Genomic DNA, 57,671 nt, shown 5'->3' on the forward strand with positions numbered 1-57,671 from the left:
CGGGAGAACATCCGCTCGACCCGGTGGCAGGTCGGTGCGGCCCGGCGGCAGCTCCGAGCGGGCCGGGGCAGGCGTGAGCGGGCGACTGGGTGAGCCGCTACGCCGCGCGACGGGCTGGCCGCCTGCGGTCTGCGGAACGGGTGGCAGCACGCGCAGCAGGTCATTGAATTGCCGGACGGTGCGCAGACCCTCGTCCCACTGGGCGCGGGTGCTGGTCACCGGCATCGACACCAGCGTCCAGTTCTGCTCGTTCCACATGATCTCGGCGCAGTCGGGCGCGGTGTGCGCGAACGTCACCATGCGCCGGTCACAGGCGCGCCTGGCGGCGTCGAGGTTGGTGGAGTACACCATCCGCGGGCCGATCGCGCCGAGCAACCAGATGTCGTTCTCGCGCGGTTCCTTGATGCCTTTGAGCCGCAGATCGACGACGACGTTGGTGCCGACCTTGCGGTGCAGCGCGATGACCGTCGCAACGTCTTCCAGATCGAAGATGAACACGGCCTCGCCGCGGATCTGGCCGAGCACCACGTTCTTGGCGGCGATGTCGCCGACGGTCGACATCACGCCGCGCTTCCAGCGCTTGATGATGTCCGCCGATTCGTGCTCGTAGTCGAAGCCGTGCGACTTCGCCCAGGACTTCCGGCGGCGGCCCAGGCCGCGTCGACGGTCGATGTCGACGTACAGCAGCACCGCCGCACCCACGAAACAGAGCGCGGACAGCGTGAACCAAAGCGGGACCATCGCCGCCTAGCCTACTTGCCGGGGCCGCCTAATCCCGAACTCAACGAGATCACAACCGTGCATCTAGCCGCAAAACGGTATTCCACCACGGAAAGTCCGACGAGTAGACGCGTGCTGGAATACCGTTTCGGCGGGAGGGTCAGCCCAAAACCAGCGACTCGCCGTCCGGGCTGACGTTGACCGGCACGACGTCGCCGTCGTGCACCTCACCTGCCAGCAGCATCTTGGCCAACTGGTCGCCAATGGCTTGCTGGATCAGCCTGCGCAGCGGCCGGGCACCGTACATCGGGTCGAATCCGCGCTGGGCCAGCCACTGCTTGGCGGGCAGCGACACCTCGAGGGTGAGCCTGCGCTGCGCCAACCGCTTCTGCAGCTGGGCCAGCTGGATGTCGACGATGGCGACCAGCTCACCGGGTTCGAGACCGTCGAAGATGATCACGTCGTCGAGTCGGTTGATGAACTCGGGCTTGAATGCCGAGCGCACCGCGGCCATCACCTGCTCCTCCGTCCCGCCCGCGCCCAGGTTGGACGTCAGGATCAGGATGGTGTTGCGGAAGTCGACCGTGCGGCCCTGACCGTCGGTCAACCGACCCTCGTCGAGCACAGCCAGCAGCACGTCGAACACGTCGGGATGGGCCTTTTCGATCTCGTCGAACAGGATCACCGTGTACGGCCGCCGCCGCACCGCCTCGGTCAGCTGCCCGCCCTGGTCGTAGCCGATGTAGCCGGGAGGCGCACCGACCAGACGCGCGACGGAGTGCTTCTCGCCGTACTCGCTCATGTCGATGCGAACCATGGCGCGTTCGTCGTCAAATAGGAACTCCGCCAACGCTTTTGCGAGCTCGGTCTTACCGACACCGGTCGGGCCGAGGAACATGAACGAGCCGGTCGGCCGGTTCGGGTCCGCGACACCGGCACGGGACCGGCGCACCGCGTCGGAGACTGCCCGCACGGCCTTGCTCTGCCCGACGACGCGCTTGCCGAGCTCCTCTTCCATCCGCAGCAGCTTGGCGGTCTCGCCTTCGAGCATGCGGCCAGCCGGGATGCCGGTCCACGCCGACACCACGTCGGCGATGTCGTCGGGCCCGACCTCCTCCTTGAGCATCACGTTCTCGCGAGCCTCGGCCTGCGGAATGGCGGCGTCCAACTTCTTCTCCACCTCGGGGATGCGCCCGTAGCGCAACTCCGAAGCCTTGGCCAGATCACCGTCGCGCTCGGCCCGGTCGGCCTCGCCACGCAGCGTCTCCAACTGCTCTTTCAGCTCGCGGACGACGTCGATAACGTTCTTCTCGTTCTGCCAGCGGGTGGTCAGCTCGGCCAACTTCTCCTTCTGATCGGCCAGTTCGGCGCGCAGCTTCTCCAGCCGTTCCTTGGAGGCCTCGTCTTCTTCTTTGGCCAGCGCCATCTCCTCGATCTCGAGTCGACGCACCAACCGCTCGACCTCGTCGATCTCGACGGGCCGTGAGTCGATCTCCATGCGCAGCCGCGACGCGGCCTCGTCGACCAGGTCGATGGCCTTGTCCGGCAGGAACCGGGCGGTGATGTAACGGTCGGACAGCGTGGCCGCCGCGACCAGTGCCGAGTCGGTGATGCGCACGCCGTGGTGCACCTCGTAGCGGTCCTTGAGGCCACGCAGGATGCCGACGGTGTCCTCCACCGACGGCTCGCCCACGAACACCTGCTGGAAGCGGCGTTCCAGCGCGGCGTCCTTCTCGATGTACTTGCGGTACTCGTCGAGCGTCGTCGCGCCGACCAGGCGCAATTCACCACGAGCCAGCATCGGTTTGATCATGTTGCCCGCGTCCATCGAGCCCTCGCCGGTCGCGCCCGCACCCACGATGGTGTGCAACTCGTCGATGAACGTGATGATCTGACCGGCCGAGTTCTTGATGTCGTCGAGCACGGCCTTGAGTCGTTCCTCGAACTCGCCGCGGTACTTCGACCCCGCGACCATCGAGCCGAGGTCCAAGGAGATGACGGTCTTGTCGCGCAGGCTCTCCGGCACGTCGCCTGCCACGATGCGCTGGGCTAAACCCTCGACGATCGCGGTCTTGCCGACACCGGGCTCACCGATGAGCACCGGGTTGTTCTTGGTGCGACGGCTCAGCACCTGCACGACACGACGAATCTCGTTGTCGCGCCCGATGACCGGGTCCAACTTGCCCTCGCGGGCACGCGCGGTCAGGTCGGTTGAGTACTTCTCCAGCGCCTGATAGCTGCCCTCGGGGTCGGGGCTGGTGACGCGGGCACTGCCGCGCACCTTGACGAACGCCTCGCGCAGCGCCTGCGGTGAGGCGCCGTGGTTGGTGAGCAGCTTGGCGACGTCGGAGTCGCCGGTGGCGAGCCCGACCATCAGGTGCTCGGTCGAGACGTACTCGTCGTCCATCTCGGTGGCGAGGTTCTGCGCGGTCGTGATCGCGGCCAGCGACTGCGGGCTCAGCTGCGGCTGCGATGCGGCGCCGCTGGCGCTGGGCAGCCGGTCGAGGAGCCGTTGCGTCTCGGCGCGGATGGTCGCCGGTTCGACGCCGACGGCCTCCAACAGCGGCGCGGCGATGCCATCGTTCTGGGTGAGCAGCGCCATCAACAGGTGGGCGGGCGTGATCTGCGGATTGCCTGCGGCCGTGGCGGCCTGCAGGGACGCGGTCAACGCAGCCTGGGTCTTGGTCGTCGGATTGAACGAATCCACGACGGTCCTCCGATCGTTCGAAAAGGGCCTGATAAATGCTTGTCCGCTTGTTCAACGTCGTCAAGGTTGAGTCTGTTCCGCTCAAGTCTAGCTTTTTTCCGCTCGGCGGGTCGCGCAGGGGTTCGCAAGGCCCGTCGGCCCCGCTTGACGCATGCGCGCACTGCTCGCCGGCCTGACGATCGTGGCGGTGGTGGGCGTGTCGACCGCAGGTCCGGTCGCGGCGGCCACCGACGAGGCGGACTTCCAAACAGGTTGGTACGCAAGCAGGAAATCCGACGGGCCCTCGCCAACGTCCAATTCCGGGCCGCCAACCAGCCGCACACCAAGACGTTGGACGTCGAGTTCCTCCGCGACGGCTCAGACTGGAAAGCCTGCCGCTACGACGCCGGTCGATCCCTATAGTTCGACGAGTGCTGACCGAACTCATCCCGCTGGCTTTGGTCATCGCGCTGTCGCCGCTGTCCATCATCCCGGCGGTGCTGGTGTTGCACACGTCGCAGCCCCGACCGACCGGCGTGGCGTTTCTGGCCGGTTGGCTGATCGGCCTTACGGCGCTGACGATCGTCTTCCTCGAACTGTCGAACCTCGTCGTCGACCTCAGCAAGCCGCCGACATGGGCATCCTGGGTCCGCATCGTCGTCGGCGCGGCGCTGATCGTGTTCGGCATCTACCGCTGGCTCACCCGCAAGCGGGCAGCGCACACCCCGGCCTGGATGCAGAAGCTGGGCACGCTCTCGCCCGCACGCGCCGGCCTGGCCGCCATGGCACTGGCCGTGGTGAACCCCAAGGTGCTGTTCATGTGTGTCGCAGCGGGTTTGGCGATCGGCACCGGCGGCCTCGGCAGCGCCCACGCGTGGGTCGCCGTAATGTGGTTCGTCGCGGTCGCGGGTTCGACGGTGGCGCTGCCGATCCTCGCCTACGCCGTGTCGGGCGATCGCCTCGACGAACCCCTACAGCGGCTCAAGGACTGGATGGAGCAGCAGCACGCGACGCTGGTCGCCGCGATTCTGGTGGTGGTTGGTGTTCTGGTGCTGTACAAGGGGATTCACGGTTTACAGCTCGGGCAGGCGTAGCTCCGCCGGGTCAGCCGTCAGGTATCTGGTCACGGTCGGCGCGATCAACACAACCACGTCGTCGGCGGGCAACGTCGCCAGCGGCGGCACCTCCATGACATAGCGCAGCAGCGCCGTTCCCACCAGTTGGCTCGCGGCCAGCATCGCCCGCAACCGCGCCTGCTCGCCGCCTCCGAGCACCTCCGAGACCGCTGTCAGCACGTAGTTCTGCATGAAACCGCGGAACGCGTCATGCGCGTCGGTGTTCGACGTGGCCGATTGCAGCATCGCCCGCATGCTGTCGGCGGTCTCGGGCGACTCCCAGATCCGCAGATACGTGCGCACCATCCTGGTGCCGATGTCCAAATCGTCGTCGGGCCCGCCGGTGAGCGCGGCCACCAAGACGTCCGGGTCGATGATCAAACGCAGGGATTGACGGAACAACTCCTCTTTCGACCCGAACAGATAAAGCACCATCGACGGGTCGACATGCGCGTCCTTGGCGATCGCGCGCAGCGTCGTCTTCTCGTATCCCTCCGCCGCGAACCGCTGTTTGGCCGCCGCCAGCACCGCGTCGCGGGACACCGGTTCGCCTTGGCGACGGCCACGACGCTTCGGCGTCTTGGCAGGTGGCGGCACATCTCGACACTAGCATTTCAATGACTGTTGAAATCTGGGTCGCCCGGCGCTACGCTCGCACACAGCAATTAATTCAACAATGGATGAAAAGGACTGAGCGATGACAGAGACTTCGCTGGGCACGCCGGTACGGCACGCCCAACACGCGTCACCCGTCCATGAACCGCCCGCGACGATCCGCGCCACCGGCGTCGTCGTCGTACTCGCCGTCGTGATCGCGATCCTCGCGATCGCGTTCGCGCTGCCTGCTGTGCGGTCCAAGCCGAACCACATCCCTATCGGCGCGGCCGGGCCGACGGCGGCAAGCGGACAGATCGCCGACATGCTCGAGCAGCACACGCCCGGCGCGTTCGCCGTCACCTACTACCCCGGCGAGGACGCGTTGCGCGACGCGATCCGCAACCGAGATATCTACGGCGGCATCGCATTCGGGCCTGATAAGCCGTCCCTGCTGATCGCGACGGGCGGTAGCCCGATGGTCGCGCAGATGCTGACCCAGATCGGCGCAGGTATCGCGCAGCAGTCGGGCATGCCGTTGCACACTGAGGACCTCGCGCCGCCGACCACGTCGGACCCCCGTGGAGCGGGCCTGGCCGCCTCGGCGCTGCCGATCACGTTGGCGGGGCTGCTGCCCGCCATCGCCCTGGTGCTGGTTCTGCGGCGCGAGATCTGGTCCCGCTTCGTCGCCGCGGTCGCGTTCGCCGGCGTTGCAGGCGTCGGCATCGCCGCCCTGCTGCGCTACGTGTTCGGGTCCATCGAGGACAACATGTGGCTGGTGGCGGCCGGGTTGACGCTGGGCCTGCTGGCCGCGGGCCTGGCGATGCTGGGGCTGGGGTCGCTGTTCGGCCGGGTGGGATTGGCGATCGGCGCGCTGCTGGGGATGCTGCTGGGCAATCCGCTGTCAGGGCTGGCCAGCGCGCCCGAGATGCTGCCTGCCGGCTGGGGCGCCCTTGGCCAGTGGCTGCCGCAGGGGGCGACGGCGACGTTGCTGCGGTCGACCGCCTTCTTCGACGGTGCAGGCGCGGCGACCGCGATCGCGGTGTTGACCGGCTGGGCCGTTGCCGGTACCGCGCTGATCGCGCTCGCCGCCGTTCGCCAGCGCAGGGCAGTCCCCGCCTAAACTCGGGCGGCGTGGGACTGGACGACCGCGGTGCACTGCGCACACTGCGCGACGCGGTCGACCCCACGTTGGGGTCCGACGGGCTGATCCGCCGGTTCTACACCCGTTGGTTCGCCATCGACACTTCGGCACGGGATCTGTTCCCGCCGGACATGGCGGCGCAGCGCAACGCATTCGCCCAGGCGGTCACGTGGTTGTTCTCCGAGATGATCGCCCAGCGCGCCGAGGAACCGATCGCGTTCCTCGCGCAGCTGGGCCGCGATCACCGCAAATACGGTGTGCTGCAACGGCATTACGACAGCATGCAGGATGCGCTGCTGACCACGCTGCGCAGTCACCTGATCGAGAGTTGGGACGACCGGCTGGCCGCGGCCACTCATGACGCCGTCGCGTTGATCATCGGGGTGATGCGCGGGGCCGCCGACGCCGAGAAGGGTCCCCCATTCCGCGACGGCACGGTGATCGAGCACCTGCGGCTCACCCGCGACGTCTCGGTGATCCGGTTGCAACTCGATCAGCCGCTGTACTACCACCCGGGCCAGTACGTGACGGTGCAGGTGCCGCAATGGCCGCATCGGTGGCGGTTCCTGAGCCCCGCGATCCCCGCCGACCGCGGCGGGGCCATCGAGTTCCACGTCCGCTCGGTGACCGGCGGCATGGTCAGCCCCGCGATCATCGGCGAGACGAAACCCGGTGACAGGTGGCGGCTGTCGAATCCGCACGGCGGCATGCACGTCGACCGGACCGCAGGCGACGTGCTGATGGTCGCGGGCAGCACGGGTCTCGCGCCGCTGCGCACCCTGATCATGGACCTCACCCGGTACGGCGAAAACCCGCGCGTGCATTTGTTCTTCGGCGCCCGCTACCCCAGTGAGCTCTATGACCTTCGCACGCTGTGGCAGATCGCGTCGACCAACCCGTGGTTGTCGGTGACGCCGGTGTCGGAGTTCAACACCGATCCGCCGTGGGCCGCTGACTACCCCGACGTGCAACCGCCGCGCGGGTTGCATGTCCGGCAGACGGGCCTGCTCCCCGACGTGGTGACGCGCTACGGCGGGTGGGGTGATCGGCAGATCCTGATCTGCGGCGGCCCGCAGATGGTGGAGGCCACCAAGGCAGCGCTGATCGCCAAGGGCGCACCGGCAGAGCGGATCCAACACGATCCGCTTGCCAGCTGAGCGTGGCAGGATCGTTCACCATGGCCGAGTTCGAAAGCGTCGTGCTGAAGGACCCCTCATCGTCGGTGACCGCCACCTTCGTCCCGGTCGCGGGCATGGTGGGCACCTCGCTCGCCGACGGCGGCGACGAGTTCCTCGGTCAGCGCCGCGGGCTCGACGCCTATGTGAACGCGGGCAAGACCATGGGCATCCCGATCCTGTACCCGTGGGCAAACCGGTTGAGCGCCAGCAAGTATGGGATCAACGGCGCCGTTGTCACGCTGACGCCGGGGACCGGCGGGGTACGCACCGACGAACACGGTGTGCCGATCCACGGTGTGCTCGCCGCCTACCCCGGGTGGCTGGTCACCGCGCGCACGGAGAACACGCTGACGGCAGTCCTCGACTTCGGCGGCAAGCCACGGCTGCTGGCGTCGTTCCCCTTCCCCCACCTGCTCACCCAGCACGTGACACTGCAGGATCGCACGCTGGCCATCGAGACGACGGTGATGCCGACGACGTCGGCATCGGTGCCGTTGTGCTTCGGCTATCACCCGTATTTCACGATTCCGGGTGTGCCGCGCGAAGAGTGGCGGCTGACCACGCCGTCGATGCGCCGTCTGCCGGTGGACAACTGGGGCATCCCCACCGGTGAGCACGAGGACTGGAACGGCGCCACCGAGCCGCTGAAGACCGTCACCTACGACGACGGCTTCGACAACGTTCCGGAAGGGGCGGTGTTCGCACTGTCCGGCGGCGACCGCCGCGTCGAGGTCAAGTTCGACAAGGGCTATCCGGCGGCTCAGCTGTTCGCGCCCAAGACCGACGACATCGTCGCGATCGAACCGATGGCGGCGCCAACGGATTCACTGCGCCGCGGCACGTACCGCTATGCGGTGCCCGGTAAGCCGGAAACCGCCCGATTCTCGATCACCGTCACCTAGCGTTTCGCGCGCGGCTGCCACACCACGACCGCTGTGCTCTTGGGTACGACGGCAACCTCGCGGCGTTGGCGAGCGCGCAATTCCTCTAGCTCCTGGGCCATTTCACGGACCCGGGCCTGCAGGGCTTCCACCTGATTGGTCAGCTCGATGATGCGCTTGATCCCTGCCAGGTTGACGCCCTCATCCTGGGACAGCCGCTGCACCTCGCGCAGCAGGTCGACGTCATGCTGCGAGTAGCGGCGGCCGCCCCCCGAGCTGCGCTGCGGGCTGACCAGGCCGAGCCGGTCATACGTGCGCAGTGTCTGCGCATGCATGCCTGCCAGCTCGGCGGCCACTGAAATCAGGAAGGTGCGTGCCTCATCGTTGCGCTTCGCTGACATCACGCACCCGCCCATCCCGCTCGCGGATCGAACCCGCTGGCCCGCTCCGCCTTCGCGTAGGTCTCGAGCGCTTCAGCCGCTTCGCCCTCCAGGTTCGGCGGCACCGCGACTTTGACCGTCACCAGCAGATCGCCGTGACCGCCAGAGCGTTTCGGGACACCGCGGCCGCGCACCCGCAGGATGCGGCCGTCCGATGTGCCCTTGGGCACCCGCACCCCGACCTTGCCTTCCAGGGTGGGTACGGAAAGCGTTGTCCCCAGAGCCAACTCGTGGAACGCGACAGGTACGGTGACGGTGAGGTCGTCGCCGTCACGGCCGAACACCTTGTCGGGCTTGACATGTACGGTCACGTACAGGTCACCTGACGGCGCCCCACGCAGGCCCGCTTCGCCCTGCCCGGCCAGCCGGATCCGCTGGCCGTCCTCGACGCCCGGTGGGATCCGCACGTTGATGGTCCGGGTCCTGGTGGTGACGCCGGTGCCCTTACATTCGTCGCAGGGGTGCTCGATGATCGATCCGCTGCCGCGGCATTCGGTGCAGGGTTCAGAGAACCCGAACGCACCCTGGTTGCGGCTGACCACCCCTGAGCCGTTGCAGTTCGGGCACACCTTCGGGCTGGTACCCGGACGTGCCCCGCTGCCATGGCAATTCGTGCACGGCGCCGGGCTGGTCAGCCGAAGCGGCATCGCCACACCCTTGGTGGCTTCCATGAACGACAGCTCGGTCTCGGTCTCCAGGTCGTTGCCCCGGCGCGGCCTGCTCGGCCGTGGTTGCGCGCCACGGCCGAACAGTCCACCGAACAGATCGCCGATGTTCGCGCCGCCGGTCTGCCCGGCGGCGTCGAACAAGTCGTTCAGGTTGAACTCGACCCCGTCGCCGCCGAACCCGCCGAAGTTGCCGCCTCCACTGAAGCGGCCCCGGCCGAATCCGCCGCCTGCGAACAGCCGTCGGGTTTCGTCGTATTCCTTGCGCTTAGCCGGATCCGACAGCACGCTGTGCGCCTCGGACACCGCCTTGAATCTCTCGGCGGCGCTGGGGTCGGAGTTGGTGTCGGGATGGAGATCGCGGGCCAACTTCCGGTAGGCCCGCTTGATCTCGTCGGCGTTGGCGTCAGAGGAGACGCCGAGCTCCTTGTAGAAGTCCTTCTCGACCCATTCGCGTTGGGCCATGCCGCGTCACCTCCTTACCTGTACTAGTCGTTCTCTGATTGTGGGGTCTCGGCAGCCGGCTCGCCGCCCGTATCGGGCGTGTCCGCTGCCTCTTCGGCCTCCGGCACGGTGTCGACCACGCCGACGAGGGCATGGCGCACCACCTGTTCACCGACCTTGTAGCCGCGTCGCATCACGGTTCCGACGATGGGATGCGTCCCCTCGCCCTCGTGCTGCACGGCTTCGTGCAACGCAGGGTCGAACGGGTCGCCTTCGTCGCCGAAGCCCGTAAGGCCAAGCCCCTCAAGTGCGGTCGCCAGCTTGTCGGCGACCGACTTCAGCGGTCCGGACTCCAGGTCACCGTGGCTGCGGGCGCGGTCGAGGTCGTCGAGCACCGGAAGCAGTTGGGTGACAACGGCGGCCTTGGTCCGCTCGGCAGCCATCTGCTGGTCGCGCAGCGCGCGCTTGCGGTAGTTGTCGTACTCCGCCTTGACACGCTGCAGGGTGGACTTCAGTTCGGTGACTTCCTCGGACGTCGATCCCGTTGATTCGGCTTCCGAAGCCGGCCCACCGGGGGCCGGCCCGGTCGCGGGTTCACGGAGTTCGCCAGTCTCGGGATCGATACGCCGTTTGTCGGTGACAGTCACCGGCTCGTACGAATCGTGTTGGCTCACTTGTTCTCCCGGTCATCGTCGACAACCTCGGCGTCCACGACATCGTCCTGCGACGGTCCGGCCGCGCCTGCGTCGGATCCACCGCCGGCCGCCTGCTCGGCCTGGGTGGCCTCGTAGATGGCCTGACCCAGCGCCTGGCTCTCGACGCCCAGCTTCTCCATCGCGGACTTGATGGCGCCGATGTCGGTGCCTTCCAGAGCCGTCTTCGCTTCTGCGATGGCCGCGTCGACCTTGCTCAAGGTGTCCTCGGGGACCTTGGAACCGCCCTCAGCTTCGCGCTGGTCCTTGACGAACTTCTCCGTCTGGTACACCAGCGATTCGGCCTGGTTGCGGACGTCGGCCTCCTCGCGACGCTTGCGGTCCTCCTCGGCGTGCGCCTCGGCATCCTTGATCATCCGGTCGATCTCCTCCTTGGACAGGCCGGAGCCCTCCTGGATGCGGATCGTGTTCTCCTTGCCGGTGCCCTTGTCCTTGGCGGTGACGTGCACGATGCCGTTGGCGTCGATGTCGAAGGTGACCTCGATCTGCGGCACGCCGCGCGGGGCCGGCGGGATACCGGTCAGCTCGAAGCTGCCGAGCAGCTTGTTGTGCGCCGCGATCTCGCGCTCACCCTGATAGACCTGGATCTGCACAGACGGCTGATTGTCGTCGGCCGTGGTGAAGGTCTCCGATCGCTTGGTCGGGATCGTGGTGTTGCGCTCGATCAGCTTGGTCATCACGCCACCCTTGGTCTCGATGCCCAGGGACAGCGGCGTGACGTCAAGCAGTAGAACGTCTTTCACCTCACCCTTGAGCACGCCAGCCTGCAACGCGGCGCCCACTGCGACAACCTCGTCGGGGTTGACGCCCTTGTTGGGCTCCTTGCCGCCGGTGAGCTCCTTGACCAGGTCGGTCACCGCGGGCATCCGGGTGGAACCGCCGACCAGCACGACGTGGTCGATGTCGGACACCGAGATGCCGGTGTCGGCGATCACCGACTGGAACGGCTTGCGGGTGCGGTCCAGCAGATCCTGTGTGATGCGCTGGAATTCGGCGCGAGTCAGCTGCTCGTCGAGGAACAGCGGGTTCTTGTCCGCATCGACGGTGATGTAGGGCAGGTTGATCGAGGTGCTCTGCGAGCTCGACAGCTCGATCTTGGCCTTCTCCGCGGCCTCACGCAGCCGCTGCATGGCCATCTTGTCCTTGGTCAGGTCGATGCCGCTGGTGCCCTTGAACTTGTCGACGAGCCAGTCGACGATGCGCTGGTCCCAGTCGTCACCACCGAGGTGGTTGTCACCGGAGGTGGCGCGGACCTCGACGACACCCTCGCCGATCTCGAGCAGCGAGACGTCGAACGTGCCGCCACCGAGGTCGAAGACCAGGATGGTCTGTTCCTTCTCGCCCTTGTCGAGCCCGTAGGCCAGCGCGGCCGCGGTCGGCTCGTTGACGATGCGCAGCACGTTGAGTCCGGCGATCTGGCCGGCTTCCTTGGTGGCCTGACGCTGGGCGTCGTTGAAGTAGGCGGGCACCGTGATCACGGCGTCGGTGATGTCCTCACCCAGGTAGCTCTCGGCGTCGCGCTTGAGCTTCATCAAGACGCGCGCGCTGATCTCCTGCGCGGTGTACTTCTTGCCGTCGATCTCGATGGACCAATCGCTGCCCATCTCACGCTTGACCGAACGAATGGTGCGGTCGACGTTGGTCACCGCCTGGTTCTTGGCAGGCTGTCCCACCAGCACCTCGCCGTTGCGCGCGAACGCGACAACCGACGGTGTGGTGCGGGAGCCCTCTGAGTTTGCGATCACCACCGGGTCGCCACCTTCGAGCACGGCGACGACGGAGTTGGTGGTCCCGAGGTCGATTCCGACCGCACGAGCCATGGTTTTGCCTCCTGAATAGTCCTGCTAGTGGTCACGGGTGCGTGGCACCCATTCAGTTTGAGTGCGTGGCACCCATTCAGTTTGAGTGCGTGGCACCCATTCAGTCTGAGTGCACCGCACTCAAGCCTTCACCGGCCGACCCTATCGTGTCAAGCCAGACTTGAGTCTAAGCGACTCAACTGTCGAAGTGGTCAACGGGAGGCCGCCCCGATTTGTTCCCGGGGGGTTTAAGGCGCCCCTCAGCGGACCGCCGAGTTCCGGCCGAGTGGATTAATTGCGACGGCGTCGTCGCTTTATCGGAAAACCGAGAAATGAAGGGGAACAGTGAAAATCACAGCGATCGTAGCGACAGCGGCGGCAACCGTGGCGATGGGAATGGCCGGTGCGGCCACCGCGCCGACCGTGTCGGCGGCTGCCTATCCGATCACCGGCAAGCTGGGCAGTGAGTTGACGATGACCGACACCGTCGGGCAGGTCGAGCTCAGCTGGAAGGTCAGCGACCTCAAACCCAGCTCCGACGTGATGCCGGGCTACCCCGTCGCCGGCAAGCTCTGGGAAGCCACGGCCACCGTTAGGGCCATCCGGGGCAGCGTCACACCCGCCATTTCGCAGTTCAACGCCGTTGCCCCCAACCAGGACGCCTATCGGGTGTTGTGGCAGGTCGCCAGCCCGGTCAACATCAGCGGAGCCACCATCCCCGAGGGCGCCGAAGCGACGGGCAAGATTCATTTCGACGTCACGGGAGCACCTCCCACCACTGTCACGATGAACAACGGCATGGAAGACCTGATGATCTGGGGGCCATAGGTCTGCCAGACCCTGATTGCGACCGGATCCCACCAGTGCGAAGGCTGGTGGGATCTGCTCGTTGAGCTGCCGGATGATGATCGCCACGACAGGTGATCACGGTTCCCAGTCATGACGCAGCTGTCAATATCGTCACATCGCCCAAGTGCGCGCGGGAAAGTCATACGCTTCGCTAATCGTGCAGTCAGCGGGGACCGCGAAAGCGAAGACGGCCGTGATGCCGGCAGGCAACGTTTGCCGGTCGTGCGGAGTCGTGCCGCACGAGGGCGCGCGATTCTGCGAGGCGTGTGGGTCCCCGCTCGCGCCGTCGACCGATGCGGCCGAGTACAAGCAGGTGACGGTGCTGTTCGCCGACGTGGTGCGCTCGATGGACATCGCGGCTGCCCTTGATATCGAGCGGTTGCGCGAGATCATGAGTGAATTGGTGACTCGCAGCGCCGCCGTAGTGCAGCGGTATGGCGGCACTGTCGACAAGTTCACCGGCGACGGGATCATGGCCTTGTTCGGCGCGCCAATAGCGCTGGAGGATCACGCCGCGCGAGCGTGTCTCGCGGCCTTGGAAGTCCAGCACGAAGCCGCTCGCCTGGCCACCGACGTCGAGCGCCGCGACGGCATGACATTACGGGTGCGGGTCGGGTTGAATTCCGGTCGGGTCATCGCAGGTGAGATCGGTTCGGGCGCACTGGGTTACACCGCGGTCGGTGAGCAAGTCGGGCTGGCACAACGGATGGAATCAGTCGCAGCGCCTGGTGGCGTGATGCTCAGCGAGTCCACTTTTCGGCTGGTTGAACATGTCGCTGTCGTGGCTGAACCGGAACTGGTGCGTATCAAAGGTGCTGACGCGCCCGTCCCCGCGCATCGGCTGGTGGCGATCGGCCACCGGGACGGCCTGCTCGGGCGCGCCGAGGCCGGCCTGGTGGGTCGACGCTCGGAGATGGCAACCATCGATGCCCTCGTCGACGGCGCGATTGATGGCCACGGTGCTGTCGTGAATGTGGTGGGACCGCCGGGCATTGGTAAGAGCCGTATCGCGAGGGAGGCTGCGGCGCTGGCCGCCGCTCGCGGGGTCGAAGTGGTGTGGACCTTCTGCGAGTCCCACGCTCGTGACGTCTCGTTCCACGCGGTGAGGCGACTCCTGCGCGCACACACCGGTGTTGCTGACCTCGACCACGAAGCCGCCCGCTCCCGGGTCCGCGCACAAGTCCCCGACGCCGATCCGGAGGATCTGCTGCTGCTGGATGACTTGCTCGGGATCGCTGACCCCGAGGTGCCGCTGCCGCAGATCGACCGGGATGCCCGGCGGCGCCGATTGACCGCGCTGCTCAACACCGCGACACTCGCGCGCACCGAACCACGGCTTTACATCATCGAGGATGCGCACTGGATTGACGCGGTCAGCGAGTCGATGCTGGGTGATTTCCTCACCGTTATCCCGCAAACCAAACTCATGGTGCTGATCACCTCCCGCTCCGAATACCAGGGAACCCTGACCACCAGGGCGCACGATCCACACACGATAATGCTTGCACCGTTGGATGATTCGGAGACCACAGCGCTTCTGAATGACTTACTCGGTTCGGATCCCTCGGTCGGTGGGCTGGTGGCGAGGATCAGCGATAGGGCCGCGGGGAATCCGTTCTTCGCCGAGGAGATGGTGCGCGAGTTGGTTCAGCGCGGGGTGCTGGCAGGCGGGCACGGTGAGTATGTTTGCCGCGCGGATGTCGCCGATTTGAGCGTGCCGCCCACTGTTCAGGCGGCCATCGAGGCACGCATCGACCGGCTGACCACCGCAGCCAAGCGAACTGTGAACGCAGCGTCGGTGATCGGAGCCCGCTTCGATACGGGGCTGCTTGCGGCGCTGGGCATCGATGCGGTGTTCGACGAGCTGCTCCGCGCGGAGCTGATCGATCAGGTTCGGTTCACCCCGAGCCCCGAGTACGCCTTCCGCCACCCGCTCATCCGGGCGGTGGCCTACGAATCGCAGCTGAAATCCGATCGCGCCCAATGGCACCGGCGCCTGGCCACCGCGATTCAGGTGCGTGCCCCGGGCTCGGTGGACCATAACGCGACGCTGATCGCCGAACACCTCGAAGCGGCGGGCGAGCTGCGCACCGCGTATGAGTGGCATATGCGCGCCGGCGCGTGGTTGATCGACCGCGATTTCGCGGCTGCGCGGGTCAGTTGGGAGCGGGGCCGCCGCATCGCCGACTCACTGCCTCCCGATGACTCCGACCAGCTGTCGATGCGTATTGCCCCCCGCTCAATGCTGTGTGCCACCGGCGGATTGACCCGCGCAGTCCAAGAGAGCCAGCGCCGCTTCGCGGAGCTGCGAGAGCTATGCAACGCGGCAGGGGACAAGCTCTCATTGGCGATCGGAATGACCGGGCCGGAAGCCGAGCTCCTCTACGCGGGGTGTTCGCGTGAGGGTTCGCGGCTGGCATCTGAACAGATGGCGCTGCTCGAGTCAATCGGTGACCCCGCCCCGACGGTGGGATTGTCGTTCGGACCGTTCTGCGTGTGGTTCGACGCCGGTCAATTCGGCGAGATCTCACGGTGGTCACAGACCGTGATCGACCTGGCGGCGGGCGATCCCGTCATGGGCGCCGGGTTCGGGGTGGGATCACCGTTGGCGGTCGCGTTGGTCTATCGCGGCGTGGCTCGGTGGTGGTTCGGGTATTCGGGTTGGCGACAGGACCTGGATGACGCCGTCGCGATGGCCCGACGCAGCACCCAGGCAACCTTCGCCGGTGTCGTCACCTGGGCCTACGCCGACGCGATTCACTATGGGGTGCTTCGGGCCGATGACTCCGCAGTGCGCGCGAGCGAGGAGGCGGTGCAGGCCGCCGAGGAATCCGGCAACGATGTCTCACTGAGCTTGGCTTACTACGCACTGGGTGTCACACTGCTGAGCCGGGACGCCACGGCCGACCGTGTCCGCGGACTGGCGGTTATGGCGCGGGCCCGCGACACGTTTCTGCGCATACATGGCCTCTTCTTTCTCCCGATTCTCGATTTGTTTATTGCCCGGGAGCGGGCCAGGCGCGGCGATACCGATGCCGCCATACCGGTGATGCGCAAAGCCGTCGACGACCTGCACGGAAAAGGACGGCTCGGGTACGGGGCTTGGGGCGCCGGCGTTCTTGTGGAGACGCTGTTGGAGCGGTGCACTGAGGAGGACTTGGCCGAAGCCGAAGACGCGATCGACCGGTTGGCCAACCTGTGGTCCGATGATTCGGCGGTTCGTGAGATCACGCTGTTACGGCTGCGCACGCTGCTAGCTGGGGCCCGCGGTGACGGCGTTGCCTACCGGGATTTGCTGAATCGCTACGGAGCGATGGCGGAATCGCTTGACTACGAAGGCCACATCGCAATGGCCCAGGCTATGAAGTGAGGAATCTACGCTTCGGCGGTTGGCTTTTGAAAACTGGCCAAGCGGCACGGGTTCAGATCTCCGTGCGAACCACTCACGCAGCTATGCCTAGCTGCTGATAGATGTCCGGGAGAACGGCAATCGTCTCGGGCAAAATCACGTTGACCGCCCAGATGTGTAGTTCACCGTTGCGCAGGATGAAGGTGAAGTTTGCACCCGGCGTCGCCAAGGCAATGTCTTGGAGGACAAGGCCATCAGGCGCAAGGACTTCCCGGCTACCGAAGTAGAGTGCGGTCGGAGGAAGCCCAGCCAATGACCCGAAAAGGGGACTGACCAGCGGATCGGTGAGATCGAGGTCCCCGGCCCAAAGTTGCGCGTTCGCGCGCACATTCGAGAAGAAGAGACCGGAAAACACTGGGTCGTCGACAAACTGAATCGCCGGGTTATTGAATGTGAGATCGAGCGCCGGTGATATCAACACCATGTGCGACGGCACTGAGTCACCGCGACGCACCAACTCCTGCACCGCGGCAAGCCCTATGGTGCCGCCGAGAGAGTCGCCGTACACACTGACGTTCTCGGCCCCGCGTTGATCTATCTGCGACGAGATCAGGTCCGCCATGGCAGGCACCACCGTGGCGGCGGTGCCGCCCTGTGGCACCACGGGGTAGATCGGCACGATCACAGTGGCGCCGGTGTTGCGCGCCATGGCCGCGTAGTTGAACCAATGAAAGACCGTCGGCGGCCAAACGAACGCGCTCCCGGGAATGGCCACGACAACCTTTTCCGACGTTGACCAGGGCGACTGCAACGTCCACACCGGTATGCCGTCGAACTCGCTACGCTGCACGTTCAGCCCCAGCGTGGTAAACCACAGCGGCCTGTCACTCGATAACAGATGTCCTAATGGGGTCGTGAGATCCACACCCAAGAAATCCCCGACCGCACCCACGGCCCGATAAAACGCGGTGAAGACCTGAGACACAAATGATGGTTCACCGGTGAATGTGGCAGGCGCTGCGGTGGCGTTGAGGTGCGTGAATAAGGTCAGGTCCGACACGCCCGCAAGTGGGGCAGTTTTGTCAACGATTGCCGGATTTGCCGACTGGTCATCGAGCGCCGTGGTGCCGGTGACGAGCCCATTGGTGATTTGACCGGCCAGCGGGTTGACGGTCGGCGATTCGCTGGAGACGGTGCCCTCGAACTCGCGGCGCACAAACGCGAGCAGTGTCAACATCATTGGCGGCTCGACGGGCACGACGGGAGCGCCGGCGGCGATCGGGTTCAAGACCGCGTTGACCAAACTCGCCACCGTGCTCGAGGCAACACCGGCCGGCCGCACAGCCGCGGTCGGCATGGCAGCCACCGCGCTGTGTTCGGCATCCGTCCAGGATTGTGCTGCGGCGTATGTGCTTAGCGCCCCGTGCGCTTCTGAAACCGGCTTGGCGCTGAGCTGCGAGCCGGTGCGACTGGCGACCTTCGTGGCGTCAATCTTGCTGGGGCGTACCGCCTGTGGGGCGAACGCCGCCATCGGGGCCGCCGGGCGGATGTCAAGCCCGGATGCCTTGTCCGACATGGCCGACCAAAAGTGGGGCTGCCGTGAGGTGACATCTGTCCCGCCGGCTTTCGTGCTGTTGACAGGTTGGTTCACGGCGGGTCCGTCGGCCGTGGACGTATCGAGTGCGGCAGGGGTGCTTGCCGTCGGTGTGGCCGCCTCGGAAGAAGAGGGCGATTCGCGGTTGTCGGATCTCGCGGTTTCGGCATGCTCGGATGCCACCTTCACACCTGGGACGGCCGAACGCGTCGCACCGCGAGACGACGATGTTGACGCCGCTGGGCTGATTGCGTTTCCTGCAGGCGCCTCGGTCGATCCCGACGCCATCGACGGCGCGGAAGCCGACGGGCCCGACACCGCCTTGGTCCCTGCGGTCGCGGCGCCGCGCGACGTCGAGCCGGAGTCCTCCGACGAACTCGAAGACAATGACGAACGGGATGAAGAACTCGCGCCGGAATCCGTCGGTTTGGCCAACGCCACTGCGGGAGTGCTGACGACCGCGACCCCTATTCCCAGCGCAACCGCCAAACCACCGACGCGACCGATGTGCTTTGCGGTACCCATCGTCGTTGCTCCACCTATGTCTGGCGGAACGATGGTCACCCGTCGGACGTCGTGTGTTCCGCGAGGAAGATCTTGCTCGCGCGCGGTGCGACGGAGCTCAGTAGTGCACCACTGCAGCTCCCGCCGATCTCCGTGCTGGATTACTGAGTCCCCGGTCTGGGTCTTCTGTAGTGCCACATGCCCTGCGGCACGGTCTAGCGTCCCCTGCGGAGCAGACGATCAGCAGCGCCCGACCCGTCACTCAAACGTGGGTGCCCTCAGCCGCATCGATGGCCCGAATACCAGCTGCCCTGAACTGCTAATGCTGCAATGGCATAGAACGCGGCAACCACAACGTCTCGGAAAAGACCACTTACGAGAGTCTCAAGACTTCGTCTCGGAGATGGCAGCGATATGACGGACATCACCGACCAGCGGTGAAACGATACTGTCGTGGGCGGCACGGGGGACGGTAGCGGGGCCGACAGCGACATGGTGGAAGCCGACGACGCCATCGAGCGGTTAGCCGCCTCGCCCGCCGACGAGCGCTTGACGCTGCTCGACATCTGGGTGTTGCGTGGGCGCGCACTGCTGGCGAGGGCACGTGGTGACGAGGCCGGTTATCTCGACTATCACGATCGCTACTGCGCCATGGCCGAGGCGATGCCATGACGGCGGCTGCTCCCTCGGGGGTTGTGACGTTTCTGTTCACCGATATTGAGGGTTCGACCCGTCGGTGGGAAGCGGACGCGGATGCGATGCGGGCGGCCCTTATCGCGCATGACGAGGTGCTGCGCAGCGCGATTGAGGCACACGAAGGCTTCTTGTTCAGCCACACCGGCGACGGTGTGGCTGCCGCGTTCGCCTCACCGAGATCTGCTGTCGAAGCAGCCATCGCTGCCCAGCGGGCACTGGAGTTGCCGGTGCGGATGGGGTTGGCGACCGGCGAGGCAGAGCTGCGCGGCGGGGACTACTTCGGCACGGTGCTCAACCGGGCGGCGCGGGTGATGGCCGCTGGGCACGGCGGTCAGATTCTCGTGGCTGACTCGACGGCGGGTCTGCTCGGCGGCGTGGATCTCGTGGACCTCGGGCCACGGCGCCTGCGCGATGTATCGGTCCCGATCACGGTGTTTCAGCTGCAAGCACCCGGTTTGCCTACCGACTTTCCGCCGTTGCGCGGAGTCGATTCGAATCCGGGAAACTTGCGGCCGCAGACTACGAGCTTCATCGGGCGTGAGTCGGAGGTCGCCGAGCTGCAAGCGGCGGTGAAGGCTCATCGGTTGGTGACGTTGACCGGGGTGGGTGGGGTTGGTAAGACCCGCCTGGCTTTGGAGGTCGCGGCGCGGCTTGTCGATGAATTCCCCGATGGTGGTTGGTTTTTGGAATTGGCGGCGGTGACCGATCCGGCGGCAGTACCCGACGCGGTGGCGGCGGTGCTGGGCATTACTCAACAACCGGGCAAGAGCGTAAGTGAGTCGGTGGCCGCCGCGCTGGAGGGCAGGGTCCGGCTGTTGGTGTTCGACAACTGCGAGCATGTTCTCGACGCCGCCGCCGAGCTGATCGAGGCCATCCTGGCACACTCGGCGACGGTGACGGTTTTGGCCACCAGCCGCGAAGGACTAAGTGTCGCCGACGAGCAACTGTGGCCGGTGCCCTCGCTGGATGTCGAGGCAGGCGTCGACTCGGCAGCGGTGAATCTGTTCGCCGAACGGGCCGGGAGTGTTGTGCCGCGCTTCTCGATGAGCCAGCCCGACGAGGCGGAAGCGGTGATCGAGATCTGCCGCCGCCTCGACGGGATCCCATTAGCCATCGAGTTGGCGGCCTCGCGGATGGCGTCGATGACCGCCAGCGAGGTGCGTGATCGTCTGGATCAGCGGTTGCGGCTGCTGGTCGGCTCCCGGCGCGGCCTGGCACGCCACCAAACACTGCGCCACGCAGTGGCGTGGTCCTACCACCTTCTCGACGACGCGGAAAAGGCGCTGCTGGAGCGGTGTTCGGTGTTCGCCGGGGGATTCGACCTGCACAGCGCCTGCGCCCTAGCGCGGTTCCCAGACGCCCCAGACGACTTCGCCACCCTGGATCTGCTCGATGCGCTGGTGCGAAAGTCGCTGCTGGTCGCGGACACATCTTCGCGGCGGACCCGGTTTGGGATGCTGGAGACGATCCGCCAGTTCGCCGAGGAACAACTCGTCGCCCGCGGCGAAGCATCCGAGATTCGGGCCGCGCACTCCAGGTACTTCGCCGGTCGCGAAGCCGACGTCCTGGCCCTGTGGGACAGCCCCCGCCAGCGGGAGGCCTATGACTGGTTCACCGTCGAGCTGCCCAATCTGCGCGCGGCGTTTCGGTGGGCTGCCGACCATGGAGATCTAGATGTGGCCGTCGCCATCGCCACCTGTGCGGGGTGGCTAGGCGTCGGGGTCCAAACCTATGAGCCGATAGCTTGGGCTGAAGAGCTGATCGGGCCCGCACGCGCGGTCGACCACCCGCGGCTGGCGTTCCTGTACGCGATTGCGTCGCTGTGCTACGCGACCGGACGGATCGAGGCGGCTGTCGGCTATTGCGACGCCGGTCAGATCGTTGTCAGCAGGAGCCGCGAGGCGCTGCCGCACGGCATCGAAAGCTGGCTTGGAGTTGCATACCTAGTCATCGGGCAGCCCGAGCGGTTGGCCGAGTGGTGCCGCGCCCAGCTCGCACGCCGCCGCGACACCCCCGTCCTCATCCGGTCATGGATGATTGCCGCTCTTTCATTGGCCGGTTGCGGTGGGGAGGCGATGGATTCCGCGGATGGCCTCATCGAGGCTGCGGAGGCAACAGGCAACCCGTCCTTGCTCTCGTTCGCGCTCGTTGCCTACGGTGCAGCCTTCCGTGACGCTGATCCCGTCGCGGCGCTTAACGCCCACCGTCGGGGTCTGGCGATCGCTCAAGACTGCGGCAACCGCGCCGACGCCTCAATCCTGGCGGCCGCTGTGTCCCGCCTCGAGGCCGAATACGGCGACACACTGTCCGCGCTCGATCACCTCACTCTGGCGATCCGCAACTACCACAACGCGGGCGACGCCACCGTGATCCGCGGCCCGCTGGCCGTCCTCGCCGTTCTTTTGGACCGGCTCGGACGCTACGAACCGGCGGCCACCGTCGCCGGGTTCGCGCTCAGTCCACTCACCGCGGCGACGGTCCCCGAGATCACCACCGCCAGCGCCCACCTGCGCGATGTTCTGGGCGACCAGACCTACGAATCGCTCGCCCGCACGGGTGAGACGATGACCACCGCCGTCATGGTTACGTACGCCTACGACCAAATCGACCAGGCGCAAACAGAACTGAAGGCTGTCTCGAAATAGACCACATTCGAGACAACTCGCCCGTAGGTAGCTCGGCCGAGTTTTCTCCACATTCCAAAAGTCGGTCTCGGACCAGACTCGGCGTCGGCGTCCGCACGCAGAATCAGACGCTCGCAATTGGCACTCGTCTGCAACGAACAATCTGACAGCGTAATGAGAATCACCGACCGACACGTTATTGAGAACGCCAGCGTCGCAGCGATCATCTCTCGATCGCGACCGTGCTCCATCCCCGTTCGAGGGTCACATCGACGGCGTCCACGTGGCGTACACCCAGTGATTGGGGTACCGCACCGCGGGCATCCCAACGGTTTCAACGGCGGACTGTTCATCGGCAACGGCGGTGACGGCGGGACCTTCGGCGGCGCAGGCGGTGTGGGCGGAGAAGGCGGCGACGCAGTCACCTACGGCGCCACCGCGACCGCGGGTGCGCCGGCAACGGCGGCGGCAGCGTCAACAAGGACGGGGGCGAGGGCGGCTACGCCTACACGGGTTCGATTGTCACCACCGACCTCACCAGTCTGAAGAGCGTCCAGGTGGGCTCCGCCATCGGTGGGGCAGGCGGCCACGGCGGCGTCGCGGGACCGACATTTCCGAGCGACAGCACCGGCGACGGTCGCGACGGCGGCGACGGCCGTGATGCGCAGGTACACAACACTTCTGACTTCCCGAGCACGGTCACCGGTAGCGCCAAGGACGGCAGCCGCGGTAAGGGCGGTTTCCAGGGCGCAAACGGCACCGGCGGCACCGGTGGCACCGCGAGCGGCGGCGTCTCCAACACCCCGGCAGCGACGGCGCCGACGGCTAGGTGGCCGCCGGAATCATTTGTCCTTATCGTCCTTGTCGGGCGGCAGCGGGCGGTTCGCGACGACCGGGAACTGCCCGGTGAACCCTTCGCGTTCCCGCGCGATCTCCAACACCCGGCCGCGGACCATGAACCAACCGGCGATGAGCGCCGGAATGATGATCACCAGTGTGGCGACGGTCCACGTGCCGATCGGCGGGTCGAGAGCCATCAGCACGACGACGCCGAACAGGAACGCCAACGTGAGATAGCCGGTATACGGCGAGCCCCACAACCGGAACGACGGTCGCTCCAGAATGCCGCGTTTCGACCAACGGAAGAGCTGAATCTGGCAGATCACGATGGTGGCCCACGACGCGATGATGCCCAGCGCGGCGATGTTCAGCACGATCTCGAACGCCTCACCGGGCACGAGAAGGTTGAGGATGACGCCGAACAGCCCGACGACTGCTGTCAGGAAGATGCCGCCGTACGGCACGCCGCGGCTGGACATCCGCGCGGTGAACTTCGGTGCGCTGCCGTTCATCGCCATCGAGCGCAGGATCCGGCCGGTCGAATACAGCCCGGCGTTGAGGCTGGAGAACGCTGCCGTCAGCACCACCACGTTCATCACCGTGCCAGCGCCATCCACTCCGATCTTGGAGAAGAACGTAACGAACGGGCTCTCGTCGGCCTTGTACGTGGTGTACGGAAGAAGCAGCGCCAGCAGGAACAGCGAGCCGACGTAGAACACCGCGATGCGCGCGATCACCGAGTTGATCGCCCGCGGCATGATCTTGTGCGGATGAGCCGTCTCACCGGCCGCGGTTCCGACGAGTTCGACTGCGGCGTAGGCGAACACAACGCCGGACATGACGATCACCAGCGGGAACAGGCCGGTCGGGAACAGTCCGCCGTTGTCGGCGATCACACTGAAACCGGTTGCCTGTCCCTGAATGTGATAGCGACCCGCAAGGAAGATCGTGCCGGCAACCAGGAATGTCAGCAGCGCAAGGACTTTGATGGCCGCCGCCCAGAACTCGAGCTCGCCGAACAGCGTCACCGAGATCAGGTTCAGGCTCACCACGGCCGCCAACGCGATCAGCGCGATCAGCCACTGCGGCACAGCTTCCATCGCCTTCCAGTAGTGCACATAGGTGGCGATGGCCGTCGAGTCCACGATGGAGGTGAACGCCCAGTTCAACCAGTACATCCAGCCTGCGACGAAAGCTGCCTTCTCGCCGAGGAATTCGCGCGCATACGAGACGAAGGATCCCGACGACGGTCGGTGCAGCACGAGTTCACCGAGAGCGCGCAGGATCAGGAACACGAAGACGCCACAGAACGCATAGCTCAGGAACAAACCGGGCCCCGCGTTGTGCAGGCGTCCGCCCGCGCCGAGGAACAGCCCGGTCCCGATGGCGCCGCCGATTGCGATCATCTGGAGCTGCCGGGGTTTGAGTCCCTTGTGGTAGCCCTGGTCCTCCGCCGTCAGCGCGGAGTTGTCGTACACCGACTGCTTGGGTGCGGTGGTCATCAGATCCCTTTCGCTCTCGTCAGTTACCGCGCGATGCGGGATCGATGGGATGTCCCCGGGCGTCCCACTGTTCCGGCGGCCCCGGCGTATCGCTGACGTCGCGGAAGGTCATCACGAAGCCGCACACGGCGACGACGGCCGCGATCGCGTAGCCGATGATCGAGTACCAACCGGCGTGCAGATAGGCAGTGACCGCGACGATGAACATCGCGAGGAACACCAGGGACATCCCGATCAATGGAATCTTTGCAAACAAATCAATGCGTGCCATGAGACCCACCTCGATAGACCGAATGACGGTCATCACAGTGAACACCTTCTCGGGCTTCTGCGCTTGCCGAATGGAAACTCCGTGTCGCGCGAGCATCTGCTCATCGGCCATACGACCGCAGGCGTCGTCGTGCGGAGTGATGATCGAGCCATGGAGACCACCGTCGCCGAGATCGCACCCGACATCTACCGGCTGTCCACCTGGATTCCCGACATCGGCGAGCACGGGTTCACGATGAATCAGTTCCTGCTCACCGGTGACGAACCGTTCCTATTCCATTGCGGACAGCGGCAACTCTTCGGCCTGGTGTCGCAGGCCATCAACCGCGTGATCAATGTCGAGAAGTTGCGCTGGATTTCCTTCGGCCACCTCGAGGCCGACGAATGCGGCGCGATGAACATGTTGCTCGCGGCCGCACCCAACCCCGAAGTCACCCACGGCGCTCTCGCATGCATGCTGTCGTTGATCGACATGTGCGAGAGGCCGCCCGTACAGGCCTCCGACGGGCTACTGGACATAGGCGGCCATCGGTTGCGTTTCATCCCGACCCCCCACGTGCCGCACAACTGGGAGGCTGGGCTGTGGTTCGACGAAACCACGTCGACGTTGCTCGCCGGGGACCTGATGACGCAGGTGGGCAACCCCGTACCGGTGACTGAATCCGACTGCGTGGCACCCGCAATAGCGGCCGAGAACATCTTCCACGCGACCGGGTTGACGACGAACCTGCAACCCACGCTGCATCAACTCGCCGACCTGCATCCGACTACCCTGGCGATCATGCACGGCTCGTCCTACACCGGCGACGGCGCCGCGGCGTTGCGGTCGCTCGCCGACGGCTACGCCGCGATGGGGGGCACTGGATGAGAGCGACCCTGGCCGTCGTTGTCGCGCTCAGCGCAGTGCTGACCGGCTGCCAGACCATCACGCCGGGAACCGCTGTCATCAATCCGAACGAGCCGACCGAGCCCAGCTTTTCGACCAGCAGGCCGCCGAGGCCGACGGCCGCGCCGCCGAGCACGCTCACGCCCACGAGCACCGCTGAGCCACCGGGTGCACAGGTGCTGACACCCGAGAACGGCTACGTGTTCATCGAGACGAAGTCGGGCAGGACACGGTGCCAGCTCAACGAGGACGAGGTCGACTGCGAGGCCCAGTTCACCAATCCGCCGGTGGTCGGCGGAATCCCCGCCACCGGTGTCCGGGTCACCACCGACGGCCAAATCAATTGGGTCGTCGGCAATTTGGGCGATATTCCAGTAGTCACGCTCGACTACAAGACGTATTCGGCTGTCGGTTGGACCGTTGACGCCCGTGAAGACGGCACCCGGTTCACCAACGACCGGACCGGCCATGGGATGAATGTGGCCATCGACGGCGTGCAGGCGTTCTAAGGTCGAGCAATGACCGCAGCCCAGCGCGAACGCGCCGCACTCGTCGAAACCATGCGCGCCGTCGGTCCCGACGCGCCCACCCTTTGCGGCGACTGGACCACCCGCGACCTCGCGGCCCACCTCGTGGTGCGCGAACGCAGACTGGACGCTACCGCCGGGGTGGCCGTACCGTTTCTCGCCGGCTACACCGCCAACGTGCAACGTCAGGTCACCGAGGCCAACGGGTGGGATGGCCTGCTGAAGAAGGTCGCATCGGGCCCACCGCTGTATTCGCCGTTCAAGCTTCTCGATCCGGTCGCCAACCTCGGTGAGATGTTCATCCATCACGAGGACGTTCGGCGCGCCCAAACAGGATGGGAGCCAAGGCGACTCGAGGATACGCTGGCCAAAGCGCTGAGCCGGGGGCTCCCGCTGATGGCCCGGCTGAGCCTTGGCAAAGCCCCCGCCCGCGTCGCGCTGAAGACCCCGGACGGTAAGACCGTCGCCGCCGTCGGACACGGCCAGGACCTGATCGTCACCGGCGAGGTGCCGGAGCTCTTGCTGTTCCTGTCCGGCCGCGACGAGGTGCGGCTGACATTCTCCGACGCGCAGGCCGCCCAGGCGGTGCGCGCCGCGCGCCGCAGCTTGTGAGCTAAACGGTCTGGTGCTTCGACGCCAGGCCCGCCGGGGCCGAGGCGATCGCCCGGTGTATCGCCTCGGCGAGGGCGAGCGCCGATTCCTCTGTCAGCTCGAGCGCCACTCGCGCCGACGGCCCCAACGCCGGGTTGAGCAGGTCGATGTTGACGGTGTGGCCGTAGGAGGCGTGCACCGGATGGTCGACGTAGACGGTGGCCTGGCTGGCGCCGAACCAGCCCGTCGCACCCTTACCGCTGCCGTCGACCTCGATCTTCTCGGTGAGATACGTGCACATCTACCTCAGCCCTTCAGCTGCTTGGCGAAGAAGTCCTCGATCCGGCGCCAGCCGTCCAGCGCGGCTTCCACCCGGTACGCCGGGCGATCCACCGAGAAGAACGAGTGGCCTGCCCCGTCGTAGGAGTGGAACTCGTGCTCCTTGCCCAACCGGGTCAATTCGGCGTCCAGCGTGGCCACCGCGTCGGGCGCTGGGTAGCGGTCGTCGTTGCCGAACAGCCCGAGCAGCGGACAGCTCAGGTTGGGAGCCAGGCCGAGAATCGGTTTCATGTTCGCGGGCATGCCTTCCGGCGGATCTTCGACGACGAACGCGCCGTAGCAGTCCACCGCGCCGTCCAACGGCAGCGAGCAGGCCGCCAGGAACGCGTGCCTGCCGCCTGAGCAGTGGCCGATCACGCCGATCTTGCCGTTGGCGCCGTCCAGGCCCCGCAGATACTCCGCGGCGCCCGCCACATCGCCGACCAGTCGGTCGTCCGGTACCCCGCCCGCCGCACGAACGGTGGCCGCGGCGTCGTCGGGATCTGCTCCCGGCGCCTCCCGCGAGTACAGGTTCGGGCACACCGCGTGATATCCGGCCACCGCCAACCGGCGAACGAACTCCTTGGTCTCCCGGTCGTAGCCGGGCATGTGGTGAATCCACACCACACCGCCGCGCGAGCCCGCCGCGAGCGGCACTGCGCTGTAGGCCTCGATCTCGTCACCGCCGTGTCCGGTGATGGTGACGGTCTCGGCGCGAATTGCGTCCGTGGCCAACGGATCAGACCGAACTGCCGAGTGCCGACCATCCCTCGTCGTAGCTCGGTTCAGTGCCGATCTCGGGCACCAGTTCGGTGTAAGCGACTTTGCCGTCCGCGTCGATGACGACGACCGCGCGGGCGAGCAGGCCTGCCATCGGACCGTCCGCGAGCGCGATCCCGTAGTCCTGGCCGAAGTTGTCACGGAACGCCGACGCCGTCATGACATTCTCGATGCCCTCTGCGCCGCAGAACCGCTTCTGCGCGAAGGGCAGATCGTTTGACACACATAGCACGTTCAGCCCGCTGGCCTGCGCGCGCTCGTTGAATTTGCGAACGCTCATGGCGCACACGGGAGTGTCGACCGATGGAAAGATGTTGAGCAACAACGGCTTACCGCGGAACTGCGCGCTGGTCACCTCGCCGAGATCGGTACCGATGAGCGTGAACTCGGGGGCGGGAGATCCGACGGCGGGCAGCTCGCCGACAGTGTTGATCGGGTTTCCACGAAGCGTTATCTGAGCCATTCGTACAGTGTGCCAGCGCCAACCTGTGCGGGTCATGTCAGGGGTCTTCGGTCGACGGCGGCCCAGCGCGCCTCTACGCTTGCGGTCGTGGATTTCCGCGTCTTCGTCGAACCCCAGCAGGGTGCCACCTACACCGATCAGCTTGCGGTTGCCAGAACTGCCGAGGAGCTGGGCTATTCGGCGTTCTTCCGGTCCGACCACTACGTCGCGATGAGCGGCGACGGGCTGCCAGGCCCGACCGATTCGTGGGTGACGCTGGCGGGCATCGCCAGGGAGACGTCGACGATCCGGCTCGGCACCATGGTCACCTCCGCCACGTTCCGGTTCCCAGGACCGCTGGCGATCTCCGTCGCGCAGGTCGACGAAATGAGCGGTGGCCGCGTGGAATTGGGTCTCGGTGCCGGCTGGTTCGAAGCCGAGCATCAGGCCTACGCGATCCCGTTCCCGTCGCTGGGTGAGCGCTTCGACCGACTGGAAGAGCAACTCGACATCATCACCGGCCTGTGGGCAACGCCCGTCGGCGAGAAGTTCGACTACACCGGAGCGCATTACACGGTGGTGGAGTCCCCGGCGCTGCCCAAGCCCGTGCAGTCGCCGCCACCGATCGTGATCGGCGGCGGTGGACCCAAACGCACACCCGCGCTTGCCGCGAAGTTCGCCACCGAGTTCAACATTCCGTTCGCACCGCTGGACGCGACGAAGGCCCAGTTCGAACGGGTCGCCGCCGCGGTGGCCGATGCGGGCCGACCCGAGGACGCGTTGACGTATTCGGCAGCGTTCGTCGTGTGCGCCGGCCGCGACGAGGCCGAGATCGCGCGGCGCGCCGAGGCCATCGGCCGTGAGGTCGACGAACTCCGCAGCAACTCCCCGCTGGTGGGCACACCCGGCGAGATCGCCGACCAGCTGGGGGCGTTCATCGAGGCCGGCGTGCAGCGGACCTATCTGCAGCTTCTCGACATGTCCGACCTCGACCACCTGGAGTTCTTCGCCAGCCAGGTCGTCACCCAGTTCGGCTGACCCGGCTAACTGCCGCAAGCCAGGGCTACTATCACTGGCCATGGCAGGCGAGGAGCCCGACGACTACGACCAGTCGTCGGAGACGCCCTGGTACAACCGCACGCCCAACGTCATCGGGGCGAGCGTGGCCGGCCTGGCTCTGATCGGCATCCTCATCGCGGCGGTGACCTTCGTGGCGCGCCAGGCCAACGAGCCGGAACAGGCCCCGCTGAACTACGTCGAGCCCACCTTCTCGGCGACCGCGAGCCAGTCGGCGACCCCGACCACCACCGAGACGATCACCAGCACCAGCCCGCCAGTGACCACCGACATCAACGGGCCGTCGTCGACCACCCCGTCGTCGTCGGACACCTCGAGCACCGAATCGCCGACTACCACCCGCACCGCGTGGACCCAGCCGTACACCCCTCCGCCAGGCGAGGATTCCGAACCGTCGACGACGCGGCGCGGCCCACGCACCAATGTGACGCGCACGCTCTATCCGCAACCCTGACCGCCTACTATCAGCCCGTGGCGCGCTACGGATCTCCCGACGACCCGAACAACCCCGACAACCAGCCGACCGCCTACATCAACTACGGCGACTACGGCCCGCCGACCGCCGAACCGGTGCCCTGGTACCGCAAACCCGCTGCGCTGGTCTCCTTCGGCGCCATCGGCGCGGTGCTGATCGCGCTGATCATCTTCGGCCTCGTCAAACTCCTCACCGGCGGCGACGCACCTGAGCCCGCGACCACGCTCACCCCGATCACCCGCACCACCACATCGGTGACCGCACCTACGACCACCACGGCCGCCACCACGACCACAGAGCCGACCACCACCGACGAGCCCGCGACGACCACCACCACCGAGCCCACGACGACGACCACCACAACAACCACGACAACCACGACGACGACCGAACCCAGCGTCAGCACGAGCATCAGCACCAGCACGGTCACTCAGACCGTCACGGTTTCGCCGTCGCCCTAGCGGCCCCTCGCCGCGTATTCGGCGACCAATGCCTCGGCGCTGCGCACCGCCGCGCGGCAGGCCCGTGTGGTGAACGGATCGTTGAGCGGATGGTCGGCGCGGCGGCGCCAGCGCTGGGCGGCCGCGAACGCCGCCCGCGGCCCGTCGTAGGGCGCGTCGGGTTGCAGCCCCAGCCTGCTGGCCGCGTCGGTGCCGGAACCACCGATGATGCGCCGCAGCGACGCCATCTCGTCCTCATTCAAAGTCGTTGGGCGCGAACGCAATGCGCTCAACAGCCGAAGCTCCTCGAACGCATGGGTGTCGGCAAGCAGCGGGTCGATGTCGGCGAGAATGTAGCGCGTCGCGTAGATCGGGTTGGCCTGCACGAACTGTCGCAGCGACAGCAGCGCGGTGTGCGCCTTCAGCAGATCCGAGCGCTGCGCGAACTGCTGGTCGATCACATCGCGAAGCGCGACCAGACCGCTGCGCTCCAACAGTTCGTCGGCGAGCGCCACCGAATCGCTGACGCCGGCGCGCAACACCGCGATGGAGATCCTGATGCCGAACATGCCGAACCGGTCCAGGAGCGCGGCCCTGGTGGCGGCATCAACAGGCAACGAACTGTCCTCCCGCACGAAGCGGTCGACTGAAAGCATCGCCTTGGTGAGTTCGGCGGCATCCACTCCCGCCAACTTCTCCAGCGCGACGAACTCGCTCTGCCGCAGCGTGCGGGCGGTCAACGCCAACAGACCGGACACCGGCACGACGGCCTGGCAGATGCCGGTCTTGTCCATCTCGGCGGTGAACCGCTTGGCCACGTCCTTGGCCGACAGCATCGCGTCGATGCGACCCGCGCCGATCTCGTCGGCGCGTGACGCCACCCCGACCACCCCGAGTGCGCCTGTCGACCCGCCGACCAACTCGCCGATCTGCTTGAGCAGCGCGATATCCGCCGCGTTCAGCGTGCGCAACAGGAACACCACCGCGTCGACGCGCGGAACGCCGTCATCGGGCACCAGCAACCGCAGTGTGCGTTCGGAGACGTCGCGGCTCAGCGAGGACGTGCCCGGGGTGTCGATGATCGTCGCATCGATCAATTCGGCTGCGGGCCATTCGACGTCGAGATCGACGACGTCCTCCGGGTCGAGGCTGGCGAAGTCGAATGTCAGGCCGCCAGCGCGGGCGATCGGCACGTTCGACCGCCTGCCGCCACGATGGTTGGCCGTCACCTTCGGGATCGGGCCGTGCCGGAACCAGGTGACGATGCGGGTGGCCTCGGTGGCGTCGGTAGGCGCGATGTCCTCGCCCACAAGGGCATTCACAAGAGTGGACTTGCCTGCCTTCAGCGTGCCGGCGAGCGCGATGCGGATCGGCTGATTGAGCCGGTAGCCGATGCGTTCCAACTCGTTGTGCACATCAGGCCGATTCCGGTACGCCGGATCGTTGCGGTACGCCTGGATCGTGCCGCCCAGGATCGCCCGCACCTGATCGCTCGTGCTCATCTGGCGCCGTCTCCACTCGGTAATGACCGGAGATCCAGCTTAGAGCGTTACGTGGTCCCCACGGGCTCTCGGGCTGCCTGCCCGGCACCCGGCGCCAGCTTGACGGCATGTTCGGTCACCTGTTTGAGGATGTTGAGCTGGCGTTCCAGTTCGCGGATTCGGCTGTTGCGCTCGTTTTCCTCCAACGCCGCCGACGCGATGGTGGCCTGCAGCGACTCGTTGAGCGAGCGGGTGGTCTGGTTGGCGATGCCGCGGTAGTGGTCGCGTAGTTGGCGCTGGATTCCCTTGAGCCGGTCGCGGGACTCCTTCGTCACGACGAACGACACGTCGTCGACGAACCGCCGCACGTTCAGCTTGGCCTCGTTGCGGGCGCGCAGCATCCGGTTCTCCATGTCTTCGCGATAGGCCTTGCGCCCCAACAGAAGACCAGCGCCCAACGACAGCGGGTTGAACATGCCGAGTCCGGCGAACGACGTGAGCATGCCGAACATCAGCACACCGCCGTACGAGCCGCGCATCCCGGTGACCACCTTGTGCCCGGCCTTGATCGGCTTGGCCTCCAACCTGGCCAGCGACTTCAATTCGCCAAAGCTCGCGCCCATTTCGCTGGCGTCGAGTTGCGGCATCTTGATCGCCTCGAGACCGGCCTCGACGAATGTCCGCGCCACCTCCTGGGCGAGTGCCTCGGCCCGCTGATAAGCCCACACGAAATTGTCGCCGACGGCCGTCGCGATCGCATTCTCCAGTTCAGCGCCGATCTCCGCCCAGTGGTGGGTCGGATCGGTGCTGTCGATGACGTGCTCGGTGTGCTGGCTGATGGCACGGAACCGGGCACGCAGATCGTGGTCGACATCGGCTGTCAGATCGGCGATTCCGTCGTTGAGCACCTGCTGCCACAGCGCGGTCTGCTGCAGGGCGTCCTGCGCCTCCTGTTTGCGCTGCTCCAGATCGGCCTTCAGCCGGTCGCGGGCCTCGGGGTCGTTGAGCGCAGACAGTTCGGAGTCGGCTGCCAGCGTCAAATGCTCAGCGGCGGAACGGATCTCGGCGAGCACCTGGTCGCGTACCCGGTCGTTCTCCCGCGACAGCACCTTCTCGCTGAGGAACTTGACGATGGCCGGGAAATTGGACTCCTCGTTGAGTTCCTTGTCGTTCAGTTGGATCGCGTGACTGCGCAGCAGCGACGACGCCGGAATGATCGGTATCGACAGGCCGGCCCGCTGCAGGTGGGCCTTGTTGGTCTCGACGATCTGGCGCCAGTGTGGGTAGAGATCCGTCTTAGTGGCGACAATCGTTGCGACGGGGCAGATTTCGAAGGCCTGCCGGATGAACGTCATCTCGGGTTCGGTGAATTCCTGGCTGGTGTCGCTGACCATCAGCATCGCGTCGGCGTCGGGCAGCAGCCCCAGCGTGGCCGACAGGTGCGGCTGGCCGAGGCCGCCGACGCCGGGGGTGTCGACGAACACCAGACCGCCCTTGAGCAGCGGGCTGTTCGCGGTCACCGCGACACGCAGCACCTGTCTGCTGCCCGCCGCGGGGTGGCGACGCAGATCCTGTTTGATGTCGGCGATCGGGATCTCGATCTCTTCGGGCTCGCCGTCCTCCTGGCCCGCGACGATCAACTTCGCGGTGGCCTGCTCGGCGAACGACACCATGGTCGCCAACACCGTCGTCTCGTCGTCGCCGACCCGCGACACCGGCACGTTCAGCAGCGAGTTGAGCAGTTGACTCTTGCCCTGCTTGAGCTGCCCGGCGATCACCACCCGGATCTGGGGGTCGCTGATCCGCTCCTTGGCCCGTGCCATCCGCTCGACAAGATCACCGCGTCCCTGGGCCTCGGCGATCTTGCTCGTGTGGTCGATCAGTTCAACGATGACCTTGACCTTGCGGGGGTCATTCGGCTGCGTCATGGGTTCCCTTCCGTACCTACGACGGTAGGCGTGCCAACTGGCGGGGACCTATGGGTGGGTCCCCGCCAGTTGCGCTATTCGGTTGTCGCCTGGTCAGAACAGGTCGACGTCGACGCCCTGGTGGATGTCGGTGGAGTTGTCGACCGTGGTGGTGTCGTGACTGTCGTGCGTCGAGTTGTCGGTGTTGTGGCTGTTCGACGAGTTGTCGTCGTGGCTGGCGTCCACACCGCCGGAGATGTCGCCACCGCCGGTGTCGACGTTGGTGACGTCGCCGCCCCCGGTGTTGGTGGACTGGTCGGTCGGGACGTTGATGACGACCGGGCCACCGGCACCGCCGGTCGCATTGCCGCCGTCGCCGCCACCGCCGGTCAGGATTCCGCCGCCGTGGCCGCCGTCGCCGCCGACCGCACCGCCACCGCTGGTGTCGATGTCGCCGGTCTTGACGACCGGACCGTCGTTGCCCGAGATGACGTCGCCATCACCGCTGTTGTGGATGCTGCCGGAGCTGTCGCTGGTGTTGCCGACGCCGCCAGCCTGGACGGTCGAGCCCTCACCGGCGAGGATGTCGCCGGTGTTGGCGCCGACGTTGCCGTCGCCGACCACATTGCCGTCGCCCTCGACGTTGGTGTTGTCGATGTCACCGGCGGTGCCGGTGTTGATGACGCTGCCGTGGTCGGCGGTGTTCGTCGTCTTGTCACCGAAGGTGATGTCGCCGAAGTCGAGGTCGACGTTGCCGACGCCCTGCTGCTGGTCCTCACCGGCGTGGTTGACCACGTTGGTCTCGGGGCTCAGAAGTCGGGTGTCGTTGTGGCTCAGTGTGTCGTTGTTGCTCAGCGTCTCCGGAGCGAACGTGGGCTCGTAAGCGAAGCCGTGGGTCTCGGCCACCGCCTGCCGCAAGCCATGCACCGGATCGCCGCCGCCGTGCAGCACCGCGGCGGGCGCCACGGTGGCGGCCACCGCGTTCACCTGAGCGGCCGTCACACCCTGCACGCCGGCGTTGGCCATCGCGCGGTCGGGGTCGTTGACGAAGGCCTGGGCCTGAACCGGGTCGCGGAAGAGGTCGAGAATCCAATCGATCACGTTGGTCATTTCTGTGGTCCTTTTCTTGTGTGTTTCGGGGGTCCTGGTCACCGGGCGCTCCGGCGAACTGCTGACAACGTTATGGAGCCGACGACATCTCAGAAACGGGGCCGAATCCCCTCCCCACCGGCATCCCTCCCGGGATGCCGACTTGGGGATCGTTAGGGGATTAGGGGGCCATTAGGGGTCCTAATATTCCTGCACGTCAACGCACAAATGCGCGGTCCGAGCGGACCGCGCATTTCGAGGTGCTGTCGATGGTCAGGAATCGCCTACGAGTCGAAGATGTCGAAACCGGAACCGTCGGCGTCGAGGTGGTGATCGTCGGGGGCCGGGTGGCTCCAGGTGTCCTCGGTCGGCGCGTCAACGGCCGGCGCATCCTCGATGACCGGGCCGTCGAACTGCAGCGACGTGTCGTCGAGGCCTGCCACGTCCGGCACACCGGCATCACCGAGCATGTCGACCCCGGCCTGCACCGCGGCCCCGGGATCGTCGACGACATTGGCGGCCACCGCGTGCACGTCGTCGACGGCCACCGTCGGCACGTGGTCGTCAAAGGCATCGAACGCGGCGGTCGCGGCCCCGCTTGTCCACACATTGCTGGCATGGTCGTCGACCAGCGCATCAGCCCCCGTCGACGGCACCGCCATCGACAGCGACTCGGACACGACGGGAATCAGATTGTTGACGTCCACGCTGGTCACATCGGTCAAATTAGCGCCGGCGATGGCCTGCGCCGGGTCAGCGGCGTAGGCTGCGGCGGCGTCGGGGTCACGCACCAGCGACATCACGAAGTCGAGTAGCGAGTTTGCCATGGAACACCCTCCTTTCCATTGCAGAGATAGCAGGCGGCAGCACAAAGGCCATGACCCGATGCTATCGGCGCGGCAGCCGCCGCAGATCGGTGCGAAGCCCAGCTCTGCCGCGGGGGCATTAGGGGACGCGGCGTTAGGGGTTTACCGCCCATTAGGGGAATCAGCGGCTATGGTTTTGAACGGCCGAACACGAGGAGACCATGAACGACTCACTTGGGTTGTCCATCGGGATGACCAACTTGGTGGCCGCCAGGATCGGCCGCTCGCCGGTCATGCGCCGTTCGGTGCTCACGTTGTTCAACGACCGGGCACCTGAAGTCGGTGTGCCGAGTGAGAACCCGAACCTGAATCAGCCGGGTCTGGTGCTGACCGGGTTCGTCGAGCGAGTCGGTGACCCGGTTCCGCTGGTCGCCGCCGACGGCTCCCCGCACCGCGGGGAACGGGTGTTGGTGGAGGCGCTCGATACGATGGCGCAGACCGTCGGTGGCGGCTCGCCCGTTGCGATCGCGGTACCCGCGCACTGGGGTCCCGGCACCATCGGTGCGCTGCGGGGTGCACTGCGCGCGAAGCCGAGCCTCGCTCCCAACGGGGTGCCGGCCGCGCTCATTCCGGATTCCGTTGCCGCCCTTGCCGCTTTGCAGGCCGCACCGGGTTTGCCGTCGACGGGCGTGGTCGCGCTGGTGGACCTCGGCGGCAGCGGCACCAGCGTCACACTGGCCGACGCGGCCGCGAACTTCGCCCCCATCGGTGAGACCGTCCGCTATCCCGACTTCTCCGGCGACCAGATCGACCAGGCGTTGCTCAACCACGTGCTGGCAGGTATCGCCGACGCAGGCAACGCCGATCCGACCGGCACGCTGGGCCTGGGCTCGCTGGCCCGGTTGCGCGAGGACGCCAGGTTGGCCAAGGAGCGACTGTCCGCCGAGACCGCGACCGTGGTGCCGGTCGAACTGCCCGGGTTCAACTCCGACGTCAGGGTGACCAGGAACGAACTCGAAGGCATCATCGCCGAGCCCCTCGCCGGTCTGCTCAACACCATCGAAGAAACGTTGCAGCGCAACAACATTGCGGTGGCGAACGTATCGGCGGTGGCGACCGTGGGCGGCGGGGCCAACATTCCGCGGGTCACCCAGCAGCTCTCGGAGCGGTTACGTGCTCCCGTCGTCACCACACCACAGTCCGCGGTCAACATCGCGACCGGCGCGGCGCTGGCCGCCGAACGCGGACTGGAAGCCGACGCCCCGACCGGCATGGCGCCCACCGGATTGGCGCCCGCCGCCGATGCGCCGACGGGGATGGCCGCAGCGGGGTGGGCGGCAGGCGCGGCGGGCGTGGCGGCGGCTGACGACGCCGGATCGTCCACGTTCCGCGCGTTGGCGTGGTCGCAGGACGATGCGCCCGCCGGCGAACCGGTGCCCTACTCCGGTGACGACTACACGTTCGACCAGGGCGTCACCGGTGCGCGCCCGCAGATGGAGTTCGCGCACGACGAGGAGGGCTACGGGCCCGAGACCGCCCCGCTGCCTTGGTACAAACGTCCGCCCGTGTTGTTCGGCGCGGCGGCCGCGGCGGTGCTGCTGGCGATCGGCGGGCTGGCGATCACGCTGACCAGCGGCAGCGGCAGCTCCAACCCGGTGACCGAGACGGCGACGCAGGTCGAAACCGGGCCCAAGCCCACCGAACCGGTCACCGAGGGCGCACCCGTGACCGTCACCGTCACCGGCCCCAACGGCGAGCCGAGCACGACGGTCGTGCCGTCGCCGACTCCGACGAGCGAAACCACCAGCCCGCCGACCACCACCACGACGACCACCACGACAACGACGACCACCACAACGACCACGACGACCACCACCCAGCCGACCACCACCACGACCAAGCCTCCGACCACGACCACCCAGCCGCCGACGACCACACAACAGCAGGAGACCACCACCACGGCCGCCGCGTTGTCGCCGGTGACGACCACACCGTGAGCCATGGCCACCAGTCCGGCGCCCGATCCGCTGACCGACATCCCGCCGGCCGCACGCGACGTGGTCTCGGCGTTGACGGCCGCGCCCACTGTGCCGGTCAAGGTGCTGGTCGCCGGCGGCATCGGCACCGGTAAGAGTTCGGTACTCGCAGCGGTCCGGACGGCGTTGCGCACCGCGGAGGTCGCGGTGCTGACCCGGCCGCCGAGAAATGGCGACGAAACGGGGTCGGCGGTCGTCATCGACGATGCGCATCTGCTCGACGACGCACAACTCGGTGTCCTCGCCGACCTGGTCGCCGATTCGCCATCGACAGTTGTCGTCGCCGCCGAACCCCTCGCCCACCGGCAGGCGCTGCGGACGCTGCGCATCGCCATCGAACGGGAGAATCCGGTCGTCTCGCTGGGCGCGTTCAGCCCGGCCGAGGTCAACCGGCTTGCGACCGAAACACTGGGCAGCTCAACGAGTTCCGAGCTCATCCGGTCGCTGATGGTCGCGACCGCGGGGCTGCCGTTCCTGCTGCAGCCAGCCATCGCGGCGGCGGTCTCACCCGACGGCGAGGCCCCCGCGAACGCGATCATGCAGGCCGCGAGGTTCGCGTTGATCGAGCGACTGCGCCACCTCGACGAACCGTTGCTCGACACGCTGCTGGTGTCGTCGCTGAGCCCGGACCTGGGACCTGACGATGTCGCGGCGGTGCTGCGGGTCGGCGCCGAGGAGGCGCAGGATCTCGTCGACCGCGCGCGTGCCAGCGGGCTGATCGAACCGTCGCACAGCCAGGCCTTCATCCAATCGGTGCACCGTTGCATCGCGGGCATCATCGGCGCGGCGCGACACCACGACACCGAGCTGTCGCTGCTGGTGTCCCAGCTCGAATCCTCAACGCTGTCAAGCGATCTTGCGTTACGGATGGCCGAACACGGGCTGCGCGACGAGCGGCTCGCGGACGCGCTGACCGACCTCGCGTCGCGCGCCCATGATCACCCGGCCCGCGCCGCCCGGCTGTACCGGGCCGCCGCAGACGCGGGCGCGACGGCGCTGTCCGCCCGGCTTGCCGATGCGTTGGCGCAGACCGGTGACTGCACCGCCGCGGGCCGACTGGCCGACGAACTGCTCGGCTCCGAGGACATGGCCGAGCGGGCGGCCGCGGTTCGCATCGCCGCCAGCATCGCGATGCACGACGGCAGCGCCACCCAGGCGGCCGACCTGTTCCGTTGGCTTGGACCGTATCCGGACACGTTCATCAGCGCGGCGGGCGCGGTCGTCGCGATCGCCGCGGGTGACGCCGACGCGGCGAGAATTGCGCTGAGCGCCGAGAGCGCAGGCCCGCCGACGTCCACGGCCCGCGCCGCCCGCAGCCTCGCCGAAGGTCTGCTGCTGTCGCTGGACCAACCGTTCCCCACTTCCATTGCCCGCCTCAGCCAGGCGATCACCGCCGAACAACTTCCGACGGGCGTCGCACCGGACACCCCCGCGGCGCTGGTCACGTTGGCCGCGCTGCACGGCGGCGACCCGGTGCGGGCCCGCAGCGTGATCGGCCGGGCCGTCCGCACCGGCGCAGACGAAATCTTCACCATCCACCGGCACCGCCTGCTGCACGGCTGGGTACGCATGCAGGACGGCCAGTTGTCGGCAGCGGCGGCCGACGTCGCGTCGACGGCCGATACCGCGCTGCACCGCCGCGACGCGTTGTGGGCCGCGGCGCTGCAGACCGCGATCGCCAGACGCAGCGGCGACACCGGCGGCGTGCAGAAGCATTGGTATGCCGCGATGGAAGTGCTTGCCGAGTACTCACCCGACCTGTTCTGCCTGTTGCCGCTGGGCGAACTGTGGGTGGCCGCCGCCAGGATGCGGCTGGTCGACCGGCTGCAACACACGATGACCGAGGCGTTCGGGCTGCTCGAGTCGCTCGGGGATCCGGTGCTGTGGTCGGTGCCGTTGCACTGGGCAGGCGTGCACGCGGGCATTTTGGCCAACTCGCCGGAAGCCGTTGCGCCCCATGGTCAGGCGTTGACGGCCGCGGCGCCGCACAGCGCGTTCGCCAAGGCGCTCGCCAAGGCGGGCCGCACCTGGCTGCGCGTGCTGGCCAACCACATCGACGTGGACGAGGTGACCTCGGCTGCGCGTGGGTTGTCGCAGTTCGGCATGACATGGGACGGCACCCGACTGGCCAGCCAGGCCGCGCTGCAGACGCCGGACGGCCGCGTCTCCGGCGCGATGCTGCAACTGGCCCGCGATCTCAAACAGACCGCTGCCGTCGACGAGCCGCCAAGGCTGGAGCCAACGGCGCCCGTCGCGGAGGGTAAACGGCGGCCGACGTCGTCGCGGCTGTCGGACCGTGAACGCGAAGTCGCCGAACTGCTGCTGCTCGGCATGCCGTACCGCGATATCGGCAGCCAACTGTTCATCTCGGCCAAGACCGTCGAACACCACGTGGCGCGGATCCGGCGCAGGCTCGGCGCCGAATCCCGCTCCGAGATGTTGTCGATGCTGCGCGCCATGCTGACGTCTCAGCCCTAGCCCCCAACGCGGCGCAATCCCCTAACCGAGATCCCCTATCCGGCCCGCCCCAGTGACGGGTGCGGCACCGGATTTGCTGTGACGCGGTTCGCCATACCGTCGATCGCATGTTGAATTCGCCAGGCAACCACGGCCGTTCGATCGGCCTGTCGGTCGGCGCGACGAACCTCGCAGGCACCCGCGACGGGCATGCCGCGATCCTGCGTCCCGCCGAATTGACCCTGCACGGTCAACGATTGACCGGGTTCGTCGACCGCGTCGGCGACCCGGTGCCGCTGATCGCACCCGACGGCGCCACGTACCGGTCGGAGGCCCTGCTCGCCGACGCGCTGGCCGCGATGGCCGACGCGATCACCGACGGGCTGCCGGTGTCGGAGGCCGCGGTGACGGTGCCCGCGCACTGGCGTCCGTCGATCACCGACATTCTGCGCAGGAACCTGCGCGGCAAGCTGCCGGTGGTGTCTGACGCGACGGCGGCGCTGACGGCGTTGCGCGACCACCCGGGCCTGCCCACGCACGGCGTCATCGTGCTGTGCGACTTCGGTGGCAGCGGCACCAGCATCACGCTGGCCAATGCGGCACGGGACTTCTCGCTGTTCGGCGAGACGGTCCGGTTCTCCGACTTCTCCGGCGATCTGATCGATCAGGCGCTGCTGGCGCACGTCGTCGGCGGACTCGCCGACGTCGACCCGTCGGGCACCGCGATGGTCGGTTCGCTGGTGCGGTTGCGCGACGAATGCAGGCGGGCCAAGGAGCGACTGTCCGCCGAAACCGCCACGGCGGTGGTCGCTGACCTGCCCGGGCATCGCGCGGACATCCGAGTCACCCGCACCGAACTCGAGGACCTGATGCGGGCGCCACTCACGGATTTCCTTGCGGCACTTGACGATACGCTGGAGCGCTACGGCGTGCCCGCGGCCAGTGTCGCTGCCGTCGCCACGGTCGGCGGCGGAGCGCGGATACCGCTGGTCACCCAGCGGTTGTCCGAACATCTGCGCGCCCCGGTGGTCACCACCCGTTCGCCCGCGTTGACCGCCGCCGAGGGCGCCGCGCTGATCGCGCACCGAAGCCGCGTCGTCGACGAAGCCACCGTGCTGACGCCGACCGCCACCGCGGTGGTTCCCGACGCGCAACCGCTGGCCTGGTCCGAGGGCGACGCCAGCGGGGATGTGCTGCCCTACAGCGACGCGATCCAGCCCCGCCCCGAGGTGTCCTTCCGCCGCGACGAGTGGCGCGACGACGAGCCACCGCGGCGCAGCCCGCTGGTGTTGTTCGGGCTCTCTGCGGTCGCCGCGGCCGTCGCCGCAGCGGTGTTCGGCTTCACGCTCCTCAACGACACCACGACGACACCGGTCGACGCGGCAAGCACGTCGACCTCCACGACCACCCCCCAACCGCCTGCGGCGCCGGCCACTCTCCCAGCTACCCCGGCGCCGCAGGCCCCCCAGATCACCACCGTCGTGGTGCAGCAGCCCGCGCCTCGCTATCAGGCGCCGCGGCGGGCGCAGGCGCAGGCGCCGGTGCCGCACCAATCGCCGGCGGCCCCTCCGCCTCCACCGTCCACATCTGAGACGCCGACGACGGATCCCACTCCGCCGCCGACATCCGACACCCCACCCACGTCGCCCGAGCCGCCGACATCACCTAAGCCTCCGCCGATCGATCCGGGCCCCGGCGACGGTTCGGACACCGGCACCGGCGCGGGCACCGGCACCGGGGCAGGCACCGGGACCGGCGGTACCGAGACCGGCGGTACCGGAACCGGTACGGAGACAAGCGGACCCGGCTCGCAGACGGGTGACACCGGGACCGGCGACGGCGGCACCTCGACCACCCCCAAGGTGTAGTTAGGGCAGCCTTTGTAGCGGCGTTTCCCGGCTGGATGCAACTATGAGCAGGCATCCAGCGAAAGTTACTGGCCAGTAACATGGGATAAGTTACCCTTGGGTAACTTGCGAAACGGGAGGCACGCGGTGGAAACCCAGATGCTGATCAGGCTCGTCGTCGGGCTCGGATTGACGGCACTCGTGCTGGTGTTCGCTGCCAAACGGGTGCTGTGGCTGACGAAGCTGATCCGCTCCGGCGCCCCGACCAGCCCGGAGAACAACCGCAAAGACAACCTGGGCAAGCGCATCACCACCCAGATCGAGGAAGTCTTCGGGCAAACCCGGCTGCTGCGCTGGTCGATCCCCGGTATCGCCCACTTCTTCACGATGTGGGGCTTCTTCATCCTGGCGTCGGTGTACCTGGAGGCCTACGGCCTGCTGTTCGTCGGCAATTTCCACATCCCGCTGATCGGCCGCTGGGACGTCCTTGGCTTCCTGCAGGACTTCTTCGCCGTCGCGGTGCTGCTCGGGATCATCACGTTCGCGATCATCCGCGTGATGCAGGAGCCCAAGCAGCACGGCCGCGAGTCGCGGTTCTACGGCTCGCACACCGGCGGCGCCTGGCTGATCCTGTTCATGATCTTCAACGTCATCTGGACCTACGCCCTGGTCCGCGGCGCCGCGGTGAACAACGAGACCCTGCCGTACGGCAACGGGGCGTTCTTCTCCCAGTTGATGGGCGTGGTACTGAATCCGCTCGGCCACACCGCCAACGAGTGGATCGAGACCATCGCGCTGCTGCTGCACATCGGCGTCATGCTGGTCTTCCTGTTGATCGTGCTGCACTCCAAGCACCTGCACATCGGTCTCGCGCCGATCAACGTCACCTTCAAGCGGATGCCCAACGGCCTCGGACCGCTGCTTCCGGTCGAGTCCAACGGTGTGCCGGTCGACTTCGAGGATCCCGCGGAGGACGCCGTGCTCGGCCGCGGCAAGATCGAGGACTTCACCTGGAAGGGCTACCTCGACTTCACCACGTGTACGGAGTGCGGTCGCTGCCAGTCGCAGTGCCCGGCGTGGAACACCGGCAAGCCGCTGTCGCCCAAGCTCGTGATCATGAACCTGCGCGACCATCTGTTCGCCAAGGCGCCCTACATCCTCGGCGACAAGGAGACGCCGCTGGAGAACACACCCGAGGGCGGTCTCGGCGAGGAACTCGGCGGCGAGAAGCACGACGAGGCACACGCCGTCCCCGAGTCGGGGTTCGAGCGCGTGATGGGCTCCGGCCCTGCGCAGGCCACCCGCCCGCTGGTGGGCACCGCTGAGCAACTCGGCGTCATCGACCCCGACGTGCTGTGGTCGTGCACCACATGCGGCGCGTGCGTCGAGCAGTGCCCGGTGGACATCGAGCACATCGACCACATCGTCGACATGCGTCGCTACCAGGTGATGATGGAGTCGGAGTTCCCGTCCGAACTCGGCGTGCTGTTCAAAAACCTCGAGACCAAGGGCAATCCGTGGGGTCAGAACGCCAAGGACCGCACCAACTGGATCGACGAGGTCGACTTCGACGTGCCGGTGTACGGCAAGGACGTCGAGTCCTTCGAGGGCTACGAGTACCTGTTCTGGGTCGGCTGCGCGGGCGCCTACGAGGACCGCGCGAAGAAGACCACCAAGGCCGTCGCCGAACTGCTCGCGATCGCGGGCGTGAAGTATCTGGTGCTCGGCGAGGGCGAGACATGCAACGGCGACTCGGCCCGCCGCTCGGGCAACGAGTTCCTGTTCCAGCAGTTGGCCGCGCAGAACGTCGAGACGCTCAACGAGATGTTCGAAGGCGTCGAGCGAGTGGACCGCAAGATCGTCGTGACCTGCCCGCACTGCTTCAACACGCTGGGCCGGGAGTATCCGCAGGTCGGCGGCAACTACACCGTCCTGCACCACACCCAGCTGCTGAACCGGCTGATCCGCGACAAGAAGCTGGTGCCGGTCAGCGGCCCCGACGGCGGCCGCGACGTGACCTATCACGACCCGTGCTACCTGGGCAGGCACAACAAGGTGTACGAGGCGCCGCGTGAGCTGATCGGGGCCTCCGGTGCCCAGTTGACCGAGATGCCCCGGCACGCCGACCGCGGCCTGTGCTGCGGCGCGGGCGGCGCGCGGATGTGGATGGAAGAGCACATCGGCAAGCGCGTCAACGCCGAGCGCACCGAGGAGGCCATCGACACCGGCGCGTCGGCGATCGCGACCGGCTGCCCGTTCTGCCGGGTGATGATGACCGACGGTGTCGACGACGTCTCTGCCGCCAGGGACATCGAGAAGGTCGAGGTGCTCGACGTGGCCCAGCTGCTGCTGGGGTCGCTGGACAAGAGCGGCGTCGCGCTGCCCGAAAAGGGCACGGCGGCAAAGGAAGCCGATGAGCGTGCGGCCCGCGAGCCTGAAGCGGCGCCGAAGGTGGAGGCGTCGACCGCGGTCGCCGAGCCCGAGGCCAAGCCGGAGCCCAAGGCTGAGCCGGCAGAGACGAAGCCGGTCACAGGCCTCGGCATCGCAGGCGGTGCCAAGCGCCCCGGCGCGAAGAAGGCCGCAGCACCTGCCGCAGAAGCCGCTCCCGCTGCACCGGCCAAGGGGCTGGGCATCGCGGCCGGCGCGAAGCGTCCAGGCGCGAAGAAGGCCGCCACCGCACCCGAGGCGTCCGCCGCGGAGGCGCCTGCCAAGGCGGAACCCGAGGTCAAGGGCCTCGGCATCGCCGCGGGCGCCAAGCGACCCGGGGCCAAGAAGGCTCAGCCTGCGGCACCGGCCGAAGCTGCGCCTGAGCCCGCCAAACCCGAGCCAGAGGTCAAGGGTCTTGGCATCGCGCCGGGTGCCCGTCGGCCGGGCGCCAAGAAGGCCGCTGCGGCACCGAAACCCGCTGCACCGCAACCGGAATCGATGTCCGACGGTGAATCCAGCGCTGCGCCTGAGCCTTCCACCGAGGGCAACGGCGAGAAGGCGCAGCCGCCCGTGAAGGGCCTGGGTATCGCCAAGGGCGCACGTCCGCCTGGTAAGCGATAACCAGCGTATTTGCTAATTGATTGGACTCCGGTGCGATCATGGATCACGTGACCACCCACCATGTGCCGTGGCAGACCACCGGGCATCATCCGCGGCAGCGCACGTTCACGCAGTCGTCCAAGCTGCAGGACGTGCTGTACGAGATCCGCGGTCCGGTGCACGATCACGCGGCACGACTGGAGGCCGAAGGTCACCGCATCCTCAAGCTGAACATCGGCAACCCCGCGCCGTTCGGATTCGAGGCGCCCGACGTGATCATGCGCGACATCATCGCCGCGCTGCCCTACGCGCAGGGCTATTCGGATTCCAAGGGCATCATGCCTGCCCGCCGAGCGGTGTTCACCCGCTACGAACTCGTGGACGGGTTTCCGAAGTTCGATGTCGACGACGTCTATCTCGGCAACGGCGCGTCCGAACTCATTCAGATGACGCTGCAGGCGCTGTTGGACAACGGCGACCAGGTGCTGATTCCCGCGCCGGACTACCCGCTGTGGACGGCGTGCACGTCACTGGCGGGCGGCACCCCTGTGCACTACATGTGCGACGAGACCCAGGGCTGGATGCCCGACATCGCCGATCTGGAGTCAAAGATCACCGACCGCACCAAGGCGATCGTGGTGATCAACCCGAACAATCCGACCGGTGCGGTGTACAGCCGCGAAACCCTCACGCAGATAGCCGATCTCGCGCGTAAGCATCAGCTGCTGCTGCTGGCCGACGAGATCTACGACAAGATCCTCTACGACGACGCCAAACACATCGCGATGGCGTCGGTGGCACCCGATGTGCTGACGCTGACGTTCAACGGGCTGTCGAAGGCATACCGGGTCGCGGGCTACCGGTCCGGCTGGCTGGTCATCACCGGCCCCAAGGAGCATGCGGCCAGCTTCATCGAGGGCATCAGCCTGTTGGCCAACATGCGGCTGTGCCCGAATGTGCCTGCGCAGCATGCCATTCAGGTTGCACTCGGTGGCCATCAGAGCATCGATGACCTGGTGCTGCCCGGCGGCAGGCTGCGCGAACAGCGTGACGTCGCATGGACCAAGCTCAACGAGATCCCCGGGGTGTCGTGTGTGAAGCCGGAGGGCGCGCTGTATGCGTTCCCGCGACTGGATCCCGAGGTCTACGACATCCAGGATGACGAGCAGCTTGTGCTCGACCTGCTGCTGCAGGAGAAGATGCTGGTCACTCAGGGCACCGGGTTCAATTGGCCGACGCCCGATCATCTGCGCATCGTGACGCTGCCGTGGTCACGCGACCTGGCCAACGCGATCGAGCGACTGGGCAACTTCCTGTCGTCGTACCGCCAGTAGGCGTCAGCTCCCGCGAATGTGGGCTTGACGCACGCCGCAGCCGCGGTAGGCGTGCGGGTAACCCACGTTCGGCGAAGAGGGAGCGCCCAGCCCGCGCGTCTACCCTGTTGCGCGTGACGCACTCGCACGCCCATTCCCACTCCATGAGCGGGCAGGCCCCCTTGGGGCCAACCGCCGCCAAGGTCGTGATCGGGGCGCTGATCGCGATCGGCGTCGCCGTGCTTGCGGGCGCGGTCTGGCTGTGGCCCAGCCACGAGAAGGTCGACATCCCGTTGCCGTTCCAGAACGCCGCGGGCGGTTCGGTCACCACGGAGGCAGGGCATGTGCTGTCCACCAAGGTGGCGTCGTGCGGCAGCCCGTCCAACGGCGCCGTGCTGACCGCCGACCCGGCACCGGGGCCGGAGGGCGGCGGCCCGTGTGTGCAGTCATTGATCAGCATCGACTCCGGCCCCAACAAGGGCGCCAACACGATGCTCGAGTTCAGCCAGGGGCCCGGCCAGCCGCACCTTGCCGCGGGTGACCACGTCCGGATCAGCCGCCAGGTCGATGCGGGCGGCGCGACCAGCTACGCGTTCTACGACTACGAGCGGACGTGGCCGCTGATCGCGTTCGCGGCGGTGTTCGCGGTCGTGATTGTCGCGGTGGCGGGTTGGCGCGGGCTGCGGGCGATGATCGGCATCGTCGTCGCGTTCGTGGTGCTGGTGGTCTTCCTGCTGCCCGCCCTGCGCGACGGCGCGTCGGCGATTCCGGTCGCCCTTGTCGCATCGGCCGCGATCCTGTACGCGGTGATCTATCTGGCTCACGGGGTGAGCCTGCGCACCAGCGCGGCGCTGCTGGGCACCCTGACCGCGTTGTTGCTTGCCGCTCTGTTGTCCTGGGGCGCAATCGAATTGGCACATCTGACCGGCCTGTCCGAGGATCAGAACAACGAGGTGGCCGCGTATATGGGCAACGTGTCGATCACCGGGTTGCTGTTGGCCGGGTTCATCATCGGCTCGCTCGGTGTGCTCAACGACGTCACGGTCACCCAGGCGTCGACTGTGTTCGAGTTGGCCGAGACTGGCGTCAGTCGCAAGGCGATCTTCCTCGGTGCCATGCGGGTGGGCCGCGACCACATCGCCAGCACCGTCTACACACTGGTGCTGGCCTATGCGGGCAGCGCGCTGCCGCTACTGCTGTTGTTCAGTGTGGCCAACCGGTCCCTCGGCGACGTATTGACCAGTGAGAGCGTGGCCATCGAGGTCGCCCGTTCGGCGGTCGGCGGCATCGCGTTGGCGTTGTCCGTGCCGTTGACGACGGCAATCGCCGCGGTACTCGCTACCCCGGAGGCCGCTCCAGCAACTCCAGCAGGTAGGCGCCGTAGCCGGACTTGAGCAGGGTGCGCGCGCGGGCAGCCAGTTGGTCGTCGTCGATGAAGCCGACCCGCCACGCCACCTCTTCGGGCACGCTGATCTTGAGGCCCTGCCTGCGTTCGATGGTGCGAACGTAGTCGCCCGCGTCCAGCAGCGAGTCGAACGTGCCCGTGTCCAGCCATGCGGTGCCGCGGGCCAGCACCTCGACCTTCAGCCTGCCCTGGTTCAGATACGTCTGGTTGACCTCGGTGATCTCGTATTCGCCACGCGCAGAAGGTCTCAGCGAACGCGCGATCTCGATGACATCGTTGTCGTAGAAATACAGCCCTGGCACCGCATAGTTCGACTTCGGGGTGGCCGGCTTCTCCTCGATGGACAGCGCCGTGCCGTCCGCCGAGAACTCGACGACGCCGTAGGCCGTCGGGTTGGCCACCCAGTAGGCGAAAATCGCTCCGCCACTGATGGTTTGGAAGCGACGCAGACTGGTACCCAGACCCGGGCCGTAGAAAATGTTGTCGCCCAACACCAATCCCACCGGACCGTTGCCGATGTGGTCGGCACCGATCACGAACGCCTGCGCCAGGCCGTCGGGTTGGGGCTGCACCGCGTAGCTGATGTTGATCCCGAAATCCGAACCGTCGCCGAGTAATCGCTGGAACGCCTCAGCGTCCCCCGGTGTGGTGATGACCAGGATGTCGCGGATGCCCGCCATCATCAGCGTCGACAGCGGATAGTAGATCATCGGCTTGTCGTACACGGGCATCAACTGTTTCGACGCACCCTTGGTGATCGGATAGAGCCGCGTGCCCGATCCACCGGCAAGGATGATGCCGCGCATCAGCCCGCGAGATCCTTTTCGGTCAGTTCGGTCGCGGCGAGCGCGCTGGCCAGGTCGGGGTGCCGGAAGACCGAGGTGACGTGGTCGTGCACCACACGGAAGGCCACTCCTGCGCCGTCCTGCTCCTCGGCGACCACCACGCCGTCGCGCACATACATCCGGCCCGGGTCGGCGGCCGTCACGGACAACGACTGGGCCCACTGGATCAACGCCTCATGGCCCTGGCCCGCGCCGTTGGCGTCACCGAATTCGATGTCGTCGCTGGACACCTGCGCCAGGGTGTCGTAATCCTGCTCGTTGAGCGCGTCATGCCAGGCGAGGACGGTGGCGATCTCCGATGTGGTCATGTCGAGAAAGTACGCCTTCCTAGAACGGTGTGCGTTCCAGCCAGCCGTCCCACACGGCGGCGTCGCCGAACACCTCGATTCCGCCGTCGTCGGCGGTGCGCCTGCGCACGATGGCCAGCAACAGATCCTTGGCCGTCCCGCGCAGTGCGGCGTCGCCCTTGCCGTGTTCGTGCGACCAGGTGATGCCGTCCTCGGCGTCGCTGGTGATGGTCCACTCCCCGGTGGGGCCCAGCCCGTCGTCGGTCGCGTGCAGGTGCAGGGTCTGCCCGACGGCGAGGGGCAACGCCCGTGGTCTGGCTTCGACGCTGACCCGCTCGATCCATTCGCTGATCGCGTCGGCGGCCACCTCGGGGGGCAGGTCGTAATCGACGCCCAACGCGATGGCGGCGTCGGCGCGGTGCACGGTGGCCTCGTGCAGTCGCCGACGGATCCACCAGCCGCACGGGCGCGGACCAAGAAACGTCCACACCCGGGTCTCTGGTCCGACGCGATCCACCGCGTCGATGATCAGGTCCGCGCTGGCGTTCAACCAGTCGATCGCGCCGTCGAAGTCGTCGGGTGGTTTGCCGTCGCGGACGTCACGCGGATCCAACGGCTCGGATCTGCGATCGGCGATGATCTGTGCGGCCCAACGGTTTCCACGTCCGACGTGGCGGAACAGCTGTTTGATCGTCCAGTCGGGGCAGGTCGGTACGGGCGTCGACTGGTCTGCTCCACGAATGAGCTCGCCGAAGTCACGGGTCTGATCGCGCAGCGCCGCTCGGAAATCCACGCTACGAACCTACAGCGGTGCGCGCCCTTCCAAGTGTGATCGGCAGGGATGCCCATCCCCGCAACACCCGGGTGTCGCGACGGCTGCCGTTGCCCGCAAGTCGCGCATCAGGGAAGCGCTCGAAGAACGTGCGCAGCCCGATCTGGCCTTCCTGGCGGGCCAATGCGGCGCCGAGGCAGAAGTGCCTTCCGCCGGAGAACGACAGATGCTTGCCCGCGTTCTCCCGTTCGACATCGAAGCGGTGCGGATCGGCGAATACCTTCGGATCACGGTTAGCGCCTGCCAGGTAGAGGATGACGCCTTCGCCGACGCGTACCACCGCGCCAGGCAGTTCGGTGTCGACGGCCGCCACCCTGGCCGTCATCTGGACCGGCGACTCCAACCGAAGAATCTCCTCGACCGCTGTGGGCCACAATTCTGGCTGTGCCTTGACCTTGTCCAGTTGTTCGGGCGCATCGAGCAGCATCCGAATTCCGTTGCCCAGCAAGTTCACTGTGGTCTCGAAGCCGGCGGCCAGCACGAGGCCCGCAGTGGCCAGCAACTCGTCGTTGCTCAACCGCGCGCCTTCGGCGCTGTTGGCCGACGCCTGGATCAGCTGGCTCATCAGGTCGTCACCGGGGTTGCGCCGCAACTGGTCCAGATGGTCGGACAGCCAATGGTTGAACCCCTCGATGCCGCGGTACACCTGCCGGTACTGCGGCCAGCTCAGCCCCATGTCGAGGCTCGGCGCCCCCAGCTCACCGAATTCCAGGATGCGCGGCCGCGCCTCGTCGGGCACGCCGAGGATGTCGCCGATCACCGTGACCGGCAACTGCGAGCAGTACCGGTCCACGACATCGATGGAGCCGACGGTGTCCGAACTCTCCGCGAGTTCGTCGAGCAACCGATCCGCGGTGGCCTGCACCCGATCACGCAGCGCCGCAACGGCTCTGGTGGTGAACACCGACGACACCAGTTTGCGGTAGCGGGTGTGGTCCGGCGGTTCGGTCGACAACATCGACGGCGGCTCCACCGGGTGCAACAGCCCCGGATCGGTGTGCCGGATCACCCACTGCAGCGGCTTGGGCAGGGTGGACCCGAATGCGATCACCCGGAAGTCGTCGGAGCGCAGCAGGTCGTTGGCGATCTTGTGGTCGACGGTCATGTACATGAGCCGGCACTTGACTATCGGTCCCATGCCGCGCAGTTCGTCGATGAACGGGACGGGGTTGCGGCGCAACTCCAGATCGGAGATCAACCGGCCCTGCGGGTCGCCGCGACGGGCGAGTCGCCGCGAGGTGGCACGGATCACGCCGTGCATGGCCAGCCAGCGAATGCGGTGCTTGATGACGCCCATGCAACTCCTTCAACCGAATTGTGGTTCGGTTATGTTCTGTGAGCTTACCGAACTACAATTCGGTATGGCAAGGACGCGGATTCCGGCGGCGCAGCGACGGGCCCGCATCCTCGATGCGGCGGTCGAGACCTTCGCCGAGCACGGTTTCGCCGAGGCGAAGATGCAGGACATCGCCGCCCGCGCCGGCGTGGTGCCGTCGGTGCTCTACGACCATTTCGGCTCCAAACGCGAACTGCACATCACGCTGCTCGAGCAGCACGCCGAGCAGATCAGGAACCGCTCGCTGCGACACGTCGAAGGCGCGTCGGCGCAGGAGTTGGTCCGGGCGAGCATCGAAAGCTACTTCGAATCCGTCGAGCAAGACCCGTTCATGTGGCGGTTCCTGCACCGCGATCCGCCCGCCGATCCGGAGGTGGCCGCGGTCTGTCAGGAGATCGCCGACCGCGGCACCGCGGCCATCGCCGAGTTGATCCGGTTCGGGGCCGCAGACGCCAAGTCGGTGAAGGGCATCACCGTCGACGACGCGGCCTGGATCCTGGCCCGCGCCACGCAGTCGGCGTGCGGAGGGGTGGCCACCTGGTGGTACGAGAACCGCGACGTGCCTCGCGAGCGGGTCGTCGAACTCGTCTACATGCTGCTGTGGCAGGGCTTCGACGGCATGCTCAAACAGGCGTCGGCAGGCTGACGCTCCTGCCGAGGCAGTAAATTCGCCAGCCCGCGTTGGTCCACTGCTGCGCGTCGAGGCAATTGCGGCCGTCCACAACGACTTTCGCGCGCACGGTGTCGGCCAACGTGGCGGGGTCGAGTTCGACGAACTCGCGCCACTCGGTGAGCACCAGCACGGCGTCGGCGCGGTCGGCGGCCTCCACCAACGACGTCGAGTAGTTCAGCGTCGGGAACAACCGCTGCGAATTCTCGATCGCCTTGGGGTCGTAGACGTTGACCGTGGCCCCGTTGAGTTGCAACATGCCCGCGACATTGAGCGCGGGCGAGTCACGCACGTCGTCGGACTCCGGCTTGAAGGCGGCGCCGAGCACCGCGATGTTGGCGCCCAGCAGCGACCCGCCGCAGGCCCTGGTCGCCAACTCCACCATCCGGGTGCGCCGGCGCATGTTGATGCTGTCGACCTCGCGCAGAAACGTCAGCGCATGGTTGGCGCCCAGTTCACCGGCGCGGGCCATGAACGCGCGAATGTCTTTGGGCAGGCAGCCGCCACCGAATCCAAGGCCGGCGTTGAGGAATCGACGCCCGATCCGCGGGTCGTAGCCCAACGCGTCGGCGAGCAGGGTGACATCGGCGTCGACGGCTTCGCACACCTCGGAAATCGCGTTGATGAACGAGATCTTCGTCGCGAGAAACGCGTTGGCCGACACCTTGACCAGTTCGGCGGTCTGCAGGTCGGTGACCAGCAGCGGCGTACCGTCGGCTAGCAGCGGCGAGTACAGTTCGCGGATCGCTGCCTCGGCGTGTGTCGAATCGCGTTGCACGCCAAGCACGATGCGGTCGGGATGCAGCGTGTCGTAGACGGCATAGCCCTCGCGCAGGAACTCGGGGTTCCACGCGATCTCGACGTCGACGCCGCTCGGCGTCAAGCTGCGCGCGCGCTCGGAGAGGTCGGCGGCGGTGCCAACGGGCACCGTCGACTTGCCGACGATCACCGCGGATCTGCGCAGCCGCGGCACCAGCGAGTCGATGACGGCGTGCACGTGGCGCAGATCGGCGCCGTATTCGCCCTTCTTCTGCGGTGTTCCGACGCCGAGGAAATGCACGTCGGCGAAGTCCGCCGCCGCGTCGTAATCGGTGGTGAACCGCAGCCGTCCCGCAGCAATGTTGTCGCTCAACACCTTTCGCAGACCGGGCTCGTAGAACGGGATGTCGCCGGAGGACAGCTTGGCGACCTTGCCTGCGTCGATGTCCACACCGATCACGTCGTGGCCGAGTTCGGCCATGCCGGCGGCGTGTGTCGCGCCGAGATAGCCCGTGCCGAATACGGTGCATCGCATACTGCTTCTATATGCAGCCGCGATGAGCTAACCGCTACGTGACACCAAGCGTCAGACCAACGCTGGGTTACAAGTGGTGTTCGACGCCCGTCAGCCGCGGCAGAAGATCAAAAAGCAGCTGGGCCCACGGCCGCCGTGACCGCCGGAGCCGGGGTATCCGCCGCCGGGGTAGTTACCACCACCGGTGCCGGGGTAATTGCCCCCGCCTCCGGAGCCTGGATAGTCGCCTCCGCCGTGACCGGGTGACTGCGGATAGTCCGGCGGATCCTGGGGCTCGTCGTGCTGCCACGGCGGGCTCCACGGCGGTTTGGGCCGTGGGTAGTACGCCGGCGGCGGCAGGTACGGATTGTAGATGGGCGGGTTGTACACCGGCGGCGGGATGTACGGAATCGGCGCGGGCGCCACTGGCGGCGGCGCGGGTGGCGGCGCCTCGGGAGCGGGCGGTGGTGCGGCCGGTGCGGGTGCGGGCGGCGGCGCCTGCGGGGCGGGCGCCTGCTCGACGAACACCTGACGCGGCGCCTGCTTTGGCGCGGGCGCCTCCTGCACGGCGACCGGCACCGGCGGCTTGATGGTCTCGGCCGCGGGCGGGGGCGCAGGCGGCGCGACGGGCTGTTGTGCCTCCTGCACCGGGGCCGGTGCGGCGGGCGGGGCCACCTTGGTGGGCGCGATCGCGTTCGGCCCGGGGTCGGGCCGCTGGTCGACCGTCGGCCGGATACTCACGGCCAGCGAAATGACAAGTGCTACAACGCCGATCACGAAGATCGAGGTCAGCGCGCTGCCGACGAGCAGGAACGGTTTACGTCCCTCATCGGGAGCTACTTCCTCGAGGTCGGTCCGCGCGTCGGCATCGAGGGGAGCCATCTGGGTCTCGGCCGCGGCGAGCGCGGCATAGGCATTGCCAGCGGTGGTGCCGTCGGGGTCTTGCGAGTAGGCAAGGCCGACGGTGGAGGCTTCGAGTGCGGGCGCGTGCGCCGAGGCCAGCGCCGCACCGCGGGCCAACGCGACATCGGCGTCGTCGGGCGCGCTGACGGGCAGGCTGACGAGGTTCTCGAGATGCGCTTTCACGGCGCTGACGTCGACGCCGGAGCCGACGACGAACATGCCTTGCGGAGGCGAGTCCTGCGCGTCGACGGCGGCGGCCATGTCCGCGAGCACGGCCATCGCGTCACCGCTGTGCAGCGAGCGACTCAACACCTTGACGATCGAACCGTCGTCGGTCTGCACCACCGACAGCGTCGCGGTGTCGCGATCGATGAACAGCAGCGCGGTGGTGGCGTATCCGACGGCGCGTCCCACCGCTTGGGCGAGGGCGCCTGCGGCGTGGCCGTCGGAGACCAACATCACGTCGTCGATGCCGCGGGCGGCCAGTGTGTCGCGCAGTGTGGACGCCTCGGCGTGGTCGCTCCACGTGACGCCGATCGACTTGAGATGATGACCGCCCGCGGCGGCGCTCTCCTTGGTGCCGAGGATGGCCTCGACGACTTGTTCTGCCGCGCTGGCAGACGTTGCTGAGCCGTCGACAGCGGCCACGTCGAACGCGTCGTGATCGACGATCGCGCCGTCCGCCTTCTCGCCCTCAACCAGCACCATGCGGACCGTCGTAGGTGTCATCGACACACCTAATACGATGTCCACTGACCCTCCAAAAGTGTTTGCTACGCTATCTAGATTTCCGTTCAGGTCTCATCAAATACGAGCCGACGACCCGATGATTCATCGTCGCAACCAGCCTGGCCGTTACATCCCGCGGCGTTAGCTGAGAAGCGGTCGCCTGCGCCGGTAATAAAACCCTACTCGGGTCAACGACAACGGGCGTCGGGCCGTTCAAATTCCTCGGCGGAACAGTGGTGTCAGCCTTCTTCGGCGGTCTCGGGCCGCGGCCCGGGAATCCCGAAGTCGCCGAAGGTGGTCGGCCGCCGAGAGGGCTGGTATCCGTGCACCGCTTCGGCGTACGCCGTCTCGGCGTGCTGGGTGAAGTCGACGCCGGTGGTCTCGTCCTCGGCGCTGATCCGGAAGCCCATCACCCGGTCGATGATCTTGCCGAGCAGATACGACACGCCGAATGCATAGGCGCCGACGACCACCGCGGCGAGCGCCTGCTTCCCGAGCTGGCCGAGGCCGCCACCGTAGAACAGGCCGTGCGCGCCGCCGGTCATCACTGGCGTGGCCAGCAGTCCGATCAGCAGCACACCGACCACACCGCCGACGAAGTGCACACCCACGACGTCGAGCGAATCGTCGTAGTTGAAGCGAAACTTCGCGCCCACCGCGAACGAGCAGACGATGCCCGCGGCGATGCCAACCACCGCGGCGCCGAGAGTGTTCACCGTGCCGCAGGACGGGGTGATGGCGACCAGGCCGGCGATCACGCCGGAGGCGGCGCCGAATGTGGTGGGCCTGCCGTCGCGGATCTGTTCGACGACGATCCAGCCCAACATGCCGAGGCATCCTGCGACAAGGGTGTTGAGGAAGACCGCGGACGCCATGCCGTTGGCGGCCAGCGCGGACCCTGCGTTGAAGCCGAACCAACCGAACCACAGCAGGCCGCAGCCGAGCAGCACGAAGGGCAGGTTGTGCGGGCGCATGGCGTCCTTCTTGAAGCCGATGCGGGGGCCGAGGACGAGCGCCAGCGCCAACGCCGACATGCCGGAGACGATCTCGACGACCAGACCGCCCGCGTAGTCCAGCGCGCCGAATTCGAACAGCCAGCCGCCGGGGGCCCACACCCAATGCGCGACGACGGCGTACACCGCGACGGTCCACAGCGGGACGAACACCATCCAGGCGGCGAACTTGGCGCGGTCGGCGATGGCGCCGCTGACCAGTGCGGCGGTGACGATCGCGAAGCCTAATTGGAAGGTGGCGAACAGCAATTCGGGCACGTGACCGTGCAGCGTGTCCGGGTTGATGCCGAGCATCCCGATGTGTTTGAGGCCGCCGATGAAGCCGCCCGCGTCGTCGGAGAACGCCAAGCTGTAGCCGACCAGCAACCACGCCACGGTCACCAGCGGGATCGAGATGAAGCTCATCATGATCATGTTGAGCACGCCGGTGGTGCGGACCATGCCGCCGTAGAAGATGGCCAGGCCCGGCGTCATCAGCAGGACGAGTGCGGTGCTGGCGAGCAGCCACGCGGTGGCGGCAGGGTCGATGGCGTCCATTCGGGCTCCTTTGCACGGTTCGCCCGAGGATGTCGGTTCCGCGTTTCAGTGACGCGGCAGATCTGTTACCGGCATGTTTCGTGTTTCGGCGGAGTTACCGAAAGCTCACGGTCAACTGGACTTGATGAAGTTCACATACGACCGCGACGGGGTCGGACCGCGCTGGCCCTGGTACTTCGAGCCGGCCTTGGCGCTGCCGTAGGGATGCTCGGCGGGGCTGGTCAGCCGCAGCAGACACAGCTGGCCGATCTTCATGCCCGGCCACAGCGTGATCGGCAGGTTCGCGACATTCGACAACTCGAGAGTGATGTGGCCGGAAAAGCCGGGGTCGATGAAGCCCGCGGTCGAGTGGGTCAGCAGGCCGAGGCGGCCCAAGGACGACTTGCCTTCGAGCCGGCCCGCGAGGTCGACGGGCAACGTGCAGCGTTCCAGCGTGGAGCCGAGCACGAACTCGCCGGGATGGAGCACGAACGGCTCACCCTCCTTCGGCTCGACCAGCGACGTCAGGTCGTCCTGACGGGTCGACGGGTCGATGTGGGTGTAGCGGGTGTTGTTGAAGACGCGGAACAGGTTGTCCAGTCGGACGTCGACGCTCGACGGCTGAACGAGGCCTTCCTCGAACGGGTCGATGCCCAGCCGTCCCGCGGCGATTTCGGCACGGATGTCACGATCGGAGAGAAGCACCAGGCGAGCGTAGCCGCCCAGATGTTAGCCTTCGTGGTCGAACATGCCGATGTAGTTCAATGGCAGAACATCAGCTTCCCAAGCTGAATACGCGGGTTCGATTCCCGTCATCGGCTCCACATTCACCGCGCCGAACTGTGTTCAAGCTTGTGCGGCTGCTCGTGTGCCAGCGAGCACACCGCGTTCGCTGCCGATGGTGTACTGCGGATGCCGTGACGGCAACCCTGGGGTCACCGCGCGGTAGATCACTCATCGCCTCTGCTTCGACCACCTCAGTCGACGCCTGAGCTCGCGCCGACCGCTGGGAAGGTCTAGTAGTCGGTGGGAACGCGTCCGCGCACGGCGTAGGCGACGGCGACCGCGCGCGACGGGTCTGCGGCCCCGCACAGATCCACCGCAACCACGATGTTGGACTTGGCGGCCAAAGCTTGGACGCAGTCTGCAGACGCCGACGACGGCGCCGAATCAGGCACCGACAAAATCCCTTCCTGCAATCCGCGAATGCCAAGCGTACGGGGCTGATCCTCACCATGCCGGTTCACCACGGCTGACTTGCCCGTGCAGTAACCCCAATGTTCTTGGGTGCGTGCCATGAAATCCGATGCCTCGGCGGGGTTGGTGAATCTCATGGCCCGTTGCCGCAGCCAAACGCGGCCGGAGCCAACGTCATCGATGAATTGCCGTTCCCGCGCTGCCGGGGCAGCGGCGGGATACGGCGGCAGCGCGGCCGGGATCCCCGACGGATCGCTTTCGGAGGCACAGCTTTTCGGCGATGTGGAATTGTGTGCGCCAGGCGCGGCGTCGATGTAGGTATCGGGCCCGGTGGCGTTCAGATCACTCACACCGACAATTGCCTGTGCGGCCTCGGGGTCGAGCAGAATACGTTCGAGGTCAGTCTGGTCGAAAACACGTACCACTTCGGGGCATTGCCAGTACGGGTCGATGCTGGGTCCCTTTGCAACGGGGGTCGAATTCACGACTCCGGTGATGCGGTGCGTCGCATCGGGCACCACCGTGATCGCGTACCCGTGATCCCTCGACCACCTGGCTG

At 66.9% G+C, this 57,671-nt stretch carries 46 protein-coding genes, 1 tRNA gene and 1 pseudogene (1 of these 48 running past the window's edge); 22 read left to right on the forward strand and 26 right to left on the reverse strand.

Going from position 1 to position 57,671, the window contains the following annotated elements:
- Together ttfA and clpB are read right to left on the reverse strand one after the other, a co-directional pair.
- The coding region (gene ttfA / locus A5724_RS25345) for a trehalose monomycolate transport factor TtfA (protein WP_067808844.1) at positions 1-741 on the reverse strand (741 nt) is incomplete at its 3' end.
- Positions 742-880: 139 nt separating this feature from the next.
- Positions 881-3,427 (reverse strand): ATP-dependent chaperone ClpB, encoded by a 2,547-nt coding sequence (gene clpB, locus A5724_RS25350; RefSeq protein WP_067808846.1) that lies wholly within the window; start codon positions 3,425-3,427, stop codon positions 881-883.
- A 410-nt stretch (positions 3,428-3,837) separates the two neighbouring features.
- On the opposite strand from clpB, the gene A5724_RS25355 reads away from it, so the two are divergent.
- The gene (locus A5724_RS25355) at positions 3,838-4,500 is read left to right on the forward strand and encodes a GAP family protein (RefSeq protein WP_067808848.1); all 663 of its coding nucleotides are present in this window, start codon (positions 3,838-3,840) and stop codon (positions 4,498-4,500) included.
- Here A5724_RS25355 and A5724_RS25360 read toward each other — a convergent pair.
- Positions 4,480-5,118 carry a TetR family transcriptional regulator gene (locus tag A5724_RS25360; protein WP_197518781.1) on the reverse strand — a complete coding sequence of 213 codons (639 nt, stop codon included), beginning with the start codon at positions 5,116-5,118 and terminating at the stop codon, positions 4,480-4,482. The genes A5724_RS25355 and A5724_RS25360 overlap by 21 nt on opposite strands.
- A gap of 100 nt (positions 5,119-5,218) precedes the next feature.
- Between A5724_RS25360 and A5724_RS25365 the strand changes: the two genes are divergently transcribed.
- From A5724_RS25365 to A5724_RS25375, 3 genes are read left to right on the forward strand one after another with little or no spacing between them, the layout of a single operon-like run.
- On the forward strand, positions 5,219-6,238 hold the full coding sequence (locus A5724_RS25365) for a hypothetical protein (RefSeq protein WP_067808853.1): 1,020 nt from the start codon (positions 5,219-5,221) through the stop codon (positions 6,236-6,238).
- Positions 6,239-6,249: 11 nt separating this feature from the next.
- Positions 6,250-7,416: an FAD-binding oxidoreductase gene (locus A5724_RS25370; RefSeq protein ID WP_067808856.1), complete on the forward strand. Its 1,167-nt coding sequence runs from the start codon at positions 6,250-6,252 to the stop codon at positions 7,414-7,416.
- A gap of 20 nt (positions 7,417-7,436) precedes the next feature.
- Entirely contained in the window at positions 7,437-8,339 is a 903-nt protein-coding gene (locus tag A5724_RS25375) for an aldose 1-epimerase (protein WP_067809484.1), read from the forward strand.
- Here the strand turns inward: A5724_RS25375 and A5724_RS25380 are convergent.
- From A5724_RS25380 to dnaK, 4 genes are read right to left on the reverse strand one after another with little or no spacing between them, the layout of a single operon-like run.
- Entirely contained in the window at positions 8,336-8,719 is a 384-nt protein-coding gene (locus A5724_RS25380) for a heat shock protein transcriptional repressor HspR (protein ID WP_067809486.1), read from the reverse strand. The two genes, A5724_RS25375 and A5724_RS25380, sit on opposite strands and share 4 nt — an antisense overlap.
- The gene (gene dnaJ, locus A5724_RS25385) at positions 8,719-9,888 is read right to left on the reverse strand and encodes a molecular chaperone DnaJ (protein ID WP_067808858.1); all 1,170 of its coding nucleotides are present in this window, start codon (positions 9,886-9,888) and stop codon (positions 8,719-8,721) included. Before dnaJ ends, A5724_RS25380 begins: the two co-directional genes overlap by 1 nt.
- A gap of 23 nt (positions 9,889-9,911) precedes the next feature.
- Entirely contained in the window at positions 9,912-10,541 is a 630-nt protein-coding gene (grpE, locus tag A5724_RS25390) for a nucleotide exchange factor GrpE (protein ID WP_067808860.1), read from the reverse strand.
- Entirely contained in the window at positions 10,538-12,400 is a 1,863-nt protein-coding gene (gene dnaK / locus A5724_RS25395; RefSeq protein ID WP_067808862.1) for a molecular chaperone DnaK, read from the reverse strand. Before dnaK ends, grpE begins: the two co-directional genes overlap by 4 nt.
- A gap of 324 nt (positions 12,401-12,724) precedes the next feature.
- Here dnaK and A5724_RS25400 point away from each other — a divergent pair, with 324 nt between their 5' ends.
- Both A5724_RS25400 and A5724_RS25405 read left to right on the forward strand, forming a co-directional pair.
- Positions 12,725-13,207 carry an MPT63 family protein gene (locus tag A5724_RS25400; RefSeq protein ID WP_067808865.1) on the forward strand — a complete coding sequence of 161 codons (483 nt, stop codon included), beginning with the start codon at positions 12,725-12,727 and terminating at the stop codon, positions 13,205-13,207.
- A gap of 217 nt (positions 13,208-13,424) precedes the next feature.
- Complete coding sequence (locus A5724_RS25405) at positions 13,425-16,598, forward strand: adenylate/guanylate cyclase domain-containing protein (RefSeq protein WP_067809488.1); 3,174 nt, start codon at positions 13,425-13,427, stop codon at positions 16,596-16,598.
- Between the two features lie 73 nt (positions 16,599-16,671).
- On the opposite strand, the gene A5724_RS25410 is transcribed toward A5724_RS25405, so the two are convergent.
- Complete coding sequence (locus A5724_RS25410; protein ID WP_197518782.1) at positions 16,672-18,354, reverse strand: alpha/beta hydrolase fold domain-containing protein; 1,683 nt, start codon at positions 18,352-18,354, stop codon at positions 16,672-16,674.
- Positions 18,355-19,128: 774 nt separating this feature from the next.
- Between A5724_RS25410 and A5724_RS25415 the strand changes: the two genes are divergently transcribed.
- Both A5724_RS25415 and A5724_RS25420 read left to right on the forward strand, forming a co-directional pair.
- Positions 19,129-19,347: a hypothetical protein gene (locus tag A5724_RS25415; RefSeq protein ID WP_067808869.1), complete on the forward strand. Its 219-nt coding sequence runs from the start codon at positions 19,129-19,131 to the stop codon at positions 19,345-19,347.
- Positions 19,344-22,016: an AAA family ATPase gene (locus tag A5724_RS25420; protein WP_067808871.1), complete on the forward strand. Its 2,673-nt coding sequence runs from the start codon at positions 19,344-19,346 to the stop codon at positions 22,014-22,016. Before A5724_RS25415 ends, A5724_RS25420 begins: the two co-directional genes overlap by 4 nt.
- An 821-nt stretch (positions 22,017-22,837) precedes the next feature.
- Here the strand turns inward: A5724_RS25420 and A5724_RS25430 are convergent.
- Positions 22,838-24,337, reverse strand: coding sequence for an amino acid permease (locus tag A5724_RS25430; RefSeq protein ID WP_067808875.1), 1,500 nt, complete (start codon positions 24,335-24,337; stop codon positions 22,838-22,840).
- 91 nt (positions 24,338-24,428) lie between these two features.
- Positions 24,429-24,608: pseudogene (locus A5724_RS25435) on the reverse strand (hypothetical protein); the annotation flags it as partial.
- A gap of 150 nt (positions 24,609-24,758) precedes the next feature.
- On the opposite strand from A5724_RS25435, the gene A5724_RS25440 reads away from it, so the two are divergent.
- The 3 genes from A5724_RS25440 to A5724_RS25450 are packed head-to-tail and all read left to right on the forward strand — an operon-like array spanning position 24,759 to position 26,632.
- Entirely contained in the window at positions 24,759-25,475 is a 717-nt protein-coding gene (locus A5724_RS25440; RefSeq protein ID WP_067808877.1) for an MBL fold metallo-hydrolase, read from the forward strand.
- Positions 25,472-26,002 carry a hypothetical protein gene (locus tag A5724_RS25445; protein WP_067808879.1) on the forward strand — a complete coding sequence of 177 codons (531 nt, stop codon included), beginning with the start codon at positions 25,472-25,474 and terminating at the stop codon, positions 26,000-26,002. The genes A5724_RS25440 and A5724_RS25445 overlap by 4 nt, the downstream gene beginning before the upstream one ends.
- Positions 26,003-26,011: 9 nt before the next feature.
- Positions 26,012-26,632, forward strand: coding sequence for a TIGR03085 family metal-binding protein (locus A5724_RS25450; protein WP_067808881.1), 621 nt, complete (start codon positions 26,012-26,014; stop codon positions 26,630-26,632).
- 1 nt (position 26,633) lies between these two features.
- Here A5724_RS25450 and A5724_RS25455 read toward each other — a convergent pair whose 3' ends face one another.
- From A5724_RS25455 to tpx, 3 genes are read right to left on the reverse strand one after another with little or no spacing between them, the layout of a single operon-like run.
- On the reverse strand, positions 26,634-26,912 hold the full coding sequence (locus A5724_RS25455) for a DUF6295 family protein (protein ID WP_067808883.1): 279 nt from the start codon (positions 26,910-26,912) through the stop codon (positions 26,634-26,636).
- 5 nt (positions 26,913-26,917) lie between these two features.
- Positions 26,918-27,664: a dienelactone hydrolase family protein gene (locus A5724_RS25460; protein ID WP_067808885.1), complete on the reverse strand. Its 747-nt coding sequence runs from the start codon at positions 27,662-27,664 to the stop codon at positions 26,918-26,920.
- Positions 27,665-27,668: 4 nt separating this feature from the next.
- On the reverse strand, positions 27,669-28,172 hold the full coding sequence (gene tpx / locus A5724_RS25465; RefSeq protein WP_067808887.1) for a thiol peroxidase: 504 nt from the start codon (positions 28,170-28,172) through the stop codon (positions 27,669-27,671).
- A gap of 87 nt (positions 28,173-28,259) precedes the next feature.
- On the opposite strand from tpx, the gene A5724_RS25470 reads away from it, so the two are divergent.
- The 3 genes from A5724_RS25470 to A5724_RS33945 are packed head-to-tail and all read left to right on the forward strand — an operon-like array spanning position 28,260 to position 30,164.
- The gene (locus A5724_RS25470) at positions 28,260-29,189 is read left to right on the forward strand and encodes an LLM class F420-dependent oxidoreductase (protein WP_067808890.1); all 930 of its coding nucleotides are present in this window, start codon (positions 28,260-28,262) and stop codon (positions 29,187-29,189) included.
- A gap of 40 nt (positions 29,190-29,229) precedes the next feature.
- Positions 29,230-29,682 (forward strand): hypothetical protein, encoded by a 453-nt coding sequence (locus tag A5724_RS25475; protein WP_067808892.1) that lies wholly within the window; start codon positions 29,230-29,232, stop codon positions 29,680-29,682.
- Between the two features lie 17 nt (positions 29,683-29,699).
- A complete protein-coding gene (locus tag A5724_RS33945; RefSeq protein ID WP_067808894.1) occupies positions 29,700-30,164 on the forward strand; it encodes a hypothetical protein in 465 nt (154 codons plus the stop codon).
- Here the strand turns inward: A5724_RS33945 and A5724_RS25485 are convergent.
- The 4 genes from A5724_RS25485 to A5724_RS25500 form a co-directional block, all read right to left on the reverse strand.
- On the reverse strand, positions 30,161-31,645 hold the full coding sequence (locus A5724_RS25485) for a dynamin-like GTPase family protein (protein ID WP_067808896.1): 1,485 nt from the start codon (positions 31,643-31,645) through the stop codon (positions 30,161-30,163). The genes A5724_RS33945 and A5724_RS25485 overlap by 4 nt on opposite strands.
- A 47-nt stretch (positions 31,646-31,692) precedes the next feature.
- Complete coding sequence (locus A5724_RS25490) at positions 31,693-33,552, reverse strand: dynamin family protein (RefSeq protein WP_067808898.1); 1,860 nt, start codon at positions 33,550-33,552, stop codon at positions 31,693-31,695.
- 93 nt (positions 33,553-33,645) lie between these two features.
- A complete protein-coding gene (locus A5724_RS25495) occupies positions 33,646-34,641 on the reverse strand; it encodes an IniB N-terminal domain-containing protein (protein WP_067808900.1) in 996 nt (331 codons plus the stop codon).
- Between the two features lie 263 nt (positions 34,642-34,904).
- Positions 34,905-35,447, reverse strand: coding sequence for an IniB N-terminal domain-containing protein (locus A5724_RS25500; RefSeq protein ID WP_067808902.1), 543 nt, complete (start codon positions 35,445-35,447; stop codon positions 34,905-34,907).
- A 200-nt stretch (positions 35,448-35,647) separates the two neighbouring features.
- On the opposite strand from A5724_RS25500, the gene A5724_RS25505 reads away from it, so the two are divergent.
- From A5724_RS25505 to A5724_RS25530, 6 genes are all read left to right on the forward strand, one after another.
- Entirely contained in the window at positions 35,648-37,423 is a 1,776-nt protein-coding gene (locus tag A5724_RS25505) for an Hsp70 family protein (protein WP_067808904.1), read from the forward strand.
- A gap of 3 nt (positions 37,424-37,426) precedes the next feature.
- On the forward strand, positions 37,427-39,940 hold the full coding sequence (iniR, locus tag A5724_RS25510) for an isoniazid response ATPase/transcriptional regulator IniR (protein ID WP_067808906.1): 2,514 nt from the start codon (positions 37,427-37,429) through the stop codon (positions 39,938-39,940).
- A 107-nt stretch (positions 39,941-40,047) separates the two neighbouring features.
- The gene (locus A5724_RS25515; RefSeq protein WP_067808909.1) at positions 40,048-41,787 is read left to right on the forward strand and encodes an Hsp70 family protein; all 1,740 of its coding nucleotides are present in this window, start codon (positions 40,048-40,050) and stop codon (positions 41,785-41,787) included.
- A 126-nt stretch (positions 41,788-41,913) separates the two neighbouring features.
- A complete protein-coding gene (locus A5724_RS25520; protein WP_067808911.1) occupies positions 41,914-44,814 on the forward strand; it encodes a 4Fe-4S dicluster domain-containing protein in 2,901 nt (966 codons plus the stop codon).
- 38 nt (positions 44,815-44,852) lie between these two features.
- Positions 44,853-46,127, forward strand: a complete 1,275-nt coding sequence (locus tag A5724_RS25525) for a pyridoxal phosphate-dependent aminotransferase (protein ID WP_067808913.1) — start codon at positions 44,853-44,855, stop codon at positions 46,125-46,127.
- A gap of 113 nt (positions 46,128-46,240) precedes the next feature.
- Entirely contained in the window at positions 46,241-47,500 is a 1,260-nt protein-coding gene (locus A5724_RS25530; RefSeq protein ID WP_067809493.1) for a YibE/F family protein, read from the forward strand.
- Here A5724_RS25530 and rfbA read toward each other — a convergent pair.
- The 4 genes from rfbA to A5724_RS25550 are packed head-to-tail and all read right to left on the reverse strand — an operon-like array spanning position 47,445 to position 50,772.
- Entirely contained in the window at positions 47,445-48,317 is an 873-nt protein-coding gene (rfbA, locus tag A5724_RS25535; RefSeq protein ID WP_067808915.1) for a glucose-1-phosphate thymidylyltransferase RfbA, read from the reverse strand. The genes A5724_RS25530 and rfbA overlap by 56 nt on opposite strands.
- A complete protein-coding gene (locus A5724_RS25540) occupies positions 48,317-48,664 on the reverse strand; it encodes a nuclear transport factor 2 family protein (protein ID WP_067808917.1) in 348 nt (115 codons plus the stop codon). The genes rfbA and A5724_RS25540 overlap by 1 nt, the downstream gene beginning before the upstream one ends.
- 19 nt (positions 48,665-48,683) lie before the next feature.
- On the reverse strand, positions 48,684-49,436 hold the full coding sequence (locus A5724_RS25545) for a maleylpyruvate isomerase family mycothiol-dependent enzyme (protein ID WP_067808919.1): 753 nt from the start codon (positions 49,434-49,436) through the stop codon (positions 48,684-48,686).
- Position 49,437: 1 nt separating this feature from the next.
- Complete coding sequence (locus tag A5724_RS25550; protein ID WP_067808921.1) at positions 49,438-50,772, reverse strand: cytochrome P450; 1,335 nt, start codon at positions 50,770-50,772, stop codon at positions 49,438-49,440.
- A gap of 64 nt (positions 50,773-50,836) precedes the next feature.
- Here A5724_RS25550 and A5724_RS25555 point away from each other — a divergent pair, with 64 nt between their 5' ends.
- Positions 50,837-51,457, forward strand: a complete 621-nt coding sequence (locus A5724_RS25555; RefSeq protein WP_082965269.1) for a TetR/AcrR family transcriptional regulator — start codon at positions 50,837-50,839, stop codon at positions 51,455-51,457.
- Here the strand turns inward: A5724_RS25555 and A5724_RS25560 are convergent.
- The 4 genes from A5724_RS25560 to dcd form a co-directional block, all read right to left on the reverse strand.
- A complete protein-coding gene (locus A5724_RS25560; protein WP_067808925.1) occupies positions 51,435-52,775 on the reverse strand; it encodes a UDP-glucose/GDP-mannose dehydrogenase family protein in 1,341 nt (446 codons plus the stop codon). The two genes, A5724_RS25555 and A5724_RS25560, sit on opposite strands and share 23 nt — an antisense overlap.
- Positions 52,776-52,865: 90 nt before the next feature.
- The gene (locus A5724_RS25565) at positions 52,866-54,410 is read right to left on the reverse strand and encodes a hypothetical protein (RefSeq protein WP_067808927.1); all 1,545 of its coding nucleotides are present in this window, start codon (positions 54,408-54,410) and stop codon (positions 52,866-52,868) included.
- A 215-nt stretch (positions 54,411-54,625) separates the two neighbouring features.
- Positions 54,626-55,936 carry an ammonium transporter gene (locus A5724_RS25570; RefSeq protein ID WP_067808929.1) on the reverse strand — a complete coding sequence of 437 codons (1,311 nt, stop codon included), beginning with the start codon at positions 55,934-55,936 and terminating at the stop codon, positions 54,626-54,628.
- 111 nt (positions 55,937-56,047) lie between these two features.
- Complete coding sequence (gene dcd, locus A5724_RS25575) at positions 56,048-56,620, reverse strand: dCTP deaminase (protein ID WP_067808931.1); 573 nt, start codon at positions 56,618-56,620, stop codon at positions 56,048-56,050.
- 45 nt (positions 56,621-56,665) lie between these two features.
- Between dcd and A5724_RS25580 the strand changes: the two genes are divergently transcribed.
- Positions 56,666-56,739 (forward strand) — tRNA-Gly (locus A5724_RS25580).
- 192 nt (positions 56,740-56,931) lie between these two features.
- On the opposite strand, the gene A5724_RS25585 is transcribed toward A5724_RS25580, so the two are convergent.
- Positions 56,932-57,671: the final stretch of a sensor domain-containing protein gene (locus tag A5724_RS25585; RefSeq protein ID WP_067808933.1), read on the reverse strand. It continues 820 nt past the right edge of the window; only the last 740 of its 1,560 coding nucleotides appear in the window; its start codon lies off the right edge, out of view — the gene reads right to left on this strand; the stop codon is at positions 56,932-56,934.

This window comes from Mycobacterium sp. ACS1612 (genome assembly GCF_001667505.1).
Lineage (GTDB): Bacteria > Actinomycetota > Actinomycetes > Mycobacteriales > Mycobacteriaceae > Mycobacterium.

Coding starts and splice junctions, on each gene's coding strand:
- A5724_RS25365 (WP_067808853.1), top strand. CDS start 5,219: ATGACAGAGACTTCGCTGGGCACGCCGGTACGGCACGCCCAACACGCG.
- A5724_RS25375 (WP_067809484.1), top strand. CDS start 7,437: ATGGCCGAGTTCGAAAGCGTCGTGCTGAAGGACCCCTCATCGTCGGTG.
- A5724_RS25380 (WP_067809486.1), bottom strand. CDS start 8,719: ATGTCAGCGAAGCGCAACGATGAGGCACGCACCTTCCTGATTTCAGTG.
- dnaJ (WP_067808858.1), bottom strand. CDS start 9,888: ATGGCCCAACGCGAATGGGTCGAGAAGGACTTCTACAAGGAGCTCGGC.
- dnaK (WP_067808862.1), bottom strand. CDS start 12,400: ATGGCTCGTGCGGTCGGAATCGACCTCGGGACCACCAACTCCGTCGTC.
- A5724_RS25405 (WP_067809488.1), top strand. CDS start 13,425: ATGCCGGCAGGCAACGTTTGCCGGTCGTGCGGAGTCGTGCCGCACGAG.
- A5724_RS25420 (WP_067808871.1), top strand. CDS start 19,344: ATGACGGCGGCTGCTCCCTCGGGGGTTGTGACGTTTCTGTTCACCGAT.
- A5724_RS25430 (WP_067808875.1), bottom strand. CDS start 24,337: ATGACCACCGCACCCAAGCAGTCGGTGTACGACAACTCCGCGCTGACG.
- A5724_RS25440 (WP_067808877.1), top strand. CDS start 24,759: ATGGAGACCACCGTCGCCGAGATCGCACCCGACATCTACCGGCTGTCC.
- A5724_RS25445 (WP_067808879.1), top strand. CDS start 25,472: ATGAGAGCGACCCTGGCCGTCGTTGTCGCGCTCAGCGCAGTGCTGACC.
- A5724_RS25450 (WP_067808881.1), top strand. CDS start 26,012: ATGACCGCAGCCCAGCGCGAACGCGCCGCACTCGTCGAAACCATGCGC.
- A5724_RS25455 (WP_067808883.1), bottom strand. CDS start 26,912: ATGTGCACGTATCTCACCGAGAAGATCGAGGTCGACGGCAGCGGTAAG.
- tpx (WP_067808887.1), bottom strand. CDS start 28,172: ATGGCTCAGATAACGCTTCGTGGAAACCCGATCAACACTGTCGGCGAG.
- A5724_RS25475 (WP_067808892.1), top strand. CDS start 29,230: ATGGCAGGCGAGGAGCCCGACGACTACGACCAGTCGTCGGAGACGCCC.
- A5724_RS25485 (WP_067808896.1), bottom strand. CDS start 31,645: ATGAGCACGAGCGATCAGGTGCGGGCGATCCTGGGCGGCACGATCCAG.
- A5724_RS25490 (WP_067808898.1), bottom strand. CDS start 33,552: ATGACGCAGCCGAATGACCCCCGCAAGGTCAAGGTCATCGTTGAACTG.
- A5724_RS25495 (WP_067808900.1), bottom strand. CDS start 34,641: ATGACCAACGTGATCGATTGGATTCTCGACCTCTTCCGCGACCCGGTT.
- A5724_RS25500 (WP_067808902.1), bottom strand. CDS start 35,447: ATGGCAAACTCGCTACTCGACTTCGTGATGTCGCTGGTGCGTGACCCC.
- A5724_RS25505 (WP_067808904.1), top strand. CDS start 35,648: ATGAACGACTCACTTGGGTTGTCCATCGGGATGACCAACTTGGTGGCC.
- iniR (WP_067808906.1), top strand. CDS start 37,427: ATGGCCACCAGTCCGGCGCCCGATCCGCTGACCGACATCCCGCCGGCC.
- A5724_RS25515 (WP_067808909.1), top strand. CDS start 40,048: ATGTTGAATTCGCCAGGCAACCACGGCCGTTCGATCGGCCTGTCGGTC.
- A5724_RS25525 (WP_067808913.1), top strand. CDS start 44,853: ATGGATCACGTGACCACCCACCATGTGCCGTGGCAGACCACCGGGCAT.
- rfbA (WP_067808915.1), bottom strand. CDS start 48,317: ATGCGCGGCATCATCCTTGCCGGTGGATCGGGCACGCGGCTCTATCCG.
- A5724_RS25540 (WP_067808917.1), bottom strand. CDS start 48,664: ATGACCACATCGGAGATCGCCACCGTCCTCGCCTGGCATGACGCGCTC.
- A5724_RS25550 (WP_067808921.1), bottom strand. CDS start 50,772: ATGGGCGTCATCAAGCACCGCATTCGCTGGCTGGCCATGCACGGCGTG.
- A5724_RS25555 (WP_082965269.1), top strand. CDS start 50,837: ATGGCAAGGACGCGGATTCCGGCGGCGCAGCGACGGGCCCGCATCCTC.
- A5724_RS25560 (WP_067808925.1), bottom strand. CDS start 52,775: ATGCGATGCACCGTATTCGGCACGGGCTATCTCGGCGCGACACACGCC.
- A5724_RS25570 (WP_067808929.1), bottom strand. CDS start 55,936: ATGGACGCCATCGACCCTGCCGCCACCGCGTGGCTGCTCGCCAGCACC.